Origin of the sequence: Flavobacterium sp. I3-2, from assembly GCF_013389595.1 — a bacterium.
Classification (GTDB): Bacteria; Bacteroidota; Bacteroidia; order Flavobacteriales; family Flavobacteriaceae; genus Flavobacterium.
This window is the reverse complement of sequence record NZ_CP058306.1, coordinates 346029-403699: the sequence shown is the minus strand read 5'-3', so window position 1 is coordinate 403699 and position 57671 is coordinate 346029. Positions and strand designations below refer to the sequence as shown.

General features: G+C 31.0%; 50 protein-coding genes, 2 tRNA genes and 2 pseudogenes (2 of these 54 cut by a window edge). 39 read left to right on the top strand and 15 right to left on the bottom strand.

Going from position 1 to position 57671, the window contains the following annotated elements; translation table 11 throughout:
- The 4 genes in view from scpA to udk are tightly spaced (at most 9 nt apart) and all read right to left on the bottom strand, a layout consistent with a single transcriptional unit that may run on beyond the window.
- Window positions 1-998: the 5' portion of a methylmalonyl-CoA mutase gene (gene scpA / locus HW119_RS01945; RefSeq protein ID WP_410503969.1), read on the bottom strand. It extends 1126 nt beyond the left edge of the window; only the first 998 of its 2124 coding nucleotides appear in the window; it begins with the start codon at window positions 996-998; its stop codon lies off the left edge, out of view.
- A 6-nt stretch (window positions 999-1004) separates the two neighbouring features.
- Window positions 1005-2381 carry a methylmalonyl-CoA mutase subunit beta gene (locus tag HW119_RS01940; protein WP_177761015.1) on the bottom strand — a complete coding sequence of 459 codons (1377 nt, stop codon included), beginning with the start codon at window positions 2379-2381 and terminating at the stop codon, window positions 1005-1007.
- A gap of 5 nt (window positions 2382-2386) precedes the next feature.
- The gene (locus HW119_RS01935) at window positions 2387-2731 is read right to left on the bottom strand and encodes an FtsB family cell division protein (RefSeq protein WP_177761014.1); all 345 of its coding nucleotides are present in this window, start codon (window positions 2729-2731) and stop codon (window positions 2387-2389) included.
- Window positions 2732-2740: 9 nt separating this feature from the next.
- On the bottom strand, window positions 2741-3349 hold the full coding sequence (gene udk, locus HW119_RS01930) for a uridine kinase (protein ID WP_177766495.1): 609 nt from the start codon (window positions 3347-3349) through the stop codon (window positions 2741-2743).
- A gap of 218 nt (window positions 3350-3567) precedes the next feature.
- Here udk and HW119_RS01925 point away from each other — a divergent pair, with 218 nt between their 5' ends.
- The 4 genes from HW119_RS01925 (at window position 3568) to HW119_RS01910 (ending at window position 6825) form a co-directional block, all read left to right on the top strand.
- Entirely contained in the window at window positions 3568-3909 is a 342-nt protein-coding gene (locus HW119_RS01925; RefSeq protein WP_177761013.1) for a hypothetical protein, read from the top strand.
- Between the two features lie 125 nt (window positions 3910-4034).
- A complete protein-coding gene (locus HW119_RS01920) occupies window positions 4035-4850 on the top strand; it encodes an MbnP family protein (protein ID WP_177761012.1) in 816 nt (271 codons plus the stop codon).
- A gap of 15 nt (window positions 4851-4865) precedes the next feature.
- Window positions 4866-5912 (top strand): cytochrome-c peroxidase, encoded by a 1047-nt coding sequence (locus HW119_RS01915; RefSeq protein WP_177761011.1) that lies wholly within the window; start codon window positions 4866-4868, stop codon window positions 5910-5912.
- 1 nt (window position 5913) lies between these two features.
- A complete protein-coding gene (locus HW119_RS01910; protein ID WP_177761010.1) occupies window positions 5914-6825 on the top strand; it encodes a transporter in 912 nt (303 codons plus the stop codon).
- Between the two features lie 30 nt (window positions 6826-6855).
- Here HW119_RS01910 and HW119_RS01905 read toward each other — a convergent pair whose 3' ends face one another.
- Window positions 6856-7707, bottom strand: a complete 852-nt coding sequence (locus HW119_RS01905; RefSeq protein ID WP_177761009.1) for a helix-turn-helix domain-containing protein — start codon at window positions 7705-7707, stop codon at window positions 6856-6858.
- Window positions 7708-8100: 393 nt separating this feature from the next.
- Between HW119_RS01905 and HW119_RS01900 the strand changes: the two genes are divergently transcribed.
- Window positions 8101-9447 (top strand): amidohydrolase, encoded by a 1347-nt coding sequence (locus HW119_RS01900; RefSeq protein ID WP_177761008.1) that lies wholly within the window; start codon window positions 8101-8103, stop codon window positions 9445-9447.
- A 42-nt stretch (window positions 9448-9489) separates the two neighbouring features.
- Here HW119_RS01900 and HW119_RS01895 read toward each other — a convergent pair.
- Window positions 9490-9564, bottom strand: a tRNA-Pro gene (locus HW119_RS01895).
- 36 nt (window positions 9565-9600) lie between these two features.
- Window positions 9601-9675 (bottom strand) — tRNA-Pro (locus HW119_RS01890).
- 237 nt (window positions 9676-9912) lie between these two features.
- Between HW119_RS01890 and trxB the strand changes: the two genes are divergently transcribed.
- Both trxB and HW119_RS01880 read left to right on the top strand, forming a co-directional pair.
- A complete protein-coding gene (gene trxB, locus HW119_RS01885; protein WP_177761007.1) occupies window positions 9913-10857 on the top strand; it encodes a thioredoxin-disulfide reductase in 945 nt (314 codons plus the stop codon).
- Between the two features lie 38 nt (window positions 10858-10895).
- Window positions 10896-11828 carry an ABC transporter ATP-binding protein gene (locus HW119_RS01880; protein ID WP_177761006.1) on the top strand — a complete coding sequence of 311 codons (933 nt, stop codon included), beginning with the start codon at window positions 10896-10898 and terminating at the stop codon, window positions 11826-11828.
- Between the two features lie 10 nt (window positions 11829-11838).
- Here the strand turns inward: HW119_RS01880 and HW119_RS01875 are convergent, their stop codons facing one another.
- The 3 genes from HW119_RS01875 to HW119_RS01865 all read right to left on the bottom strand — a co-directional run bounded on the left by HW119_RS01875 (window position 11839) and on the right by HW119_RS01865 (window position 15618).
- Window positions 11839-12543, bottom strand: coding sequence for a hypothetical protein (locus HW119_RS01875; protein WP_177761005.1), 705 nt, complete (start codon window positions 12541-12543; stop codon window positions 11839-11841).
- A 75-nt stretch (window positions 12544-12618) separates the two neighbouring features.
- Window positions 12619-13086 carry a lipocalin family protein gene (locus HW119_RS01870; RefSeq protein WP_177761004.1) on the bottom strand — a complete coding sequence of 156 codons (468 nt, stop codon included), beginning with the start codon at window positions 13084-13086 and terminating at the stop codon, window positions 12619-12621.
- Between the two features lie 108 nt (window positions 13087-13194).
- A complete protein-coding gene (locus HW119_RS01865; protein ID WP_255497950.1) occupies window positions 13195-15618 on the bottom strand; it encodes a prolyl oligopeptidase family serine peptidase in 2424 nt (807 codons plus the stop codon).
- Between the two features lie 197 nt (window positions 15619-15815).
- On the opposite strand from HW119_RS01865, the gene HW119_RS01860 reads away from it, so the two are divergent.
- Window positions 15816-16823: a 3-oxoacyl-ACP synthase III family protein gene (locus HW119_RS01860; RefSeq protein WP_177761003.1), complete on the top strand. Its 1008-nt coding sequence runs from the start codon at window positions 15816-15818 to the stop codon at window positions 16821-16823.
- Window positions 16824-16890: 67 nt separating this feature from the next.
- Window positions 16891-17553, top strand: coding sequence for a sterol desaturase family protein (locus tag HW119_RS01855; protein ID WP_177761002.1), 663 nt, complete (start codon window positions 16891-16893; stop codon window positions 17551-17553).
- A gap of 96 nt (window positions 17554-17649) precedes the next feature.
- Here the strand turns inward: HW119_RS01855 and HW119_RS01850 are convergent, their stop codons facing one another.
- A complete protein-coding gene (locus HW119_RS01850) occupies window positions 17650-20046 on the bottom strand; it encodes an outer membrane beta-barrel family protein (protein ID WP_177761001.1) in 2397 nt (798 codons plus the stop codon).
- A gap of 218 nt (window positions 20047-20264) precedes the next feature.
- Here HW119_RS01850 and argS (HW119_RS16835) point away from each other — a divergent pair.
- The 22 genes and pseudogenes from argS (HW119_RS16835) to HW119_RS01745 all read left to right on the top strand — a co-directional run.
- Window positions 20265-20909: pseudogene (argS, locus tag HW119_RS16835) on the top strand (arginine--tRNA ligase); the annotation flags it as partial.
- Window positions 20910-21203: 294 nt separating this feature from the next.
- Window positions 21204-22361, top strand: a pseudogene (argS, locus tag HW119_RS01845) (arginine--tRNA ligase); the annotation flags it as partial.
- Window positions 22362-22388: 27 nt separating this feature from the next.
- Window positions 22389-23750 (top strand): GDSL-type esterase/lipase family protein, encoded by a 1362-nt coding sequence (locus HW119_RS01840; protein WP_177760999.1) that lies wholly within the window; start codon window positions 22389-22391, stop codon window positions 23748-23750.
- Between the two features lie 17 nt (window positions 23751-23767).
- Window positions 23768-25177, top strand: a complete 1410-nt coding sequence (locus HW119_RS01835) for a LysM peptidoglycan-binding domain-containing protein (protein WP_177760998.1) — start codon at window positions 23768-23770, stop codon at window positions 25175-25177.
- Between the two features lie 11 nt (window positions 25178-25188).
- Window positions 25189-26868 carry an MBOAT family O-acyltransferase gene (locus HW119_RS01830; protein ID WP_177760997.1) on the top strand — a complete coding sequence of 560 codons (1680 nt, stop codon included), beginning with the start codon at window positions 25189-25191 and terminating at the stop codon, window positions 26866-26868.
- A 123-nt stretch (window positions 26869-26991) separates the two neighbouring features.
- Complete coding sequence (locus HW119_RS01825) at window positions 26992-27414, top strand: MarR family winged helix-turn-helix transcriptional regulator (RefSeq protein ID WP_177760996.1); 423 nt, start codon at window positions 26992-26994, stop codon at window positions 27412-27414.
- A gap of 1 nt (window position 27415) precedes the next feature.
- Window positions 27416-27841, top strand: a complete 426-nt coding sequence (locus HW119_RS01820) for an organic hydroperoxide resistance protein (RefSeq protein WP_177760995.1) — start codon at window positions 27416-27418, stop codon at window positions 27839-27841.
- A 2-nt stretch (window positions 27842-27843) separates the two neighbouring features.
- Window positions 27844-28476: an NAD(P)H-dependent oxidoreductase gene (locus tag HW119_RS01815; protein WP_177760994.1), complete on the top strand. Its 633-nt coding sequence runs from the start codon at window positions 27844-27846 to the stop codon at window positions 28474-28476.
- 146 nt (window positions 28477-28622) lie between these two features.
- A complete protein-coding gene (gene ffh / locus HW119_RS01810; protein ID WP_177760993.1) occupies window positions 28623-29960 on the top strand; it encodes a signal recognition particle protein in 1338 nt (445 codons plus the stop codon).
- A gap of 76 nt (window positions 29961-30036) precedes the next feature.
- Window positions 30037-30918 carry a bifunctional 5,10-methylenetetrahydrofolate dehydrogenase/5,10-methenyltetrahydrofolate cyclohydrolase gene (locus HW119_RS01805; protein WP_177760992.1) on the top strand — a complete coding sequence of 294 codons (882 nt, stop codon included), beginning with the start codon at window positions 30037-30039 and terminating at the stop codon, window positions 30916-30918.
- A gap of 74 nt (window positions 30919-30992) precedes the next feature.
- Window positions 30993-31628, top strand: a complete 636-nt coding sequence (locus tag HW119_RS01800; RefSeq protein WP_177760991.1) for a peptidylprolyl isomerase — start codon at window positions 30993-30995, stop codon at window positions 31626-31628.
- A 76-nt stretch (window positions 31629-31704) separates the two neighbouring features.
- On the top strand, window positions 31705-33372 hold the full coding sequence (locus tag HW119_RS01795; RefSeq protein ID WP_177760990.1) for a T9SS type A sorting domain-containing protein: 1668 nt from the start codon (window positions 31705-31707) through the stop codon (window positions 33370-33372).
- Between the two features lie 77 nt (window positions 33373-33449).
- Window positions 33450-33938, top strand: a complete 489-nt coding sequence (locus tag HW119_RS01790) for a MepB family protein (RefSeq protein ID WP_177760989.1) — start codon at window positions 33450-33452, stop codon at window positions 33936-33938.
- A 36-nt stretch (window positions 33939-33974) separates the two neighbouring features.
- A complete protein-coding gene (locus tag HW119_RS01785) occupies window positions 33975-35735 on the top strand; it encodes a MutS-related protein (protein ID WP_177760988.1) in 1761 nt (586 codons plus the stop codon).
- Window positions 35736-35827: 92 nt separating this feature from the next.
- Window positions 35828-36502, top strand: a complete 675-nt coding sequence (locus tag HW119_RS01780; RefSeq protein ID WP_177760987.1) for a response regulator transcription factor — start codon at window positions 35828-35830, stop codon at window positions 36500-36502.
- Between the two features lie 6 nt (window positions 36503-36508).
- Complete coding sequence (locus tag HW119_RS01775; RefSeq protein ID WP_177760986.1) at window positions 36509-37858, top strand: sensor histidine kinase; 1350 nt, start codon at window positions 36509-36511, stop codon at window positions 37856-37858.
- Between the two features lie 84 nt (window positions 37859-37942).
- Window positions 37943-39196 carry a TolC family protein gene (locus tag HW119_RS01770; protein WP_255498075.1) on the top strand — a complete coding sequence of 418 codons (1254 nt, stop codon included), beginning with the start codon at window positions 37943-37945 and terminating at the stop codon, window positions 39194-39196.
- A gap of 2 nt (window positions 39197-39198) precedes the next feature.
- Window positions 39199-40302 carry an efflux RND transporter periplasmic adaptor subunit gene (locus tag HW119_RS01765; RefSeq protein ID WP_177760984.1) on the top strand — a complete coding sequence of 368 codons (1104 nt, stop codon included), beginning with the start codon at window positions 39199-39201 and terminating at the stop codon, window positions 40300-40302.
- Between the two features lie 3 nt (window positions 40303-40305).
- Window positions 40306-43395 (top strand): efflux RND transporter permease subunit, encoded by a 3090-nt coding sequence (locus HW119_RS01760; protein ID WP_177760983.1) that lies wholly within the window; start codon window positions 40306-40308, stop codon window positions 43393-43395.
- A gap of 113 nt (window positions 43396-43508) precedes the next feature.
- Window positions 43509-44111, top strand: coding sequence for a hypothetical protein (locus tag HW119_RS01755; RefSeq protein ID WP_177760982.1), 603 nt, complete (start codon window positions 43509-43511; stop codon window positions 44109-44111).
- Complete coding sequence (locus tag HW119_RS01750) at window positions 44111-44401, top strand: winged helix-turn-helix domain-containing protein (protein ID WP_177760981.1); 291 nt, start codon at window positions 44111-44113, stop codon at window positions 44399-44401. The genes HW119_RS01755 and HW119_RS01750 overlap by 1 nt, the downstream gene beginning before the upstream one ends.
- Window positions 44402-44460: 59 nt before the next feature.
- Complete coding sequence (locus HW119_RS01745) at window positions 44461-45843, top strand: DUF4153 domain-containing protein (RefSeq protein ID WP_177760980.1); 1383 nt, start codon at window positions 44461-44463, stop codon at window positions 45841-45843.
- A 31-nt stretch (window positions 45844-45874) separates the two neighbouring features.
- Here HW119_RS01745 and rluF read toward each other — a convergent pair whose 3' ends face one another.
- Together rluF and HW119_RS01735 are read right to left on the bottom strand one after the other, a co-directional pair.
- Complete coding sequence (gene rluF, locus HW119_RS01740) at window positions 45875-46774, bottom strand: 23S rRNA pseudouridine(2604) synthase RluF (RefSeq protein ID WP_177760979.1); 900 nt, start codon at window positions 46772-46774, stop codon at window positions 45875-45877.
- A 27-nt stretch (window positions 46775-46801) separates the two neighbouring features.
- Complete coding sequence (locus HW119_RS01735; protein ID WP_177760978.1) at window positions 46802-47650, bottom strand: alpha/beta hydrolase; 849 nt, start codon at window positions 47648-47650, stop codon at window positions 46802-46804.
- Between the two features lie 884 nt (window positions 47651-48534).
- Here HW119_RS01735 and HW119_RS01730 point away from each other — a divergent pair.
- The 8 genes from HW119_RS01730 (at window position 48535) to HW119_RS01695 (ending at window position 55614) form a co-directional block, all read left to right on the top strand.
- Window positions 48535-49362, top strand: coding sequence for a MotA/TolQ/ExbB proton channel family protein (locus tag HW119_RS01730; protein WP_177760977.1), 828 nt, complete (start codon window positions 48535-48537; stop codon window positions 49360-49362).
- A gap of 49 nt (window positions 49363-49411) precedes the next feature.
- Window positions 49412-50026 carry an ExbD/TolR family protein gene (locus tag HW119_RS01725; protein WP_177760976.1) on the top strand — a complete coding sequence of 205 codons (615 nt, stop codon included), beginning with the start codon at window positions 49412-49414 and terminating at the stop codon, window positions 50024-50026.
- 18 nt (window positions 50027-50044) lie between these two features.
- Window positions 50045-50587 (top strand): ExbD/TolR family protein, encoded by a 543-nt coding sequence (locus HW119_RS01720; protein WP_177760975.1) that lies wholly within the window; start codon window positions 50045-50047, stop codon window positions 50585-50587.
- 21 nt (window positions 50588-50608) lie between these two features.
- A complete protein-coding gene (locus HW119_RS01715; RefSeq protein WP_177760974.1) occupies window positions 50609-51487 on the top strand; it encodes an energy transducer TonB in 879 nt (292 codons plus the stop codon).
- Window positions 51488-51894: 407 nt separating this feature from the next.
- Complete coding sequence (locus HW119_RS01710; protein ID WP_177760973.1) at window positions 51895-52794, top strand: PstS family phosphate ABC transporter substrate-binding protein; 900 nt, start codon at window positions 51895-51897, stop codon at window positions 52792-52794.
- A 12-nt stretch (window positions 52795-52806) separates the two neighbouring features.
- The gene (locus HW119_RS01705) at window positions 52807-54468 is read left to right on the top strand and encodes a tetratricopeptide repeat protein (RefSeq protein ID WP_177760972.1); all 1662 of its coding nucleotides are present in this window, start codon (window positions 52807-52809) and stop codon (window positions 54466-54468) included.
- Between the two features lie 85 nt (window positions 54469-54553).
- Window positions 54554-55186, top strand: a complete 633-nt coding sequence (locus tag HW119_RS01700; RefSeq protein ID WP_177760971.1) for a 7-carboxy-7-deazaguanine synthase QueE — start codon at window positions 54554-54556, stop codon at window positions 55184-55186.
- A 29-nt stretch (window positions 55187-55215) separates the two neighbouring features.
- A complete protein-coding gene (locus tag HW119_RS01695) occupies window positions 55216-55614 on the top strand; it encodes a DUF2059 domain-containing protein (RefSeq protein ID WP_177760970.1) in 399 nt (132 codons plus the stop codon).
- Between the two features lie 27 nt (window positions 55615-55641).
- On the opposite strand, the gene HW119_RS01690 is transcribed toward HW119_RS01695, so the two are convergent.
- Window positions 55642-56562: an AEC family transporter gene (locus HW119_RS01690; protein ID WP_177760969.1), complete on the bottom strand. Its 921-nt coding sequence runs from the start codon at window positions 56560-56562 to the stop codon at window positions 55642-55644.
- Window positions 56563-56608: 46 nt separating this feature from the next.
- Window positions 56609-57671, bottom strand: the 3' portion of a protein-coding gene (gene rimO, locus HW119_RS01685; RefSeq protein WP_177760968.1) for a 30S ribosomal protein S12 methylthiotransferase RimO. It continues 254 nt past the right edge of the window; only the last 1063 of its 1317 coding nucleotides appear in the window; its start codon lies beyond the right edge, outside the window — the gene reads right to left on this strand; it ends in the stop codon at window positions 56609-56611.

The window sequence follows — 57671 nt, the reverse complement described above, 5'->3', positions numbered from 1 at the left end:
CGAGCTACGTTATTAAATGGGTCTTGCTCAGTCAAACTCCAACCTGAAGTTTGACAGTGCGTACGTAAGGCTAACGATTTTTCTGATTCTGGATTGAATTGTTTTAATAACTTTGCCCAAATCATACGAGCCGCACGCATTTTTGCAATTTCCATAAAATGATTCATACCAATTGCCCAGAAGAACGAAAGGCGAGGAGCGAAGTCATCGATTTTCATACCTGCAGCTAAACCAGTACGAATGTATTCTAAACCATCTGCCAAAGTATAAGCTAACTCAATATCTGCAGTTGCTCCAGCTTCTTGCATGTGATATCCTGAGATTGAAATCGAGTTGAATTTTGGCATTTTCTTACTCGTATAATCAAAGATATCCGCGATGATTTTCATGGAAGGAGTAGGTGGATAAATATACGTATTACGCACCATGAACTCTTTTAAAATATCGTTTTGGATGGTTCCTGAAAGTAATTTTTCATCAACACCTTGCTCTTTTGCAGCTACAATATAGAAGGCTAAAATTGGAAGAACCGCTCCGTTCATTGTCATAGATACTGACATTTGATCTAAAGGAATTTGATCAAATAAGATTTTCATATCTTCAACAGAATCAATCGCAACACCAGCTTTACCAACATCACCAACTACGCGTTCGTGATCTGAATCGTATCCGCGGTGTGTAGCTAAGTCAAACGCAACTGAAAGTCCTTTTTGTCCAGCAGCTAAGTTTCTACGGTAAAAAGCGTTTGACTCTTCAGCTGTTGAAAACCCTGCGTATTGACGAATGGTCCAAGGTCTGCGAACGTACATCGTTGCATACGGGCCTCTTAAATTAGGAGCAAAACCAGCTCCGAAACCAATTTGTTCAGCGTTTTCAATATCCGCTAATTGGTAGGTTTTCTTAACCGAAATACCTTCAGCTGTTTCAAACATATTTTCGTTTGCAGCTTGGATATTTTTGTTTTTCGGTAATTGTATATTTTGAACGTTTTTTCTCATAATCAATTACGCGTTAGCGTTTTTTTCTTCTTCTAAACGTTGTTGCTCTAAAGTTTCAGCTAAACGTTTTTCGATGATTGGACTTATTAAGGTTTTACGAGGATTTTGTTTTACAAAAGGGAATAATTCTAAATCATGAGCCATTTTGTCTTGCGCGTTTGGATATTTGTTTGTTCCTAAAAGCACTTCTTTACCTTCGTCAAATAAAACTTGTTCTTTAGCCGCAGCTTCCGCAATTTTACGTTGGATAGTTCCTTCGATTAATTGCGTAATCAATCCACCATTTGCTTCAATGTCTTTAAATAAGGTCAAAGCTTTTTCTGCTAATTGTTGCGTTAAGTTTTCGATATAATACGTTCCGTCAGCCGGATTGTTTACTTTATCTAAATAACTTTCGTTCTTTAAAACCAATAATTGATTTCTTGAAATACGAGATCCAAATTCGTTAGATTTATGGAATAAAGCATCGTAATTTAAGTTTTCAACCGCATCAGCTCCACCTAAAATCGCACTCATACATTCGGTTGTTGTACGTAACATATTTACGTTGTAATCGTAAATGGTTTTGTTACGTTTTGTAGGAGTTGCTAAAATGTGTAAGGTAATATTTGGATTGTAAGCGTTTACTAAAGTTTCGAAAAGTAAGCGTAAAGCTCTCAGTTTAGCAATCTCAAAAAAGTAGTTTGTGCCAACGGCAATCTGAATGGTAATGGTTCCTTCAAAGTTTGGAACTCGATTTAAATATTCGTTGGTATGTGCTAAAGTGTAAGCTAATTGTTGTACCATATTTGCACCAGCGTTTTGATAAAGCTGTGCGTTTACGGTTACAAAATTGATGTTTTTACAAGTATTTACAATGTTGTTGTAAGCTTCAAAATCTGTATTTAAGTTGGTAAACCAGTTACCGTCTTTTCCTAATTGATGAATTGGGTCAACTAAAACAAAAATCTCAAAAGCTAATTTACCTGCTTCTGTATTTATCTTTTCAACAAAAGTTTTTGATAAAAAATTTAATTGAATATAAACCGAATTTACATCTGTTTTGATTTCGTTTAATAAAGAAGAAACATCAATATTTTCGTTATCTATGATAAAACGGATGCTTTCTGCACCACGGTTTAAAACATCATTTGCACGGTGAATTGACTTTTCAAGGTCGTGAACAAAAATTTCTTGAACAATTTTAAAGTTGCTTGCAGATGTTTCAACGGCATTTGTAACCGCATCTTCATCGGAATGATAAAAAGGTTTTACTTTAATTCCTTCTAAACTTTCCCAAATTAAGGTTTCGTTATAATCGGCGCCTTTTAATTCGTATTGAATTTGATTTTTCCACTGTTTCGAAGTGATTTTCTCAAATTCATTAAATAAATTATTAGTCATGTAATTTAATTTTTTGAATCAGATTCTGATGCGTTTTCATTTTCGATATCAATGATATAAATATCTTCATTTTCGCGCTTCATATAATATTTTTCGCGAGCGTATTTTTCCACTTCTTCCATTCGATGTAGCTTCTTAATGGTTTGCTCATCTTTTAGAATTTCATCTTTATAATAATCTCGGTTTTCTTCTAGCTTTTGAATTTCTTCATTTATTTTTAAATGGTCAAAAAAAGCATAGGTGTCGAAAAAAAATAACCATGTAACAAAGAAAACCGTAACCAGAACGAAACGATTGGTTATCCATTTTAAAAAAGGATATTTAGCTGTTATTTTGGTTATTATTTTCATTTGTACAAATTAAGAAATTTTTTCGTTGATTACAGTTCGAACAATATCAATTGCTACCGTGTTGTATGTATCATTCGGAATAATGATATCTGCATGTGCTTTTGTTGGTTCAATAAATTGCTCGTGCATTGGTTTTAATGTTGTTTGATAACGAGATAAAACTTCGTTCATATCTCTGCCTCGTTCTGCAATATCACGTTTCAAACGACGAATTAATCGCTCATCCGAATCGGCATGAACATATATTTTAATATCAAATAAATCACGTAACTCAGGATTTGTAAGAATCAAAATTCCTTCAACAATCATTACTTTTCTCGGATGCGTTAATACATAATCATCTGTTCTGTTGTGATGCACAAACGAATAAACCGGTTGGTTGATGTTTTTTCCTTCTTTTAGTTCTTTGATGTGCTGTGTTAAAAGTTCAAAATCTATCGCTCTTGGATGATCAAAGTTTATTAACGCTCTTTCTTCAAAACTTAAGTGGTCGTTTTGTTTATAATATGAATCTTGTGAGATAATACCTACTTCTGTTTCTGGTAATTCACTCATAATTTGATGAACTACAGTTGTTTTTCCACTTCCTGTACCTCCAGCAATTCCTATAACTAACATATTGATTTTATTTTCCACAAAAATAATAATTTTAAGCTTAATATATCATTTAATCAAATCAATTATAATTCATAAAGTTATGTTTTTATCTGATACTTTTAATCATTTGATAATGAATAAATTTTTTGTTTTTTTTATGCTTATTTCTAGGAAACTATTAACCTGTGGATTAATTTTGCAGCATGAAGAAATTAATGCTAATTTTCATAATGCTCTATATGTTTAAGCCCGTCTTTCCGTTGGCTTCTTACATTATTCAATATGATTATATTGTTAATGAGCTTTGTGTGAATCGTGACAAGCCCGATTTAAAATGTAACGGGAAATGTCATTTAATGAAAGAACTGGCTAAAGCTTCTTCAGAAAATCAAAAAGAAGGAAAAGATTATAAATTTCCTGTTTTTGAAAATGTAATTTTTTGTGAAGCGCTTTATGCTTTTGAACTTTCTAGCGGTTCAACAGTGATTGAAAGTGAACAAATTGTAACCTCAGAAGATTTGTACGTTTCAAGCTTTCATTCACTAATCTTTCAACCTCCCATTAATTATTTATTTTATTGAAAATCTCATTTTACATCAATCATTTGATGTGAAAGCAGTAAGTATGCTTAAGATTTTCTATTCTTTGTTAGTTGGATGACTTCCGACAAAACAACTATTGTTGATAAATAATTAATTAAAATCAAATGAAAAATATTTTTAAAATACTGTCAATTTTGATGGTAAGCTTACTTGTGACTTGTAATTCGAACGATGATTCGATTGCTACAAATGAAAAAGGAAATGTTCAATTGTTTTTTGACCACACTTTTAATGGTGATAAATTACTTTTGGAAACCTCGTTTTATACAAATTCGAATAACGAATCGCTTCAGATTTCTAGATTTAGTTACATCATAAGTAACATCCGATTGATCAATGATAAAGGTGAAACATTTACGTATCCTAAAAACGAATCGTATTTTATTATTGATTCTGGTGCCAATCAATTAACGATTGATTTAGAAAATGTGCCTGCCGCAAATTATACTTCTATAACTTTTGGAATTGGCGTTGACCAAGAAAAGTACCTAACTGGCGAAAACGATCAACAAGAATTTTGGGATTTAGCAGCGCAACATGAAATGACTTGGGCTTGGATTACAGGTTATAAGTTTATTAATATGGAAGGTGTTTTCCGATCAAATGAAGTCGAAGGAACTCCAAATTTTTCGGTTCATGTTGGTAGTCACGGAACTGCATTAGATAATTACAAAGAAATTACTTTATCGTTACCTAATTCGGCTCGTGTTCGCGAAAATATGAGACCAAGTATTCATTTTTTAGTTGATGCCAATAAGATTTTAGATGGTACAAATAAAATCAAATTATCAGAAAATCTGAATCCTGCTGGAACAACGGCTTCTATTATGGTGAATGCGAATTTGTCTCCAAAAATTCATCAAAATGCAACTGAAATGTTTACGGTAGATCACGTTCATAATTCGGGTGAATCTCATTAAAATTTCTTTTCGAAAATGAAAAAAATCTTTTTATTAATGAGCTTCGGATTGCTATTTTCATGTAATCCAAACGACTCTGATTATCAGGATATTGATGAGGTTAATGAAGCATATCAATTAACAATTCCTTCAAATTTTCCTGAATTGAAATATTTGTATTCGAATAATCCGTTAACAACAAAAGGAATTGAATTAGGACGAACTTTATTTTACGACGGAAGATTGTCGTCAAATAATCAAGTTTCTTGTGCGTTTTGTCACGAACAAGCTTCTGCATTTACGCATCACGGACATGATTTAAGTCACGGTGTTGACGATAAAATTGGTAAAAGAAATACGCCTGCTATTCAAAATCTAGCATTTGTTTCGGAATATTTTTATGATGGTGCTTCGAATAATTTAGAAATGGTTCCGATTGTTCCGATTCATAACGAATTGGAAATGAACGAAACCTTACCGTCCATCATATCAAAAATTGAAACGGATCCCAAATACATTCGTTTGTTTGAGTTGGCATTTCCAAATCAGAAAATATCGAGTCAAAACATGTTAAAAGCTTTGGCTCAGTTTATGACTGTGATGATTTCTGCAAATTCAAAATACGATAAATACATTCGAAATGAAGTTGGTGGAACATTAACTTCTGAAGAAAAAGCAGGATTGCAAATTTTTAGAAATAAATGTGCAAGTTGCCATATATCTGATTTGTTTACTGACAATTCATTTCGAAATAATGGATTACCTCCAAATCCGCTGTTGAATGATTTAGGTAGGGAAGAAGTTTCTGGCGATATTTCTGATCGATATAAATTCAAAGTGCCTAGTTTACGAAATGTTGCGTTAACGGCACCGTACATGCACGATGGAAGATTTGGATCGTTAGAATCTGTTTTGAATTTTTATTCAAACGGAATGATTGATTCTAAAACTTTGGATCCGATTTTAAAAAATCAAAATCAATTAGGAATTTCTTTGTCGTCAGAAGAAAAGCAACAGTTAATTGCCTTTTTAAAAACCTTGACAGACGATGATTTTATAACCAATTCTCAATTTAAAAATTAATATGAAAAAAATATATTTAATAGTGTTCCTTTTAATTGGAATGCCAATTTTTGCGCATCCTTTTTTTGATGAAGATTGCGATGCCTGTGGATGTTCAACAAGTGGCGGATCGCTTGGATTTAGTTCTTTGTTGAATAAGAATTTTGTAGGTATTCGTTATTTTTATCAGCAATATACAAGTAAAGATGGTTTATATAACGATTCGCCTTGGATTAAAGAGAATTTTAATACCGTTCAATTATGGACCAAGTTTTCAGTTTCTGACAAATTTCAGATTTCTGCAATTGTTCCATTTCAATTTCATAACAATGAAAAAACTTTAGGAGCCCAGTCCATTTCTGGTTTAGGAGATGTTTCTGTAGTCGGATTTTACACCTTGTTAAATAAGGTTTCTGAAAACGCGGTTTGGGCTCAAAATCTTGAAATTGGAACCGGCGTAAAAGCTCCAACCGGAAAATATAATTCGATGATGAACGGAACTGTGAATCCTAGTTTTCAAGTTGGAACGGGAAGTTGGGATGTTTTGTTACACGCAGAATATACTTTGATTCGTGAAAGTTTAGGTTGGAATTCATCGGTTTCTTATAATATAAAAACAGAAAATAAAGACCAATATCAGTTTGGAAATCAGTTTAATTATAATTCGGTTCTTTTTTATAATACCAAAATTGACGAAGTAGTTCTGGTTCCACAACTTGGAGTTTCAGGCGAAGTTTTTCAAACTAATAAACAATTCGACGAAGATTTAAAGGACACTAAAGGAGATGCGCTGTTTGGTAAAATTGGATTTGAAATTGGATTTAAAAAATTTGGTTTTGGTCTTAACGGAATGTTACCCATTTCTCAAAACTTAACTGGAGGTAAAGTAAAATCAGATTATCGATTTAGTTTGCATTTAAATTATAAGTTATAAAAATAAAAGCTTCAAGGAAACTTGAAGCTTTTATTTTTCTCTAAATTGAGTAGGTGTTAATTGTGTTTTATTCTTAAAGAAATTTGAAAAATAAGCATGATCTGCAAATCCCAATTCAAAAGCGATTTCTTTTACGGTTTCGTTTGTTGATTGCAATAGTCTTTTTGCTTCTAAAATGACTCTATTTTGAATCAGTTCAATAGCAGATAAATTTAAATGCTTTTTACTAAGAATGTTAAGATAATTTCCAGTTACATGTAATTTTGATGCGTAAAAAGCTACTGTTTTTTCTTTTTTATAATATTGTTCGATTAAATCTTGAAATTTAACTAATCTCGGATTAGATTGAAATACTTTAGTTTCTTGAATGTTATTTTCAATTTCGGTGCTAATGATGGTTGCAATTACTGAAGCTCTAGCAAAAATCAATTCTTGTAAATAATTTTTAGATTCAATTTCTCTTCGAATTTGATTGAATTCATATTTTAATAATTCAAAATTTTTGTTTGAAATTGAGATAGCTGGATGATTGATGTAGTTGATTGCGGAAAATCTAAAATAAGGAATTAAATGTTCAAAAAATACACGATTTATCATCAATTGATAACCTTTTGAATTCTTCTGAATATTCCATTTATGAACTTGGTCAGGAAATAAAAGATGAATTTGTTTGTCTTCTATTGGATAATTTATGAAATCAATTTCGTGCTCACCAACTGCTTTTTCAAAAAGAATGATAATAAAAAAATCGTGTTTGTGTGGTTTTTCAATATGATTTTCGCCTTCAAGAATATTATATAAGAGTGTGTCATTTCCTGCAGTTTTTTGAGCAATAAATGCTTCAATACCAATATTAGGAAAATCAAGATTTGAAAAAGGCATAATTTTATTTTTTATAAAAATAAGAAAAATGGGTTAATTTCACCAATTTGAATTAACCCATTTTATTGTTTCAAATAAATTTTTGACTTTTATTTGAAGGTAAAATGATTTAATCTTCAATTAAACTATCTAAATGGAAATTGAAAAAAAAACCAACACTTGAAAAACACTGATAAATTTTCATTAATTGTTTTCGTAAATAACTTCTTTGTTCATATAATTCAAAATTCAACTAAAAATTATAAAATTACATTGTGAATTTTATTTCTAACATTGTAAATTTTATAATTAATTGATAAAAAGTGATAATATTTCTAAATATTGAGATGATTTTTATAGCTAAATCGTTGGTTTTTAGTTCTATTTTTGAAAATCATATTAATTTTGTAGATAATGAACATGACAAGGAAAGATTTTTTGAAAAAATCAGGATTAGGAGTTTTGGGAATTGGTTTGGTTGAAGGAATGATGTCAAATCAAAAGACCTTGAATTTTGATAAAAAAAAGCGATTAGAAAATATGAATGAATCAAATTTTAAAATAAAAAATGTATTACTTGAGATAGGTTTTGAGTTTAATGAAAAAGGCCAAGTCGAAGCAACAAAAACGGATTTGTTTACTATTTCAATTTCAGATGGAAAAATTTCTGCAATCGAAAAAAATCAACCAAATGATGCAAATGCTATTGATATGCAAGGTTTGTTAATGTTGCCATCATTTAAAGATATGCATATTCATTTAGATAAAACGTATTTTGGTGGACCTTGGAAAGCTAAAAATACAAATGTTAAAGGAGTTAAAGGTATGATTGAATTTGAGAAAGAGTTACTTCCTAAAATCGCTACAGAAACTACTTTTAGAGCAAATAAAATTATTGATTTATTGCAAACAAATGGCGCTTCATTTACACGAAGTCATATAAATATTGAACCCACTTCTAAATTAGATCGTTTACATGAAATTCAAAAAGTTTTAGAAAATCGTAAAAATGATTTTGAAGCAGAATTGGTCGCTTTTCCTCAACATGGTGTTTATTATACAGATTCTGTTGCTCTTTTAAAAGAAGCTGCGAAATCCGATATAGATTTTATTGGAGGAGTTGATCCTTACACATTAGATGGTTCTATTGAAAAAACAATTGATTTTACTGTTCAGTTGGCTTTGGATCATAACAAAGGAATCGATATGCATTTACATGAAATGAATAAATATGGTTTAGATACGGTTGAATATATCATCAAAAAGGTGAATGAAAATCCAACATTAAAAGGAAAAACTTTTTTGAGTCATTGTTTTATATTGGCTGCTCTCGACAATTTACAACAAGAAAAAATCGCAGATGAATTAGCAAATGCAGGAGTCGGAATTATTTCTACAATTCCTTTTGGAGGAATAACTATGCCAATACCAACTTTATATAAACATGGAGTTACTGTTTACTCAGGGAATGATAGTATTACAGATCACTGGGATTCTTTCGGAACAGGTAGTATGTTACAAAAGGCTAATTTAATGGCGCAACTTTACGGTTATAATTCAGAATTTGGATTGTCTAGATGTTTAAAAATTGCAACAGCAAATAAATTACCATTAAATGATTTGGGCGAACAACAATGGCCTAAAAAATATGATGTTGCCAATTTGGTTTTTGTGGATGCAAGTTGTAGTGCTGAAGCTGTTGCGAGAATATCACCTATCAAAAAGTTAATTCATAAAGGTAAATTTGTTCAGTCAACCTAATAAAACAAAAAGCTTCAAGTAAACTTGAAGCTTTTTGTTTTGTCGGGGTGGCAGGATTCGAACCTGCGACCTCCTGCTCCCAAAGCAGGCGCGATAACCGGGCTACGCTACACCCCGAAGTGGTTATCTGTTTTTGTAATAAGAAGTAATTTGTCGGGGTGGCAGGATTCGAACCTGCGACCTCCTGCTCCCAAAGCAGGCGCGATAACCGGGCTACGCTACACCCCGAAAGCTTCATTATTACGAGTGCAAATTTAAGTCAAAAATTTATATCTGCAAGAAAAATTAAATCTTTTTTTGAAACATTTTTTTAAAACATAGATTTTCAGAATCTTAAAAATTGAATATGTTTAAGGATAATTTTTTTCAATCTTTTAATTGATACAAAATATAGATAAAAAGGTTTGATTTTCTAATTAAATAGCTATTTTTGTTAGAAACAAAGTTTATACAAAACATTAAATAATGTCACAAAATATAGAAAATATTAAATGCTTGATTATTGGATCAGGTCCGGCAGGATATACGGCTGCAATCTATGCTGCTCGCGCAAATATGAATCCGGTTATGTATCAAGGAATGCAACCTGGTGGTCAATTAACAACTACAAATGAAGTGGAAAATTTCCCTGGTTATCCTGATGGCGTTACTGGCCCAGAAATGATGAACCAATTGCAAGCGCAAGCTAAACGTTTCGGAACGGATGTTCGTGATGGTTGGGCTACGAAAGTTGATTTATCTGGGGATGTAAAAAAAGTATGGATTAACGATACCATTGAAATTCACGCACAAACGGTAATTATTTCTACTGGTGCAACTGCAAAATATTTAGGTTTACCTTCAGAACAACATTATTTACAAATGGGTGGTGGTGTATCTGCTTGTGCGGTTTGTGATGGATTCTTTTATAGAAAACAAGATGTAATTATTGTTGGAGCAGGAGATTCTGCATGTGAAGAAGCACATTATTTATCACATTTATGTAATAAAGTTACGATGTTAGTTCGTTCAGAAAAGTTCCGTGCTTCTAAAATTATGGAAGAACGTGTTCGTAATACTGCGAATATCGAAATTTTAATGAATACCGAAATTGACGAAGTTTTAGGTGATGGACAATTGGTTTCTGGTGTTCGAGTGGTTAATAGAGTTTCTGGAGAAAAACAAGAAATCGCTGCAACTGGTGTATTCGTTGCTATTGGTCATAAACCAAATACAGATATTTTTATTGGTCAATTAAATATGGATGAAACAGGTTATTTATTAACTGAAGGAAAAACTTCTAAAACGAATCTTCCGGGGGTTTTTGCTTGTGGAGATGTTCAAGATAAAGATTATCGCCAAGCAATTACCGCTGCAGGTTCTGGTTGTATTGCTGCTTTAGATGCCGAACGTTATTTGGCAAGTAAATAATTCAAAGCGACTTTTTAGTCGCTTTTCTTTTTTGTTTTATGTTAGAAATTAATCAAATATCATTTTCGTATGAAAATGATTCTGTTGTAAATAACGTTAGCTTTTCTGTAGTAAAAGGTCAAATTATTTCGATTATAGGTGCAAGCGGTTCAGGTAAATCGACTTTATTAAAATTGATTTATGGTCTTTTGGATGCTGATTCAGGAAAAATGTTTTGGAATAAAAATCAAATTTTAGGACCTAAGTTTCACTTGGTTCCAGGAATCGATTATATGAAATATTTGGCTCAAGATTTTGATTTAATGCCATTTGTTTCTGTATCTGAAAATGTTGGTCGTTTTCTTTCAAATTTTTATTTAAAAGAAAAATCAGAAAGAATAAACGAACTTTTAGAATTAGTAGAAATGACAGATTTTGCTAATACTAAAGCTAAGTTATTGAGTGGCGGACAAATGCAACGTGTGGCTTTGGCTCGTGTTCTTGCTTTAGAACCTGAAGTGCTTTTGCTTGATGAACCTTTTAGTCATATAGATTCATATCAAAAAAATAGAATTAGTCGACATCTATTTGAATATTGTAAGGAAAAAGGAATAACCGTTTTGTTTACTTCGCATACGCCAGATGAAGCTTTAATGTTTTCGGATGAGATTGTAGTAATGCAAGATGGAAAACTTATTGAAAAAGATATTCCAAACCAGATTTATAATTTTCCAAAAATCGAATATGTTGCTCGATTAACCGGAGATATTAATTTGATTCCTGCTTGTTATTTTGGAAAAAATGATGGTTCAATTTTATATTTGAGACCTCATCAAATTAAAATTATGGAAGAAGGTTTTGAAGCAAAAGTTGAGAAATGTTATTTTAAAGGAAATGGATTTCTTTTAAAAATTAAGTTTCAAGATTTAGAGCTTTTTGTTTTTTCAGATAAAGAATATGATGAGAAAAGTCGTGTTAATGTAGGTATTTGAATGATTTAATTTAACGAAACATTTCGAAAATATTTTTTCCTTGAATTCCAAAAAACGCATCAAATTTTTTAAAGTCGGAAGCTATTTTTTTTCCTGTACTTAAACTACCTACTGATGCTGCAATTGCTCCTCCAAAATATCCACTTATTCCAATAGACATGCAAATTCCTAAAATAACTGTAATGGTTAAAGAAAATTTGATAAAAGTTAATATGTCAAAACCATCATAAATTCCAATCGAGATGATATATGGCGCAATTATAACTAGGTTTACAATCAATAAAATAACACTTGATACAAATACATTGCTTGATGTGTCAAACTTCTCAAATACATCTTCAAATACAACATAAGTGAAAAATATGCCTGCTAAGATGGAGAAGTACACGAATAATCTAATAACGAAAATTTTAAACAGTTCGTTTCGTGGTGGATTTTGAGAGGCTTTTTTTAGATTGAATAATTTTTCTTGCGAATTAAGAAACATCAAAAGCATGAAACTTATAAAACCAAAATCAGCATATAAAACTTTTTTGTCAGTTGAAATTCTAGCTGCATCGTAATATAAATTAAAATCAGCAGCCGGATTATTTGGAAGTATTTTTGTATTGAATTTAAATTGATACAACCAATCGATTAATGGGTCAACCGAAAGTATCAATAAAATGATGGAGGTTAAAACAATGATTCTTAAAATAGCTTTTGTAATTTTCAATTATATAAGTATTTGGTTTTTATAAAGATAAAAAAAAGAGCTCAAATTAATCAAGCTCTTTTTTGGAATATTTTTTTATTTTTCTAATATCGAATAAATTTCAACTTCATCTGGTATAACAACTCCATCGTCATTTAGCAATCTAAGTTTCATTGAATTTGAAGATATTTCGATAATTTTATAAATCATTTTGTAATTATCTTCGGTATCAATTGTTGAGATTGTGTTGTCAGTTTGATTATATGTCCAAGTACCAACAAAGTTTTCTTCAGTACAATTTCCATCTTCTGAATGATAAACTTCATCCTTAGTTCCGTTTGATTTAAAATCAAAAAAATCATAATTGCAATTTTCTATTTTTAAATCTTCTGTTTCTGTTTCACCTTGATAAATAAAAATTTCTGTAACCATATTCCATTTACCAACTAACATCTGAGAAGTTGTAACTTCAGTTTTGGGTTCTGTTGTAGCATTGTCATCACTAGAGCAAGAGGCGATTGCTAAAGTAGAAAGTGCTAAAAAGCTGAATAAAATTTTTTTCATAATCTTGTTTTAAATTTCTTGATTTATCGAGCAAATGTACATTTTTTTAGAAATAAAAGCTAAGATGTAAAAAAAGAACCGACTAATTGGTCGATTCTTAATTTGAATTTATTTTTTATTCTTTAAATGTTCGTCTAAGAATTGTTCTTGTTCCCAAAGTAAATGAAGAATGTTTTCTTTAGCAACATAACTATGACTTTCTTTTGGAAGTAAAACCATACGAACCGGAGCGCCTAATCCTTTTAAAGCTTGGAAATAACGCTCGGTTTGTAATGTAAATGTACCGGGATTATTATCAGCTTCTCCATGAACCAATAACATTGGAGTTTTCATTTTCTCAGCGTTCATAAATGGAGACATCGTATTGTAAACTTCTGGAACTTCCCAGTAATTACGTTGTTCACGCTGGAAACCAAACGGAGTTAACGTTCTGTTGTAAGCACCACTTCTTGCAATTCCACAAGCAAATAAATCTGAATGTGAAAGTAAATTCGCTGTCATAAATGCACCGTATGAATGTCCTCCAACGCCGACTTTAGTTCTGTCTATATAACCTAATTTATCAACTGCATCAATCGCTGCTGCTGCATTATCAACTAATTGCTCAATAAATGTATCGTTTGGTTCTGTTTCTCCTTCACCAATAATCGGGAAAGCAGCATCGTCTAAAACCGCATAACCTTTAGCTGCCCAATAAACGAATGAACCGTAATATGGAAACGTAAATTCGTTTGGATTTGCTGCACTTTGGCCAGCACTGTTTTTATCTTTATATTCTGCAGGATACGCCCAAATTAATAACGGAAGTTTTTCTGTTTTGTTTTTTCGGTCGTAATTTGCTGGTAAATATAAAGTTCCCGAAAGTTCAACACCGTCTTTACGTTTATATTTGATAACTTCTTTATGAACATCTTTAATACTTTCGAACGGATTTTCGTTGAATGTAATTTGTTTTACATCGTTCTTCTTTTTGATGTTTCTGAAATAATAATTCGGATAATCGTTTTTAGATTGAATATTCACTAAAACATTTCCTTTTCCGAAATCAACAATTGAAGAAATTGATTCGATTTTATCAGTATAATTCGATTGATATAAACGTTTTGTTTTTAATGTTTTTAAATCTAAAACATCGATGAACGGAAATTGTCCGTTTGCTGTATGACCCTCACCAACCAAAACCAATTGGTTGTTTTCGATTTGTAAAGTATGTCTTCCAAATTGATTTTTTGTAGTCTGAAAATCTCCTGGGTCAGAATAAATATCTTGTGAGTTTCTATCCCAAATTGTTTTTAATGCGCCTTTTGTTTTTGGATTAAATAAATAGGTTTTTTCATTTCTGGTGTCGTACCATTGGTCGTAAATAATTGCATTTTCGTCGTCTCCCCAAGAAATTCCTGCAAAACGTTGCGGTGTTTTAGTTAACGATTCTGGATTGCTTGTAAACGGAGCAGCCCAAGTGAATAACTCATCTCTAAATTCAACTTTGTTTGCTGGGTCACCTTCATCTAAAGCTTCAACAAAAAATAACGAAGCTGGTTGGTCAGCTCTCCAAGATAAATTTCGTTTCCCAGTTTTAACAGCCATAAAACCTTTCGGCATCACTTCGTTAATTGGCGATTCGTTTACGACTTTAACTTCTTTTCCGTTTGCATCGTAAACAATTGTTTTCATCGGAAAACGGTTTAATGGAACGATGTATGAAAACGGTTTTTCTAAAACGGTTAACATGATGTAATTTCCGTCTGGAGAAAAAGTTTCACCAACAAATAAATCACCCGATTTGAAAAGCTTTTTGTTTCCATTTAAATCGATTTTATATAATTCAGACGTAACAATGTTTTCGAAATTTGTTTCATCTGTTTTATTTTTCAATAAATCTTGATATGTTCTGTTTTGAGAAACGGTTCCAGCTTGACTGACAGAAACAATTGGTCCGTTCGGAATATCTTTTGCAGGGTCAATCAAAGCCGGACGATTTGCAGGTAAAACCTTAATCAATAAATTTTGATTGTCTTTAAACCAAGTAATCGGATTTCCTAAATTCGCATTCAAAACAGCATCGGTTAATTTTGTAGCAGTTGCCGTTTTAATATCTAAAATCCATAATTCATTACCTGAATTGGTTGTGTTTGTAAAGGCAATTCTAGTTTCGTCTGGTGACCAATTTAAATTGCTGATATTTGCATTTGCAGGTAAACCTTTAACTTGTGTTTCGTTTTTATCAGTAACCTTTTTTAATTTAATGTTATTGATAAAAGTAGCCGTGCTGCTAATATTTGTATTCGGATTAATTCTTAAACCTCCTAAACGTAATTCGTCCTGATTTAAATCGTTTAAATTTTTATAGGTATTACGATAGGTTAACAACATCAATTCTTTTTTCGAATCCATCGATACCGACGGAGCTCTTTCAAAATCGGCTAGTTGTAAAATTTCTTTTGATGGTTTTTGGTATGTAACATTTTCTTGTCCAAGCATAGTTGATGTTCCAATCATTAGGGCGATTAATGTTTTAAAATATTTATTCATTTAGTTCTTAGTTAACAGTAATTTTGCTAAATTAGTTGATTATCAATAAAAAGGCAAGTAATCAACATCTATTTACGAAATTTTTAAAAAAGGGTACTGAAAAATGTTAAACCTTTGGATATAAGTGTTGTGCTAATAAGTTTTTATAGTAAATTTGCAAACTAAAAATTTTGAAAATTAATTAAAAAATATATTCCATGTTTCATTCAAAAATTACTGGATTAGGATATTATGTTCCTGAGAATATTGTAACTAATGATGATTTGTCAAAGTTAATGGATACCAACGATGAATGGATTCAAGAACGTACAGGAATTCAAGAAAGAAGACATGTAGCTTTAGAAGAAGATACAACTTCTGGAATGGGTATCAAAGCAGCTAAGGTTGCGATTGAACGTGCTAAAATTGACCCTCAAGATATCGATTTTGTTGTTTTTGCAACTTTAAGTCCAGACTATTATTTCCCAGGACCAGGTGTAATGATTCAGAAAGAATTAGGTTTACGTACCGTTGGAGCTTTAGATATTCGCAACCAATGTTCTGGTTTTATTTACGCGTTGTCTATTGCTGACCAATACATCAAAACTGGAATGTATAAAAATATCTTAATCATTGGTTCAGAAGTTCATTCTAAAGGTTTGGATATGACAACTCGAGGACGTGGTGTTTCTGTAATTTTTGGAGATGGAGCAGGAGCTGCAATCTTATCAAGAGAAGAAGATACAACGAAAGGAGTTTTATCAACACATTTGCATTCAGAAGGTGAACACGCTGAGGAGTTAGCTTTAATTGCGCCAGGTATGGGAAAACGTTGGGTTACTGATATCTTAAAAGACGATAATCCAGACGACGAATCGTATTATCCTTATATGAATGGACAGTTTGTTTTCAAAAATGCTGTGGTTCGTTTTAGTGAAGTAATTAACGAAGGTTTACAAGCAAATAATTTGCAAGTTTCTGATATTAATATGTTGGTTCCGCATCAAGCGAATTTGAGAATCTCACAATTTATTCAAAATAAATTTAAATTGACAGACGACCAAGTTTATAACAACATTCAGAAATACGGAAACACAACAGCGGCTTCTATTCCAATTGCTTTAACTGAAGCTTGGGAACAAGGTAAAATCAAAGAAGGTGATTTAGTTGTTTTAGCTGCATTTGGTAGCGGATTTACTTGGGCAAGTGCTATTATTCGTTGGTAATTTTTAACAAAAGTTTTTGATTTTGTAAGTGTTTTTTCTTAATTTTAGAAAAATAAACTTACGAAATATGAAATTCGATAAAATTAATAATAAAGGTCAAGCTCAGATTTTTGAAAATAAGTTTTTAGAAAGTTTAACAAAAGGACATCCTGCAGTAATTTGGGGGATGTACATTCCAATATTATCCTACAGTTTGTATTATGCATATACAACTGTAGGATTTTCTTTTTTGCAAATATTCGGTATTTTTATCGGAGCGTTATTTTTTTGGACTTTCTTTGAATACTTAGCGCATCGTTATATTTTTCATTATGTAACCGAAAGTTCAAAGCTCGAACGTATTGTTTATATTTTTCACGGCAATCACCATCATTTTCCTAGAGACAAACAACGTTTGTTTATGCCGCCAATTCCAAGTTTAATTTTGGCAACTTTACTATTCGGAATTCAATATTTAATCTTAGGTAATTATGTGTTTGCTTTTTTTCCTGGATTTATGATTGGTTATCTTTTATATGCATCTATGCATTATTTGATTCATGCGATGGCACCACCTTTTAAATTTATGAAACCACTTTGGGATAATCATCATTTGCATCATTATAAAGATGAGGAACTTGGCTTTGGTGTAAGTAACACGTTTTGGGACCGTGTTTTCGGTACGATGTTCGATGTGAAAAAAGTAAAAATAAATAAAGAGAAAGTAAAAGATTTAATGTTTGATAAGTAAGATAGAATTTTAAAATTCGATAAAAAAATGAGTTCGCTTTTGGCGAACTCATTTGATTTTGGATGATTTTTAATATCAGATAACTAATTCAAAATATTAAAAGAAACCTCCTGATTTTTGTACTTCATTATTGTCTCTGTATTTACGTTGTGAAGCTTTTCCTTTTCCAGTTCCGAACATGTAATTGAATCCAACAAACAACGATTGACTTTCCCAAGTAAACTCTCCTTTTTGACGGTAAGGCGAATCTCCAATAAATCCAGCTTTCATCGTGTTGAAAATATCATTAAATCGAATGCTTAAACTTCCTGTATTTTCCCAGAACGCATAACGTAATCCAGCATCGATTTTATACATTTCTTTCATTTCTGCGTTAATTCCTTTAGAATCTCCACGGTAAAATCCGAATAAAGAAGCTCTTAAATTCTGTGTAATTTTAAAATTGTTATTCATTCTTGCGTTAAATACGCCGTTATCAACTTCTCTGTTTTCGAAAATGGCTTGTCCTGTACTTTGGTCTAAAACAGAAACAATTCCTTTTTGAGTTCCAAAATAATATTCAACACTTGGCTGAATATCCCACCATTTTGTGATTTTGTAATTCGCAGAAATTTCTCCACCGTAAGCTGTTGATTGGTCAAAGTTACCATAACTCATAATCATTTTATTTTCTGCAATCGCTTCAGGAGTTGAAGTATCTAAGAAAAATGTTCTTTGAATCGGGTCGTCAATGATTCGGTAATAAGCTCCAGCTGTAACACTTCCTTTAACACCTAAAACTTTTGTATAATTAAATTCGATAGAATTGGTGAATTGAGGTTTTAATTCTGGATTTCCAACCTGAATAACTCTTGGTGTACTGTAATCACGAATCGGACGTGTTTGCCAAACATTTGGACGGTCAACTCTACGACTTGCGCTTAATTGGAAAAAATCGGTTTGTGTTGGTGTATAACTCAAAAACGCAGATGGATAAACAGTTAGATAATCATCATCAAATTTGTCTTTTACATTTGCAATTGTATAATTCGCATTTACGTCATATTTTTCTAAACGCGCTCCCAATTGATAACCCCATTTTTCATATTTTGTTCCGAAGGTTGCATAAGCCGAAGCGATACTTACATCATATGTAAAATCGGTGTTGTTTGCGATGATGTTTGTAGTTGTGTAGGTATTGTCAATATTTGTTTCGCGATATTCAGCACCAACTTCTAGTTTTGATTTGTCACCAATCGGATGCACATAATCTAAATTTGCTTGAACTGCATTAACTTTTACATCGCTGTTGTCGTTATAACTAAATGAGTTTTGATTGGTAATATCAAAATTCCCTGCTTGATTTTGTTTTGTAGTATTGTAATTCACTTCAACATCTAAAACTTGACCTTGTTTTGCGAATAATTTTTTCCAAGCTGCGTTATAAATTTGTGTTTTATCATCTCCTTTATATTGGTCGGTTTGATAAAACGTACTTGCAGTCGGATATAAAATAGTATTATCTACCGTTCCAATTCCGTCAGAATAGGTTTGATTGGTGTAAAAAGAGAAGGTGTTTTTATCGTTAGCATAAACATCAAATCCAACTTTAAAAGTATGAGTTTTATTTTTGTTTACGATGTCAAATAATTGTTGGCTGTTGTCATCTAATTGTGTGATTTCTCCCCAATTATATGTTTTACTGTCATTGTAATTGTAATTTCCAAATACGTTTACTTTTCCTTTTCTTAGGTTTAAATCGATTCCTTGATTAAATTTTGGGACCTTTGCAAAAGTGATGTTTCCGTTGTAACTTCCGTTAAAACCATCTTGCATGTTTTTCTTTAAAACGATATTAATCATTCCCGACATTCCTTCTGGATTGTATTTTGCAGACGGATTTGTAATCAATTCAATTTTATCAATAGAGTTTGATGGAATTTGTTTTAATAAGGTTTTTGGGTCCATTTGTGTAGGCTTTCCGTCGACTAAAACGCGAACGTTTTCGTTTCCTCTCATCGAAATATTTCCATCTTGGTCCACATTTAAAGACGGAATATTATTCATAATTTCCGAAGCAGTTGCACCAGCAGTTGATAAATCTTTTCCGACATGAATCACTTTTCTGTCAACTAATTGTTCGGTAACCGAACGTTCTGCGTCGATAACAATTCCTTCGAGCATTTCTTCGTCAGCAACTAATAAAATTTCGCCTAAATCAATTTTTTTAGAATCATTACTTAAAGTAACTGTATTCGAATACGTAATAAAACCAATGTATTCGATGTTGACTTCGACTTGATTTAACGGAATGTTCTTGATTGTAAAACTTCCTTTTTCGTCAGAAATATCTCCTGTGATAATTTCATCTCCCATTTTAATAGCAATACTTGCATACGGAATGGCTTCTTTACTTTTTTGATCTTTCAAAGTTCCAGAAATGGTTCCAGTATTTTGCGAGAACATAAAACTTGAATACATTAACGATCCAATTATAAGTAGTTTTGTTTTCATAATTTTTTTATTTTTTTGTTTGTATTGCAAGCTACTTTGTATAACAAGATAACAAAACGTAGTTTATGCAATTTTTAGAATTAGTAGCAGTATTTTATTTTTTGTTACATTAAAAAGTAATTATTTTTTAAAAACTTTATTTTGTATATTTAACTTGCTTTAAAATCGTTTCTATTTATGTTGTAAAATAGTATCTTTGCATTCTTAAAATTAAAATTATGTCTTTACAAAATATTTTAACTCCATATATACAACAAGCGGTTCAAAGTTTGTTTGATGTTTCACTTGAAAAAGTTGAATTTCAGGCAACTCGTAAAGATTTTGAAGGAGATGTTACTGTAGTAATTTTTCCGTTATTGAAGTTAATCAAAGGAAATCCGGTTGAAATCGGAAATAAAATCGGGAATTATTTAGTTGAAAATGTTGCTGATGTTTCTAAATTTAGTGTAGTTGCAGGTTTTTTAAATATTGTAATTACAGATACTTTTTATGTAAATCAATTCTCTGAGATAAAAGCAAACGAAATATTTGGTTATGTACAACCAGATGCAAACGGAAATGCGGTTATGGTCGAATATGCTTCGCCAAACACAAATAAACCCTTGCATTTGGGACACGTTCGTAATGTGCTTTTAGGTTATTCGGTAGCGCAAATTATCAAAGCTGCAGGAAAAAAAGTTTATAAAACGCAGGTAATCAACGACCGTGGAATTCATATTTGCAAATCGATGTTGGCTTGGGAAAAATTCGGAAACGGAGAAACTCCTGAATCTACAGGTTTAAAAGGCGATAAGTTAGTTGGTAATTATTATGTGAAATTCGAAAATGAATTACGTTCTCAAGCAAAGCCAATTTTTGAGAGTTTTTTAAGTGGTGATTTTTCGTTAGATAAAACAAATAAAAAAGAGAAATTAAAAGAACTTATTTCAGAGATAAAACAAAACGAAGGTTTTTATAATTCGGAATTAGAAAAAATTGATTTTAATATTTTAGATAAGGAAAATGTTGATTTATCTGATAAATTAAAAGTTGCTATTGCCGATAAAAAATTAATTTCTTCTGCGTTTTCAGATTTTAGAAAAGCACAATCAGATGATTATCTTAAAAGCAAATCATTTAAAATTATAGATGAACTTTTAAAACCAGTTTTAGTTCTTGCTTCTAAAATCGAAAAAAATCAAGCTGATGTAAATGAAATTGCTCGTAATAGTACTTCGGCAATGCAAGAAGCTCAAGAAATGTTACGTAAATGGGAAGCTGGCGATGAAAAAGTAGTTTCACTTTGGAAGATGATGAATGGTTGGGTTTACAAAGGTTTCGATGTTTCTTACAAAAATATTGGTGTTGATTTTGACTGTAATTATTACGAAAGCAATACCTATTTATTAGGAAAAGATGTTGTTGAAGAAGGTCTAGCAAAAGGTGTTTTCTATAAAAAAGAAGATGGTTCGGTTTGGATTGATTTAACTTCAGATGGATTAGATGAGAAATTAGTACTTCGTTCTGACGGAACTTCGGTTTATATTACGCAAGATATCGGAACAGCGATTCAACGTGTAAAAGATTTTCCTGATGTTGACGGAATGGTTTATACGGTTGGAAATGAACAAGATTACCACTTTAAAGTATTGTTCTTAATTTTAAAGAAATTAGGATTTGATTGGGCAGAGAACTTATTCCATTTATCTTACGGAATGGTTGATTTACCATCAGGAAAAATGAAATCTCGTGAAGGAACTGTTGTAGATGCCGATGATTTAATGGCGGATATGACAAAAACAGCTCGCGAAATTTCTGAAGAATTAGGTAAATTAGAAGGTTATTCAGAAACCGAAAAAGAAGAATTGTATCGTATTATTGGTTTAGGTGCTTTAAAATATTACATTTTAAAAGTTGACCCTAAAAAACGTATTTTATTTGACCCGAAAGAATCTGTTGATTTTGCTGGGAACACAGGTCCGTTTATTCAATATACGTATGCACGTATTCAATCGATTTTACGTAAAGCAGATTTTGATTACAACGTAAATGTTGAGGTTACAGAATTACATGAAAAAGAAAAAGAATTATTGAAAATCGTTGCGCAATTCCCTGAAGTAATTCAGCAAGCAGCTAAAGCGTTCTCACCTGCGTTGATTGCAAATTACACCTACGATTTGGTTAAAGAATATAATTCATTTTACCAATCGGTTTCCATTCTTGGAGAAGAGGATGAAACCAAGAAAATTTTCAGAGTTCAATTATCAAATAAAGTAGCACAAACTGTAAAGAATGCTTTCCAATTACTTGGAATAGAGGTTCCGAATAGAATGTAATTTTCGGATTTTTATTTATATAAAGAAGTGAATCAAAATAAAAATTATTTTATTCAAACATACGCAATTATGGTTTTATCTGTAGTTGCTTTTGTTTTTATTAAACCTTTTTTGCCAACCAAGCTTTTTCCTGTGGTCGATGCCAATATGAAAAACATTGTTGTTGATAGTTTAATGCTCGAAGCGCTTGCAGAAGATGCTCAAATAACTGAAGATAGTGGAATTAATGATTCGTTAGAAACATTCGATTTCCATGAATCTGATTATGTCGGATACCAACATTTAATTCCATTTTTCGAAAAATTACAAGAGTTAGAAACAAATGGAAAAGGAAAAATTCGAATTGCTTTTTTTGGTGATTCGATGAATGATGGCGATATGATTGTAAAAGATTTTAGAGCGAATTTTCAAGACCGTTTTGGTGGTGAAGGTGTTGGATTTGTAAACATAACTTCAGAATCAGCAGCTTCACGCGGAACAATCAAACATCAGTTTTCGCCAAAATGGAAATCGTATTCATTTGTAAATACTAAAAACTTAGCTTCAGCTTTCGGAATTAGCGGAAACGTTTTCTTTCCGAAAGATACAGCTGCAACCAATTGGTTGAGTTTAGAAGCTTCCAAAGTAAATCATTTATCAGATTTAAATAACCCGATTCTTTTTTACGGTAAATCCGATGTGTCAAATGGTCAAATTGCGATTATTAGAAATAAAGATACGGTTTATCAAAATTTACGCCCGAATCAATTAGTTAATAAAATTGCTTTAGGAAATACGAGTAAAAAGCTAAAAATCGAATTTAAAAATGCCGGAAATATCCCGTTTTACGGAGTTGATTTTTCTGGTAATTCTGGAGTTTATGTAGATAATTTTTCGAATCGTGGAAATTCGGGATTGCCAATTACAAACATAAAATCAGAAGTTTTATCAAGTTTTAATCAAGATTTAAATTACGATTTAATTGTACTTCAATACGGAACAAATGTTCTAGGTTACGGAACCAAAAATTACAGTTGGTACGAGAAAAAGATGAAAGCAGTTATTGAACATATTCAAAAAGCGATGCCCAATGTTCCTATTTTAATTGTTTCGATTGCCGATAAATCGACCAAATATGATACGCAAATGAAAACCGATTCGGCTGTAATTCCGTTGGTAAAATCGCAATTAAATTATGCAAAACAAGCAAACGTAAGTTTTGTGAATTTATTTCAATTGATGGGCGGCGAAGGTTCGATGGTTAAATGGGTTGAAGAAGAACCGTCAAAAGCCAATAAAGATTATACGCATTTAAACTTTAGAGGTTCAAAATTTGTATCGGATTTAATCTATCAGAAAATCATGTTTGGTTATGATGATTTTACCAAACAAACAACTACAAAACAATAATTAAAATCACTTTTAAAATGAAGAAAACGTTCTATATCGGCTTGATTTTTTTATTGTTTGGCAAAACTATTTTTGCTCAATCGTCAGAAAATAATGTTGTTTCTGAACCAGTTTCAGATTCTATTTCATCAACGATTACAATTTTAAATCCCGAAGTTTTAACTCCGTTTTTTAAACAATTACAAGATTTAGAAACCACAAAGCAAGGAAAAATCCGAATGGTTCAGGTTGGAGATTCGCACATTCAAGCCGATTTTTCCACCAATATCATTAAAGATGTTTTTCAACAAAAATTCGGGAATGGCGGTTTGGGATTTGTTTTTCCGCATCGATTGGTTAAAACAAACGGAACGTCGAAAGTGAATTTTAAATCGAACGCTGCTTTTAGTTCAAGTCGAAATGTGCGTCCGGTAGATGAAAATCCCATCGGAATTTCGGGTTACACCATTTCAACAAATAATAAAAATGCAGTTATCGAAGTCGATATTAAAGAAGAACAAGATTTTGCAAATACAATTAAAATCATCACACCGAATAATATCCCATTTTTTAATATTGGTTTGAGTAACGGAACTAAAATTGCTTTAGAAAAGCAAACGATAAAAGCTAAAAATCATAAAGTTAAAAAAGGAGAAACGCTTTCAAGTATTTCAAGAAAATATGGAGTTTCTGTTGATTTTATCAAAAAACACAACGGTTTAAAATCGAATAATTTAGCAATCGGAAAAAATTTAAAAGTTGGTGAAGAAAAGCAAATTGAAAGCGAAGTTAGTAAGTCAAATTTTGATTTGGTTGCATTAGCACAAAGTAATCAATCGGTCGTTTATCATTCTTCAAAAGTAATTGACGAATTTTATTTGATTGCCGATGAATCTAAATCAGATTATAAGTTAAGTGGCTTACTTTTAGAAAATAATCAACCTGGAATTACTTTTAGCGGAATAGGAGTGAACGGCGCAAAGCTTTCAGATTACAATCAATTTGATTTGTTTTTTGAGCAGATGCAAGTTTTAGAACCTAACTTAATCATCGTAAGTTTAGGAACAAACGAATCTTTTGACCGATTAGCTGCTTCAGATTACATCGCAAATTTGGGAGTTTTTGTATCTAAAATGAAAAAAACAAATCCAAATGCGGCTATTTTAGTTACCACTTCACCGCCATCGACTTTACATAAAAGATATGAAAATACCTACATTTCCGAATATGCAAAAGGAATCATCGACTTTGCAAATACCAATAAAAACATCGCCGTATTTGATTTATACCAAGCTTTTGGTGCAGAAAACGGGGTGAAACAAAACAAACAAAAAAACTTCTTAGCCAAAGATGAGGTTCATTATACCAAAACAGGATATGAAGCACAAGGGCAAATGTTAGCAGATGCACTTTTAAACGCGTACCAAAATTATATATCTAACAAGTAGTTTTTTACTTTATGAAAAATTGGTTTGACCAACACATCATTCCACAATTGGAATTTTTCAATGCCGAAACTGTCGGTTCTTGGTTTACATTTAAGCCAGAAGAACCGATGTTGTTTAACACGGCGCGTTTCTTTGCTATGTTTTTGGTGTTCTACGCCATTTACATTTCATTGCGTAAAACATTTTATCCGCGGTTACTTTATGTGATTTGTTTTTCGTGTTTTTTCTATTATTTATCTAGCGGACCTTTTCTGATTTTAATTTTAGCTTCGTCGTTGTTTGATTATATCGTAACCAAACGTATGTATTACTCGAAGTCTGAAATGACCAAAAAGTTCATTGTTTCACTTAGCGTGATGGTGAACTTAGGTTTGCTGGCTTATTTTAAGTACATGAATTTCTTTATCGATTCGATTAATTCGGTTAGCGAATCGTATATCGAATTTCAGAAAATTGGTTTGCCTGTCGGGATTTCGTTTTTTACGTTTCAATCGATTAGTTATGTGATTGAGATTTATCGTAAAGAAATCAAACCGACAAAAAATTACATCGATTATTTATTTTTTATTTCGTTTTTTCCGCAGTTAGTTGCAGGTCCGATTGTTCGTGCTAAAGATTTTCTTTCTCAAATTTATTCAGATTTAAAAATCACAAAAGAAGATATGAATTACGGAATGCTTTTAATTATCGGTGGATTAATTAAGAAGGTTGTTATTTCAGATTATATTTCGTCAAATTTTGTTGACCGCGTGTACGATTTGCCAAATGCGTATACTTCGTTTGAAAATTTAATGGCAACTTACGGATACGCGATTCAAATTTATTGCGATTTTTCGGGATATTCAGATATGGCAATTGGTATTGCTTTGTTGTTAGGATTTAAACTTCCAACCAATTTCAGAACGCCGTATCAATCCAAATCAATTACCGAATTTTGGCGTCGTTGGCACATTTCGTTATCTACTTGGTTAAAAGATTTCTTATACATTTCGGTAGGAGGAAACCGTAAAGGAACCTTTGCAGGATTTTTGTTTCCTGCTTTGTTTTTCATTGCTTTGTTTGTTTGGGGAGTTTATATGTATCCAACCTCTTACGTTCCACTAATTATTGCTTCGGCTTCGTTTTTAGTGTTTGTTTTTTCGTTTTTATTTTCAAAAGACAAGAAGAAAACGATGTACACCGATGTTAATTTAATGACCACAATGTTACTTGGCGGATTATGGCACGGCGCAAGTTTACGTTTTATTGTTTGGGGAGCCTTACACGGAGGCGCTTTAGCAGTGCATAAATTGTTTATGGAATACTTTCCAGATAATGGTAAAAAATCCTTTTTCAAAAGTATTTGGGATGTATTTGCTGTTATTCTAACGTTTCATTTTGTAACGTTTTGTTGGATATTTTTTAGAGCAAAAGATTTTCCTACCGCTTTAGATGTGATTAATAATATTGGAAATCTAACTTTTGATTTCAATCAATGGTATATTATTTATCAAGGTTATACCAATGTATTTTTGGTGATGTTATTCGGATTGGTTTGGCATTTTATTCCTGAAGCTTGGATGAAGAAAGTGCAAAACATATTTATTGTGATGCCTCTTGTTGGGAAAGCAATTATTCTAGCTTTGGTTTATTGGTTGGTTTTTGCCACCGCACAAGAAGGTCCGCAACCGTTTATTTATTTTCAGTTTTAGAGTTCTAATTTAACCACTCAAATACGAGTGGTTTTTTTATATGTGAAAATTAACAAACTTTTGTAAAATTAAATTGCACTCAATTTAATTTTGTAATCTACATTTGTAGTATAAATAAATACCATGGAAGATTATTTAAAAATATCAAACCAATTGTGTTTTCCGATTTATGCATTGTCTAAAGAAATCACAAATCAATACCGACCTTTATTAGAAAAGTTAGATTTAACCTATCCACAATATTTAGTAATGTTGGTTTTATGGGAACATCAAAAATTTAGTGTCAAAGCGATTGGTGAAAAATTACATTTAGACAGCGGAACTTTAACGCCTTTACTAAAACGTTTAGAAATAAAAGAAATAGTTAAACGCGAAAGATGTAAACACGACGAACGTATTGTCGAAGTTAGTTTAACTGAAAAAGGAAATGCTTTAAAAACAGATGCAGCTTGTATTCCAGTTCAATTAATGGAAAAAGTGCAATTGTCTACAATTGAAATCGAACAGTTAAAAATTATTATAAATAAAATTTTAAATACCATATAAAATGAAAACATTATATACAACTGCAGCAACTGCAACAGGAGGAAGAAACGGGAAAGTAGTTTCAGAAAACGGAGTTTTAAATATTGAAGTAAAAATGCCTAAAGGGTTAGGTGGTTTAAACGACGACTTTTTAAATCCAGAAATGCTTTTCGCTGGCGGTTACGCCGCTTGTTTTGATAGCGCTTTGAACATGATTATCAAAATGGAGAAAATTAAAACTGGGATGACTTCTGTAACAGCCAATGTTGCAATCGGTCAAAATGAAGCTGGTGGATTTGGTTTGGCCGCAGAATTACATGCAAATATTCCTGGTGTTACAATTGAAGAAGCGCAAACTTTAACAGAAAAAGCGCACGCAGTTTGTCCATATTCAAATGCAACTCGCGGAAATATCGAAATTAAATTAACAGTTTCAAATAACGACTAATTATGAGTTTAATTGAAAATTTAAATTGGAGATATGCGGTTAAAGCTTACGACCCAACAAAAAAAGTAAGTCAAGAAAATATCAACAAAATTGTAGAAGCAGCTCGTTTAGCTCCGACTTCATCCGGATTACAACCTTTTAAAGTTATTGTGGTTCAAAATCAAGATGTAAAAGAAAAATTGGTTCAAGGTGCGTTGAATCCTGAATGTATGCGAGATTGTTCTCATGTTTTGATTTTTGCAGCTTGGGACCGTTATACAGAAAAACGTATCGATGATATTTATGATTTAACGACAGATGAACGTGGTTTGCCACGTGGACGATTTGATAGTTACACAGATAAATTAAAAGAAATTTATTTGAATCAAACAGCCGAAGAAAATCATGCACATATTGCACGTCAAACTTATATTGCTTTAGGAATGGCTTTGGCACAAGCTGCCGAACTTAAAATTGGTTCAACACCAGTTGAAGGTTTTAATAATGCAGTGGTTGACGAAGTTTTAAATTTAAGTTCATTAGGCTTAAAAAGCGTTTCGTTAATGTATGTCGGATATTCAGACGAACAAATCGATTGGTTAAGATCGATGAAAAAAGTCCGTAATCCAAAATCAGATTTTGTAATCGAAATCTAAAATAAAATCAAAAGAGCTATTTCTAATTTAACGGAATAGCTTTTTTATTGAATTTAAATCACAAATGCAAATTTAATCTTACATAAGCATTTGACACTTCGGCTATAATTTTATATATTTGCAGCTTAGTTTAAAAAGATAACTGTATGTTCGATAATTTAAGTGATAAACTAGATAAAGCTCTACATATATTAAAAGGTCACGGTAAAATTACTGAGGTAAATGTTGCCGATACTTTAAAAGAAGTGCGTCGTGCCTTATTAGATGCCGATGTTAACTTTAAAATTGCGAAAGATTTTACCACTCGTGTAAAAGAAAAAGCAATTGGTCAAGACGTATTAACTACGTTACAGCCAGGGCAATTAATGGTTAAAATCGTTAAAGATGAATTAACAGAATTAATGGGTGGAGATGCTGCTGGTGTAAACTTGTCTGGTAATCCGTCGGTTATTTTGATGTCTGGTTTACAAGGTTCGGGTAAAACAACGTTCTCTGGTAAATTAGCAAACTTCCTTAAAACAAAGAAAAACAAGAAACCTTTATTGGTTGCCTGTGATATTTATCGTCCGGCTGCGATTAATCAGTTACACGTAGTTGGAGACCAAATTGGTGTAGAAGTTTATTCTGAACCAGATAATAAAAATGCAGTTTCAATTGCTGCCAATGCAATTGCTTACGCAAAGCAAAACGGATTCAACGTTGTTATTGTCGATACGGCTGGTCGTTTAGCTATCGATGAAGAAATGATGAACGAGATTGCAAACGTTCATGCAGCAATCAAACCACAAGAAACGTTGTTTGTTGTTGATGCCATGACAGGTCAAGATGCGGTTAATACTGCTAAAGCTTTCAACGACCGTTTGGATTTTGATGGAGTTATTCTTACAAAATTAGATGGTGATACTCGTGGTGGAGCTGCTATTTCTATTAAATCAATCGTAAACAAACCGATTAAATTTATTGGAACAGGCGAGAAGATGGATGCGATTGATGTATTCTATCCAGATCGTATGGCAGATCGTATTTTAGGAATGGGTGACGTTATCTCGTTAGTAGAACGTGCTCAAGAACAATACGACGAAGAAGAAGCTCGAAAGCTTCAAAAGAAAATTGCTAAAAACGAATTTGGTTTTGACGATTTCTTATCGCAAATTCAACAAGTGAAAAAAATGGGATCGATGAAAGATCTTGTTGGGATGATTCCTGGTGTTGGAAAAGCATTAAAAGATGTTGAAATTGAAGACGACGCTTTTAAACATATCGAAGCTATCATACATTCGATGACTCCGGCTGAAAGAGCAAAACCTACATTATTAGATGCCAAACGTAAATTACGTGTAGCAAAAGGTTCTGGAACGGATATCAATCAAGTAAATCAATTGCTTAAACAGTTCGACCAAATGAGCAAAATGATGAAGATGATGCAAGGTGCAAAAGGTAAAAACCTAATGCGAATGATGGGCGGAATGAACGGAATGCGCTAAAAAATATTAAGGGATTAAATTTCATTGAAGTTTAATCCTTTACATTTATATAAAAACAACAACAACACAATTAAGAATGCAACTACTAGACGGAAAAAAAGTTTCGGAAGAAATCAAAAATGAGATTGCTATTGATGTAGCAAAAATGAAAGAACGTGGTGAAAAAGTACCGCACTTAGCTGCTATTTTGGTAGGAAGTAATGGTGCAAGTTTAACTTACGTTGGAAGTAAAGTGAAAGCTTGTGAAAAAGTAGGTTTCGATTCAACTTTGGTTTCTATGCCAGTTGAAACAACTGAAGAGGAATTATTGGCTAAAATTGATGAATTGAATAACAATGACGATATCGACGGATTTATTGTTCAATTGCCATTGCCAAAACACATTGATGAGCAAAAAGTTTTAAATGCTGTAAATCCAGATAAAGATGTTGATGGTTTCCATCCAGAAAACTTCGGAAGAATGGCTTTGGAATTAGAATCTTTTATTCCTGCAACGCCTTTCGGAATTTTACAATTATTAGAGCGTAACAAAATCGAAACAAAAGGTAAAAAAGTTGTTGTAATTGGTCGTTCTAATATCGTTGGAAAACCAATGAGTTTATTGATGAGTCGTAAAGCTTATCCAGGAAATGCAACCGTAACGTTAACGCATTCGGCAACTCAAAACATCGAAGAGATTACACGAGAAGCAGATATCGTTATCACAGCTTTAGGTGTTCCAGAATTCTTAAAAGCAAATATGATTAAAGACGGAGCTGTAATTGTTGACGTTGGAATTACACGCGTTACTGACGAAAACCATCCAAAAGGTTATGTAATTAAAGGTGATGTTGCTTTTGACGAAGTAGCAGAAAAAGCATCTTGGATTACACCAGTTCCAGGTGGAGTAGGACCAATGACCATTGCTATGTTAATGAAAAACACTTTAATAGCGAGAGAGCGTAGCGCAAATAAATAATTTTCGATTTTATAATTAAAACCATCTCAGTCCGAGGTGGTTTTTTTTGTAAATTGAAATCAGAATTAATTTTTATGAAAAATAAACTTTTAGTAGGAATTTGTTTCCTACTTTCATTGTTCTCGGTGGCTCAAACCAATCAATTGCTCTTCAAAACATCTTACGGAAATTTCAAAGTGGTTTTGTATGATTTTACACCCAAACATCGCGATTTAATTTTAGATGCAATTAAAGATGAGGTTTATCAAGAAGCTTTTTTTAATCGTATAATCGAAAACTTTGTTGTTCAAGGTGGTGAACATGATAATGATATTGCCGAGCGTGAAACTAATTTACCTTTAGAAAGTAGATTAAGATTATTGCCAGAGTTTGATGAACGAGCATTTCATAAATTGGGTGCTTTAGGTGCCGGAAGAGATGAAAATGTGGATAAAGCGTCATTTTTAAATCAAATTTATTTTGTAGTTGGTAAACCTGTAAATATTACTGATTTAGAAAAAATAGAACATCAAAAAAATATAAAATTTACCGAACAACAAATTCAAACATATTTAACTCAAGGCGGTTTACCACGTTTAGATTATGATTATACCGTTTTTGGTGAAGTTATAGAAGGTTTGGAAGTTTTATTAAAAATTAGTAAAGTAGCTGTTAATAACGAAGATTATCCTATAGACGATGTGAGTTTTAGAATTAATGTTTTAAAATAGTTTGTGTTTTTGTTAAAAATAATAAATTTATTTTTTTACTTTAGGATTCTAATTAATACAAAAAAAACACTTACAAATGAAAAAAAAACTACTTGTTGTTTTGTTACTAGTTTTAGGTTTTAAAACGATTGCACAAGAACGCAAAGGGCAATTTCGTTTAACCGATGATTCTAAACATCAACTCCTTATTTCATTTGATAATTCTGAACAAATTGATGATGTTATTACTTATCAATTTAATAAAAATCCAGAATTTCAAAACTTCGTTTCTGAAAATAATTTAGAATTTAAAGAAGCTTTTACTTGGGATGAAATCCATTTCAATCAACTTCGACAAGATGCAATTAAATATTCAAATTCAGATGCTTCGGTCACTGTTTTAAAAGGATTTTATTTACTTGAAACAGAATTGCCAAATGATATACTTTATCAATATGCACAAAAATTAGAAGCTTTTAAATTTGTTCGTTATGTCGAATTAAATAACCAAACTCCAATTGTTCCTCCGTCAGTAGATATTCCTCCTGTAACTCCAAATTACGTACAACAGCAAGTTTATATTCAAACAAATCCAGGAGTAAATATGCAATATGCCTGGAATCAAGGTGTTTTGGGTCAGAATGTACGTGTTCGTGATGTTGAATATGGAATGTCTATAACTCACGAAGAATTATCTGCGCCAAAATTTTCAAATGCAAATCCCATAAACGCATTAGTTGATTCGTCTTGGTTAGACCATGGTACAGCTACTGCAGGTGTAGTTGCTGCACATAATGGAACTTATGGAATTACTGGAATGCAACATGGGATTTCTGAATTTAAAGTTTTTCCAGAATATACAACTTCAGGATACAGTAGAGTTAGTGCAGTTAATGCATCTTTACAAGCTTCGTTAGCAGGTGATGTTGTAATATTTGAAATGCAAACTTATGGATTTAATTATACAAATGAAGACCATAAATATGTTGTTGCTGAATATGAAAATTCAATTTGGGATTTAACTAAAGCTATGACAGATGCCGGAATTCATGTAGTTGCTGCTGCTGGAAACGGTAACCAAAATTTAGATTTAATTGGTTATCAAAGTTATATGAATCGTGGAAATTCAGGTGCTGTTATTGTTGGTGCGGGTTCACCTAATACTTTACACGAACGTTTGTATTTTAGTACTTACGGACAACGTGTAGATTTACAAGGTTGGGGATTTGATGTTGTTACTTCAGGTTATGGCGATTATGCTCTTTTAGGTAATGATTCAAATCAATCTTATACGCAATTTAATGGTACGAGTTCTGCAACTCCAATTGTAGCAAGTTGTGTAATTGCTTTGGTTTCACGTGCAAAAGCAACAAATCGAATATTAACACCCAATGAAGCTCGAACTATTTTAAAAGAAACTGGAATTGCGCAAGGAGGAAATACTACAGAAAATATCGGACCAATTCCAAATATGCAAGCTGCTTTACAGTATTTGGATAATTATTTATTATCAACTAATAAAGTAGATGCAATTCCGATGAAGGTATATCCTAATCCAGCGAACAATGAAATATTTATTAGTTTTTCGGATGAGTTTTCTACAAATAACATAGCTATTTACGATACGCTTGGCAGACAAGTTTTTTCAACAACTAATTATCAAAGTGATAATCCAATAGATATTTCTTTTTTAAATAGTGGTATGTATATTTTAAAAATGAAATCAAATCAAGCAGAACAATCTCATAAAATCATAAAGAAATAATATTAAAAAAATTTAAACCATTTCATTTTGAGATGGTTTTTTTATTTGCAATATCTTTGAAATCAAATAAAAATCAGATGTCAAATTTAATATCAAAATTAGAGAATCATTTAAACGAAAAGTCAAGTAACGTTGTTTCTGATGCGGATAGTTTAGATTATTTAGGATGTAGTTTTAAAATCAGTTCGATGTTGTTTTTATATCGAAAAGCCAAAATCACTCCCAAAAAAATAGGTTGTTTTGTAGCAGTTTGGAAAAGAGATGCCGACAGAAAAACCGTTCCTTTTGAATTATCAGATGATTTTAATTTTTATTTGATAGAAGTTGAAGATAATAATAACAAAGGATTTTTTATTTTTCCGAAATCTATTTTGGCAACAAACGGTGTTTTGTCAACAGAAAAAGAAGGAAAGCGCGGATTTAGATTATATCCAACTTGGACAAATCCAGAAAATAAACAAGCCATAAAATCGCAACTTTGGCAAATACCGTTTTTCATAAATCTAAACGAAACAACAGAAAAGCTAAACCAACAAATCCAAAAGATATTTGAATTATATGCTTAATTCTATGTATTTTTAAAGGATAAAAAATCTAGGAGAATGTATCAGCAAATTATAGCGCAGCAAAAAGAAATTCTAAATAAATTAAATAAACAAAAAGCCATGTTAAGCTGGTTGCGTTTGGTTTTATTACTGGTCGCAATTTATTGTTTTTATTTGATGCTTTTTAATCGCGATGGTATTTACGGATATTATGCTTTAGGATTGTTTATTGTTTTTTTGATTGTGGTAAATTTTCATTCAAAAAAGCAAGACCAAGTTATTTATCATCAAACCTTAAAAAAAATTAACGACGACGAAGTTTCTTTTTTAAATGGTCAATTTCATTTTGATGAAGGAAAAGAATTTTTAAATCCGCAACATGCTTTTTCGTACGATTTAGATTTGTTTGGACGCAATTCTATTTTTCAATTTTTGAATCGTACCGGAACATCTTTAGGCAAAAATACATTAGCAAATAGTTTACAGGAAATTCCTACTCAAGAAAAAATTTCGTTAAAACAAAAAGCAATTCAAGAATTAGCTGATAATATTGAATTTCGTCAGCATTTTCAGACTTTAGCAGCCATTGCAAATACTTCAGATAAAGAAACAACGGCAATAAAAAGTTGGACGAAATCTGGAAACGAAAAACCAAATAAAATATTTACAATTTTAGCAATTGCATTACCCAGCTTGTTTGTTTTGTCGTTAATCGCTTCGTTTTTAGAAGTTCATTCTGCTGCAGGAAAGTTAAGTTTGTTTTTCTTTTCGTTGAATTTATTTGCTGTTGGTGCTTTTACAAAATATATTTTTCAAGAGATTGGAAAAGCCGATAAAATTGCAACGAGTTTGCAACAATACGCAAAAATGATTCGTTTTTTTAATGAAACTAATTTCGAATCCGAATATTTAAAACAAATTCAGAATAAATTAAAAAGCGATAAATCAAACGCAAATCAAGCATTAAATGAGCTTTCTAATATTTTCGAAAAATTAAATACCGTTGCAAATCTTTTTATTTTCATTGCCTTTAACGGAACTTTTCAATATCATTTTTGGGTTTATAAAAAACTACAAAATTGGAAGCAGCAACATTTGGTTTTTCTGTGGGATTGGATTGAAATTATCGGACAAATAGAAGCATTAAATAGTTTGGCCAATTTTGCTTATAACAATAAAGAATATTCATATCCGGAAGTTACTTCAGATAAAATTCATTTTGAAAATTTAGGACATCCTTTGTTATCTAAAGAAAAACGTGTTCGAAATTCGATAGATTTTACCAACAAACAATTTGTGATTTTAACCGGAAGTAACATGAGTGGTAAAAGTACTTTTTTACGAACCGTTGGAATTAATTTAGTTTTGAGTTATGTTGGTGCACCAATCGATTGTAAGACAGCACAAGTTTTTCCGTTACCACTTTGGGTTTCTATGCGATTGACAGATTCACTTTCAGATAGCGAATCGTTCTTTTTTGCTGAGGTAAAACGATTGAAGCAAATTGTAACCGAAGCCGAAAAACAGCAAATTTTTGTTTTACTTGACGAGATTTTAAAAGGAACAAATTCAGACGATAAAAAGTCGGGAACTGTTGGTGTTATTGAAAAACTACATCATTTAAATGTTTTAGGAATGATAGCAACGCACGATTTAGAAGTTTGCGAAACCACTAATAAATATCCGCAATCGATGCACAATAAATGTTTTGAAGTTGAAATCATTAACAACGAATTACATTTTGATTACAAGCTTAAAGATGGTGTTTGTCAAAACAAAAATGCCACTTTTATTATGAAGAAAATGGAAATTATTTAAGTCGATTTCAAAATTAGAATTCAATTAGAATTGACTTTAATTCTGAAAATCAATTTCTGAATTTGTTATATTTGTTTTTAAATCAATAAAATATGCAAATACTTGTTGTTGAAGACGATAAACGAATCAGTGATTTTCTTATTAAAGGATTAGAAGAAAACGGATATTTGGTTACTTTATGTAAATCGGCAGAAGACGTTTTACAAGATTTTTTATCTATTCAATGGGATTTGATAATTTGCGATATTATGCTTCCTGGAATTGATGGTATTCAGTTGGTTCAAACCTTACGATTTAAAAAAATATTTGTTCCAATTTTGATGTTGAGCGCATTAAATAGCATTCAAGATAAAGTATCGGCTTTAGATTATGGAGCAGATGATTATATTACAAAACCTTTTCATTTTGATGAATTATTATCTAGAATCAAAGCTTTAACTCGAAGATTAAATTATAAACAAGAAGATGAAATTTCTAAAATTCTGATTTTTAATGCGCTGAAAATCGATTTAAATCAATACAAAGTATTTCTGAATGATGTTGAAGTTGAACTTTCTCCAAGAGAATATAAATTGTTGATTTATTTAATTGAAAATCAGAATAAAACAGTTTCTCGAATTCAAATATTAAATGCCGTTTGGGGCATCAATTTTAATAATCATACCAATGTTGTTGATGTTTACATTTCTTATTTGCGTAATAAATTAGAAATGAAAGATTATAAATTTATTTATACAGTAAAAGGGGTCGGATATATGTTTAAGTAAAAGGTTATGAATCTAAAACATCGTTTATCTTTTTATTCTGTTACAGTTTTTTCGATTGTAATTTTGGTTGCTTCTGCCGCTATTTATTTTTCATTTTATAAAAAGATGGAACATAATGAATTACTTTCACTAAAAAATAAAACTTTATTAGCTGCCATTTATTATTTAGAAGCAGATGAAACGGGCGTTGTAGAACGTGAAACCGTTATTGACCAATTAAGAAAATCGATTTCGCGTTCAAATATTGCCGTTTTTAATGACAAAAATATTTTGGTTCGCGGAGAAATGAATGCGTCAACAGATATTTCTACAAATTTTTTAAATAAAGTTCGCTCGCAACACGAAAGCAATTACATTACAAAAGATTTTTTTTACAATGGATTATTTTATAAGGATAACGAAGGTGATTTTGTGGTCATTACTCGTGAATCTAAATCAGAATTTAATCAACAACTTTTAACTTTATTACAAATTTTGACCATTGTTTTTCTTGTCGGAATTGTGATGGTTTATATTTTTTCGAACTTATTAGGAAAATTTGCTTTTCAACCTTTGACAAATATTATCGACCAAATTAAAGAACGCGATAATGTCAATTTTTCTAAACCTTTGCAAACCAAAGATTCTTATACAGAAATTCAAGATTTAGTTAAAAGTTACAATCATTTTATGGAGCGAATAGACAAAACTTTTATAATTCAAAAGAATTTTATCGATTACGTTTCGCACGAACTTCGCACTCCAATTACCGCGTTGTTATTAACTTTGGAAGTAACGCACAACAAAGACCGTACAAAAGAAGAATACCAACAAGTTTTAAATCAATTGAATCAATATGTTGTTGATTTAGAAGAAACGTTGGATAATATGATGTTGCTTTCAGGCGCGAAAACCAAATTCGAATTTACTAAAATTCATATTGATGAAATTATTTGGCAAGTTATTGAACAAATGATTCTGTATCATAATGCTCAAATCGAAGTAAATATTTTGGTTAAGAATTCTGATTTTTTAATCATAAACGGTAATCCACAGCTTCTTCAATTAGCATTGAATAATATCATTGAAAATGCAATAAAATATTCAGACAATCAACCGATTAAAATTCTTTTTGAAGATAAGAATAATCATTTAGAAATTTCTGTTTTTGATACCGGAATCGGCATTCCACTTGAAGATGTTCCAAATATAACAGCTAACTTTTTCCGTGGTCAAAATACACAGTATTATACTGGAAAAGGAATCGGTTTATCAATGGCAAACATTATTTTTACGTTGCATAATATCCAATTACAATTGAAAAATAATCAACCAAAAGGTACAATTGCCAAACTTTCTTTTCCTAAAAATGATTAATAATTCTAATCGAATTCTAATCTAACTTAAAATTTACCTTAATTTTCAACTTTTACTTTTGAATCAAATGATTTGAAAGTGAAAATGAATATCTTATCAACCCTAGTAATTTCTTGTTTTTGTGTTTTACCATCGCAAGCACAGAATTTTAATTTGCAAGAAATTGAAACTTATTTTTTACAAAATAATTTAAGCTTAATCGCTAAAAAATATCAGATTTCTGAAACTGAAGCTTTGCTTATTCAAGAAAAACTGCTTCCAAATCCATCGTTAGCAATTAGTGAAGTGAATTTATGGAAAAACGGTTCGGCTGAACAACTTCCTTATTTGTTTGGTAAATATGGACAAACGCAACAAATTTCTCTTGAATTGGAACAGTTAATTGAAACAGCAGGCAAACGAAAAAAACGAGTTGCGGTTAAAGAAAACGAAATTAAACAAGTGAATTTTGAGTTCGAAGAATTACTTCGTGAACTTAAAAAAGAGCTTCGATTAACGTATTGGAATTTGTTTCGAATCAGTGAAACGCGTCAACAAACAGAAGCTTTAGTGCAACTTTATCAGCAATTAAATGAACAATACGCACGACAAGCAAATCTGAAAAATATTTCTCAAGCTGATGCTTATCGCGTTCAAACTGCTTTCTTGAATTTACAATCTGAAAACGCCGAATTACTTCAAGAACAGGCTGAACATTTATTGAGGTTGCAGCAATTAACTCAAATTCCGAATTTAAAATTAGAGCAAATTGTTTTTCCGATTATTCCTACAGATTTGTCTCAAAAAATCCCATTAAATTTTTCTGAAACAACGCAACAAAACAACATTTCTTTAATGCTTCAAAACAACCAAATTGATTTGGCTAAAAAGCAATTAGATTTAGAAGAAGCGCAACGTATTCCTGATTTAAATCTGCAAGTAAATTATGACCGTGGAGGTAATATTATGCGTGATTTTGTTGGTGTTGGTGTTCGTTTTGATTTGCCCGTTTTTAATAGAAACAAAGGAAATATTTCTGCTGCCAAAAGCAATATCGAAATGCAAAAAGTAGAAAGAAATGCCATTGAACGTCAAATTGAAAACGATTCTAATTTTGCCATTACTCAGTTGTTTCAATTTGAAAAGTTAATGAAGCAACGTAACGATTTTAGTCAAGAAAATGCGTCTGATTTACTTCAAAATTATTACAAACATTTACAAAATAAACACATCACTTTAATGGAATTTATAGATTTTACTCAAGCACATTTAGAGTCTCAAAAGGCTTATAATCATTGGGTAAATCAATATTTCACAAATTACGAACAGTTACAATATTTAGCAGGAAAAGATTTTTAGATATGAAAAAAATAAGTCGATATATTTTAGTTACAGGTTTTTTTATGACCTTGTTTTCGTGTGCGAAAAACACAAATGAACAAATGACTGTAAGCGATTCAGATTCTCAGAAATTTTGTTTAAATGAACAATTAAAAAAAACTACTCAAATCACTGAAGTTTCTGAACAACCTGTTCAAGAACAAATGACATTTTCTGGTAAAATTGAATATAACGAAAATGATTTGGTTGCTTTTAAAAGCCTTTTAGAAGGTTTTGTTGAAAATGTTTCTTTTGAATTAGGCGATTATGTGAAGCAAGGTCAGGTTTTAGCAACTGTAAAATCATTTCAAATTCAAGAACTAATTCAACAACAAAAAGCATTACAAAGTCAAATTGTTTTTTTAGAGCAAAAGAAAAAATCGCAACAAGAAATGTTACAGGACGGATTACTTGCAGCTCCCGAATTGTTAGAAACGGAACATGAACTTTCTCAAGCTCGATTGGATAAAAATCGAATTCAAGAAAATTTGAATTTATACAAAGCAATTGGTAATGGTATCTTTCAGATTGTTGCTCCCAAAAACGGTTACATTATTCAAAAAAATATCAGTAAAGGTCAAACCTTGACTTCAGATAGCGAACCTTTATTTGCAATTTCAAATCTAAAGCAAGTTTGGGTAATGGTTAATATTTATGCAAGTAATTTAAGATACATAAAAGTTGGCGATGCGGTTAAAGTTAGAACTGTTGCTTATCCTGATGATTTATATCAAGGTAAAATAGATAAAATATATAATGTTTTTGATGATAACGAACACGTTTTAAAAGCAAGAGTTGTTTTAGAAAATCAGGAATTAAATTTAATGCCAGGACTTGGAGCAGATATTATTATTGATAAAAATTTGAGTAATGAAGTTGCTTTCGCTATTCCAAATAAAGCAAAAGTTTTTAATAATAATAAAGAATATGTTGTGGTTTATAAAAACGATTGCGAATTAGAAATTCGTAAAATCAATTCTTTTGCTCAAAATGAAGAGTTTACTTATATCAAAGAAAAATTCGATGCTAACGAAAAAATCGTAACAACAAATGCATTATTAATTTTTGAACAATTAAAACCATAATCAATGAAGAAGTTTGTACAAGCAATAGTTACGTTTTCATTGAAAAATACTTCATTGGTGATGTTTTTGACCTTAGGTTTATTATTTGGTGGAATTTACGCTTTAAAACACACACCTATTGAAGCATTTCCGGATGTAACAAATACCAGAGCCCGAATCATTACGCAATGGCCAGGACGTAGCGCCGAAGAAATGGAGAAGATGATTACGTTACCTATCTCTAAAGAAATGAATGCCATTCCTAAAAAATCTAACATTCGTTCAGTGTCACTTTTTGGATTATCTGTTGTTACTGTTCAGTTCGAAGACGGTGTAGATGATTTTTATGCGCAACAATATGTTTCAAATAAATTAAACGGAATTAGTTTGCCTGAAAACGCTGAAGTTTCAGTTGAACCACCTTCGGGGGCAACAGGAGAGATTTTTAGATATGTAATTAAAAGTGATTTATCGATTAAAGAAGTTACTGCTATTCAAGATTGGATAATTGAACGTGAATTACTTGGTGTTCCTGGAGTTGCCGATGTGATTAGTTTTGGTGGAGAAGAAAAGATATTTGAAATTCAAATTAATCCAACCGAACTTAAAAATTTTGACTTATCACCTTTAGATGTTTATGAAGCTGTTTCTAAATCTAACATCAATGTTGGTGGAGATGTTATTCAACAAGGTGACCAAGCATACGTAGTTCGCGGAGTTGGTTTGTTAGATAAAATCGAGGATATCGAAAATATAACAATTAAGTTAAATGGTTCAACTCCAATTTTAATAAAAAATGTAGCGAATGTTGCTATTTCTAGTAAACCGCGTTTAGGTCAGGTCGGTTACAATGAACATGATGATTTGGTTGAAGGAATTGTGATTATGCTTCGCGGAGAAAATCCTTCTGAAGTTATCGATAGGTTAAAAGAAAAAATAACAGAGCTTAATGAACGAACACTTCCTGAAAATGTTCAGATAGAAACGGTTGTGGACCGAACTAAATTAGTGAACAATACAGTAAATACGGTTTCTAAAAATATAGTTGAAGGCGTTTTGTTAGTTTCTTTAATTGTATTTGTTTTCTTATACAATTGGAAATCGACAGTAATTGTTGCTTCGGTAATTCCGCTTTCGTTTTTATTTGCGATTATTATGCTCAAAATTCAAGGTTTACCAGCTAATTTAATTTCGATGGGAGCTTTAGATTTTGGTCTTTTACTTGAAGGAACTTTGGTAATTGTCGAAACCGTTTTTGTTTCTTTAGCCACGCTTCAGCATAAAGTTGGTCCAGAACGATTTGCCAAAATGAGCAAATTAGGAACGATTAAAAAAAGTGCCGGAAGTGTTGCTTCTTATATATTCTTTGCATTAATTATTTTAATTGTTGCACTGTTACCAATTTTTTCTTTTCAGAAAGTCGAAGGTAAAATGTTTACGCCTTTAGCATTTACTTTAGGATATGCACTTTTGGGTTCGCTTATTTTAAGTTTGACCTATGTACCTGCTATGTGTAAATTGTTGTTCACAAAGAATATTGAAGAGAAAGAAAATTTTATTTCACGTTTTTTTCATAAAACGATTTACGGAATGTTTCAAAAAGCTTTTAAGTATAAAAAAGTTACAGTTGCATTTTTTATAGGTTTGTTAGCATTGTGTACCTTTAAATTTTCTAATTATGGTTCTGAGTTTTTACCACAATTAAACGAAGGGGCGATTTATATTCGAGCTACTTTACCAAATAGTATTAGTTTGCAAGAATCAACAAAATTGACCAAAGAAATGAAAAAAATCATGGTTGATAATTGTAAAGAAATTGATTTTATTTTGACTCAAACTGGTCGTCCAAATGACGGTACCGATCCAACAGGTTTTTTTAATATCGAATTTAATGTACAATTAAAGGATGAGAAAGATTGGAATCGCGCGGTATCAAAAGAAGAAATTATTCAAGAGCTTCGAACGCAATTAAATCATTATCCAGGAATCAATTTTGGATTTAGTCAACCCATTCAAGATAATGTAGAAGAATATGTTGCCGGAGTTAAAAGTTCGTTAGTTATCAAAATTTTTGGAGATGATTTATATGATTTAGAATCTTATGCAAATGACGTTGCTCAATCAATAAAAAAAGTTGAAGGAATTACAGATATTAATGTTTATAAAAATATTGGTTTACCCGAATTACGCATTCAATTGCACGATTCTAAAATGGCTAAATACGGAATTCAAACTGCCGATGTCCAAGCTGTAATCGCAATGACAATTGGTGGGCAAGCCGCAACAAAGTTTTATGAGAATGACCGACAATTTGATGTTGTGTTACGTTTTCAAGAATCCTACCGAAATACACCAGATAAGATTAAAAACATTTTGATTCCAACAAGTAATGGTCAAAATATTCCTTTACAAGAAATAGCAACCATCGGATATCAAACAGGACCAGCTTTTATTTATCGCGAAGGAAATAGTCGTTACATCGGAGTTGGTTTTAGTATCGAAGGTCGTGATTTAGGAAGTACAATTGCTGAAGCTAAAGAAGTTGTTGCAAAAGAAGTTAAACTTCCAAAAGAAAATTATTTAGAATGGGCTGGTGAATTTGAAAGTAAAGAGCGTGCAACAAATCAATTAATGACTGTAATTCCAATTTCTTTGGTTCTGATTTTATTATTGTTGTATAGTAATTTTGGTAATATGAAAGATACTGCAATTGCTTCGATAACTATTCCTTTTGCTTTTATTGGCGGATTTTTATCACTTTGGATGACAGGAACCGTTTTTGGTATTTCTGCAGGAATCGGGTTAATCATACTTTTTGGAGTAAATACCATTAATGCAATTATTTTGATTGCTGTGATGAAAGAATATCTAAAAAAATCTTCTCTAAAACAAGCTATTGAAAAAGGTGTAAGTTCTCGAATTCGTTCCATAGTTATGATTGCTTTGATGGGTTCAATGGGATTATTACCTGCAGCACTTTCGACGAGTATGGGTTCTGAAATTCAAAAACCATTAGCTATTATGATTGTTGGCGGATTATTAATTTGTTTGATTCTTTCATTTACTGTTTTACCAGTTATTTTTTATTTTTCGTATCGCAAGCATAAATCATAATTTTTTATTAATTCAATGTTTTCAAAAGGACAAAAATCAATTTGTCCTTTTTTTTATTTTTTATTTTGATATTAAATAAAAACAAATAACTTTGTAATTCAAAGTAGATTCTTATGAACGAAAAATTTTCTGATGATTTAGCTCACATTCGCTCCATGATGGAACGTTCATCGCGTTTTGTATCTTTAAGTGGTTTATCCGGAATTGGAGCAGGAGTGACGGGTGTTATTGGTGCTTTTTTTGCAAATCAAATTATTGAAAAATCCGGAGGTATAACTAATGGGTATTACAATCATCAAACCGTTTGCGAATTAATAATTGTTGCTTTAATAACTTTAATTGTAGCTTTATTTTTTGGTTCTTTTTTTACGATAAGAAAAAGTAAAAAATTAGGTTTAGCTGTTTGGACTTCAACTACCAAAAAAACCATGATTCAACTTTCAATTCCTTTGTTAGTTGGAGGCGTTTTTTGTTTGGCTTTAATTAAGTATGAATTTTTTGGTTTAATTGCCGGAACTACTTTAATATTTTATGGGCTTGCCCTTTTAAATGCTGAAAAATATGTGTTTTCAGATATTAAATATTTAGGTATGCTAGAAATACTTTTAGGATGTATTTCTTTATTTTGGATTGGAAAAGGTTTGTTGTTTTGGACCATCGGATTTGGTTTTCTTCACATCATTTACGGAATCATTTTGTACAGAAAATACAAATAATGAGTATTATCAGTGGTTTAAATAAAGAGTTTGAAAGTCGTGTTCGACTTGGAATGATGTCGGTTCTAATGGTAAACGAATGGGTTGATTTTACAGAAATGAAAAATCTGCTTCAAGTTACAGACGGAAATTTGGCAAGTCATTCGGCTGCGCTCGAAAAAAATCAATATATCGAAATTAAAAAAGAGTTTGTTGGGAAAAAACCGCGAACTTCTTACAAAATAACAGAAATTGGAAAACGTGCATTTCAAGAGCATTTAAATTTTCTTGAAAAAATGATGAGGCAATAAATTGTCTTATTTTTTTACTTTTAAACTTTGAAACACAAAGTACTTTTAAATAAATAATTATGAAAAAACATCTATTAATTTTCTTAAGCACATTGGTTTTTGTGGTGCTTTTTTACAATCAAGATTTAGGTTTAAATCTATCGATTTTTGCTATCTTTTTAATGGTTTTCAATTTTGTTCAAAAACCCGAAATGCTAAAAGATAAGCGAGCGTTATTTTTAGCTACAACCGTTTTACTGTGTTCGTTATCAAATGCATGGCTAGCTAGTTTTGTGACTTTTTTGGCAGTAATGGTTTCTTCATTCGTATTTCGATTATATTGCGAAAATCAAAAGTTGAGATTAATCATGCAATCCATAATTTTTGCTTCGAACTGGTTTGCTTATGTGGTTCAGTTTTTTCAATTCAATACTTGGTTTGAAACTAAAAAATCAGATAAAGAAAAACTGTTTATGAAAATCTTCTCGTACGTTGTTTTACCATTTTTAATTTTGGGTGTTTTCTTTGCTTTGTACGTTTCTACAAGCGACACTTTATTAGCTTGGTATCAACGTTTTGAATTGGATATTAATTTCTTTATCATTTTCGTGACGATTTTTGGATTTTATATTTCGTTTGTTTTTTGGAATGCCAAAATTTATGAAGTTTTTGTAACCTTAAACCGTTCGTTAAAAACAAATTTTACTGAAGATGCAAAAAAGAATCAAAAACCAACTTTCGATTTTCTTCCTTTAGAGTTCGAAATGCGAAGCGGCATCATCACCTTATTTTGTTTAAACTTGATGTTGCTGTTTTTTATCGTAGTTTTTAATGTTGAACATATTCAAAATCCTGCGATAAATCTAGGAGATTTTAGCAATAGAATTCACGAACAAATCTATTCGATTATCGGTTCGATTGTTTTAGCGATGTTGGTGATTTTATTTTTCTTTAAAGATGCTTTAAACTTTATTCAGAATAATAAATACTTGGTACTTGGTGCAAAATGTTGGGTGATTTTAAATGCAGTTTTGGTAGCTTCTGCGGTTTATCAAAATACAATTTACGTAACCAATCTTGGATTGACTTACAAAAGATTGGGTGTTTATATGTTTTTGATTCTTTGTTTTTATGGATTGCATTTTACTTTTAAGAAAATCCAAAATCAAAAAACGAATTTTTATTTGGTTGATAAAATGACTTGGGGATTTTTCTACACTTTGGTTTTTTGTTCTCTTTTTAATTGGGGAAGTTTCATCACCTATTATAATTTAACTTTAAGTGAAACCGATTTTGAATATTTAGAATATGATTTGGATGGAAACGAAAAAGAATTGCTTGAATATTACAAAACGAAAAATTTAGAAATTCCCGAATATTTAATTAATAGAGTGAATAGACAAAAAGAAAAATCATTTTTATCTTCTCAATTGTATTATCAAACCGTAGATTTAAATCCATAAAAAAATCCGAGCAATGTCTCGGATTTTCGTTTTATTTTCTTGGAGTTCTACGTTCGTTTCGTAAAGGTCTTTCGTTTTCCGTAGATTTTCTTTCGTTTCTGATTGGACGTTCGTTTCTCAACTCAGTTCTATTTCTGTTCGAAGATTTATCACGAGTTGGCGGTGGTGTAACACGACTAGCTCTCAATGGAGCTTTAGGTAAACTAGCTTCTTCTGTTTTACTAGAATCGCCAATTAATCGATTTAGTTCATTCATTTCGGCTGAGGTAATTTCTCTGTATTTTCCAACAGCAACATCTAAAGAAATATTTATAATTTTAACGCGTTTTAAAGCAACAACTTCATAACCTAAATATTCAGTCATTCTACGAATTTGTCTGTTTAAACCTTGAGTTAAAAAAATTCTGAAAACAGTTCGACTGATTTTTTCTACACGACATTTTTTAGTAATCGTATCCAAAATCGGAACACCATTTCCCATTCGCGTGATAAATCGGTCGGTAATTGGTTTATCAACCGTTACTATATATTCTTTCTCGTGATTGTTTCTTGCGCGTAAAATTTTGTTTACAATATCGCCATCGTTAGTCATTATAATAAGTCCTTCCGAATCTTTATCTAATCTTCCGACAGGAAAAATACGTTTCGGATAATTGATGTAATCCACAATGTTATTTCTCACTTCTTGATTTGTAGTGCATTCAATTCCTACAGGTTTATTAAAAGCTAAATAAATTGGCTCGTCAAGATTTGCATTGATTGATTTGCCGTCAACACAAACTTCATCTGTTGGTGCGACTTTGGTTCCCATCTCTGGTACAATACCATTTATGGTAACTCTGCCTTCATCAATCAATTTATCTGCCTCACGACGCGAGCAAAAGCCGGCTTCTGATAAAAATTTGTTTAATCTTGTTAATTGTTCTTCCATATTGCAAAATTACACTTTTTATACAGATTATTCACTTTCTAAAAAAGAAACTGCCTGTTTATAAACTTGATTATGAACCAACGCATGACCTAAGTTTTCGGTACTTATAAATTTTACATGCGGATTTTTATTTACAATTTGAACAGCATCGTTATATGGAACGATGGCATCATCTTTATCATGAATAATTAATAAAGGTTTATTTATCTTTTCTACAAAAATTTCAGAATTGAAATATGTAGTGTCAATATTAAATTTCTTTACAAAAATATTTAAATATGAACGATAGGTTCTGTTATTTAATGAAAGTAAACTTTTGTAATTTCTGGTGATGCGATGAAAAATATTCGGACTACCTAAACCAATAATCTTTTTCACAAACGGAAATTGATATTTTGATTGTGCATAAAACATGGTCATTCCGCCAAGTGAATGTCCAATTAAAAAGGTTGGTTTGTATTTTTGGCAAACTTCGTTAATAAATTCTGCATATAAAACGGCATTGAATTCTTTACCTGAACTCATACCTTGACCAGGCGCATCTAAACTAACAATGTTATATTTTTTCTTTTTTAAATATTGAATCATTCCTTGCCAACGGCTTGAGTTACTTTCCCAACCATGAATTAATAAAACGGTTTCTTTGTTTCCTTGCCAATGATAAGTTTGTATTTGATGCTCTTTATATATAAGAGTAGTATGTTGTGAATTTTGAAGAAAATCTGAAAAAGCATTTAATTTGCCTTCTCTAGGATTTGAAAATATTTTATAAGCAATTTTTCCAGCTTTTTCTGGATTGAATAAAGAAATTCCGTTAACTATCATTCCAAAAGATTTGGTCATTAGCCAATATTTGATGTTCGAAAATTTACTCATGCTATTCATATTAAGTAGTAAAAATAGTTTTTTTTGACGATGAAACAGCAATTTTTATACCTAAAGATTTTATTTCAAAATAATTTTTTAAATAAAAAAAAAACAATATTCACATAATAAGATTTAGTTGTAGTACGTTATATATTAGCTAATGTGTAAAGCAAGAGGTTAAAAAGTGTTAAATGTTTATTTAAAGAATTGAATTGTTAGTTACCTTCTTTTTTTTAAATCATTTTTTTACATTTTTTTAGAATCGACATTAATATTTAACCTGAGTTTTTTGTGTAATTCTTTGGTTTTCTATATGTTAATAAATTTTTATCTTAACTGTTTTTTGAGGTTAGTTGCTGATAAATTAATAAATTTAAAATAAATTTTTTATTGATTCGTCTGTATAGTAATGTCTTCTTTAAATAATTAAAGCTTTGTTAACACGTTAGTTGGTAATATATTTTTTAGTAATTTTGAATAATTCTAAAGAAGTTTTGTTGTAAATCCCTTTTGACTCTCTAGAAAAATTTATTTTTAAAGAGATTAAATATTTAACTACTTGATTTATAAATTGTTTATTTTGATGAATTAATTTTAAAATTCGATGTTTAAATAATTGTAAATAAATTAAATATTTTAAAGAAAGGTGTTTTTGTTTCAGTATTGATAATTAACCTTTTATATTGTTGAGAATTTTTTTGTAAATTAAGCGAATGTAAAAAAAAGTTTGAGAATAAGTTAATTGTGTTAAATGAGTAATTGAAATGGTTATTTTTATTTTTTTATTTCATCTAAAAAACTAAATTTGCGTTCTCCTGATTAAAACATATCAACAAACAAGCAGGAATAAAAATTGAATAATAATAATTGAGTAAACATTAAATTTTAAAAAGATGACAAACTTAGCAAATGAATCAGTTGAAAAACAAGCGTCTAGTTCAGGATTATCTAACATTTTTGCAGCTATCGCTGTAATTATATGTTTAGGTTTCGGATACATCATGTGGGCATTTGTATTAGGAGCTGGAAGTAACTTCGTAGAAGGTAACAATCAATTAGATCCATTACCAGGAAACTTAATGGGAATGATGTACAAAGGAGGTTACGTTATTGCTGTATTAATTGGTTTATTAACAACAACAGTAGTATTTGGAATCGAAAGATTTATCGTTATTACTAAAGCTGGTGGAAGCGGTGACAACAAAGCATTTGTTGGAAAAATTCAAACTTTAGTTGCTTCGAATCAAATCAATGAAGCTATCGAATTATGTGATACACAAAAAGGTTCAGTTGCAAACGTTGTAAAATCTGCCTTAGTTAAATTTAAAGAAGTTAAAGCTGAAGGTTTTGATGCTGACAAAGCAACAGAGACAATTCAAAAAGAAATTGAAGAAGCTACAGTATTAGAAATGCCAATGTTAGAGAAAAATATGATTGTATTAGCAACATTAGTTTCTACAGGTACGTTAATTGGTTTATTAGGAACAGTAACAGGGATGATTAAAGCATTCTCGGCTTTATCAACTTCTGGTTCTCCTGATTCATCTGCATTAGCAACTGGTATTTCTGAAGCGTTAATGAATACTGCTACAGGTATTGGTACTTCTACTTTAGCAATTATTTTCTATAATGCATTTACTACTAAAATTGATAAATTAACTCATTTCATTGACGAAGCTGGATTTGCTATTACGCAATCTTACAGAAGAAACAACCGTTAATTAGTAGTTTAATCAATCCAATATTTAATATTGGTTAAAAGTAAAGAATATGGCAAAAATGAAAAAATCAAGTACAAGAATTGATATGACCGCGATGTGTGACGTGTCGTTCTTGTTGCTAACATTCTTTGTTTTAACTTCAACAGCTAAAACTCCAGAGGTTCATCCTGTTGATCTTCCTAATTCTACTAAAGAAACAAAAATTCCTACTACTGACATTGTTACATTAACAGTTGATGAAGAAAAAGTATATTTTGGTTTATCTGGTAAAGATGATAAAATCGATGTGCTTGAAAGAATGGGAAAAGAATATAACATTGAGTTTACTAAAGAAGAAATTGAAAAATTTACAACAATGGAAAACTTTGGTGTTGATATTAGAGAGTTAAAACAATTGTTAGCTAAACCAGTTGGCGAATTAATGAAACCAGAGAATCATTTAAAAGGAATTCCTTATAAAGATTCTTTAAACAATCAACTTTCTGCATGGGTGAAGCATTCAAGAGAATCTACCTGGAAAAGAAAAGAAGATTTCGTTAAGGTTGCTATTAAAGGAAATGCTGAAGAAAAATTCGGTACTGTAAATGAGGTAGTTCAAATCCTACAAAAGCAAAGACAAAATCGTTTTTACTTAGTTACAGGTTTAAGAGATTCAGACTTCTAATAAATTAAAATTTAAGAAATGGCAGAATTAAATACAGATAATGGTGGCGGAAAAGGCGGTAAAAAAGTAAGAAGTAAAAAACAAAATGCTGGAGTAGATTTAACTGCGATGGTAGATTTAGCTTTCTTATTGATTACTTTCTTCATGCTTACGACGTCATTATCAAAACCTCAGTCAATGGAATTGACGATGCCTGATAAGTCTAGACAGGAAGAAAATGAAAAAATTCCAGCAAAAGAATCGAAAACGATGACTATTTTAATAGGAAAAGATAATTCTTTAAAATATTATATGGGAATGTTTGATGATCCTTATCAAGGAATTGGTCCAACGGATTCAACTTATGGTAAAGATGGTATTAGACAAGTTATTTTACAAAAAATGTCTAATCTAAAGGCTCAAGGATTCGTTGATAAAGAAGGATTGTTGGTTTTGATTAAATCAACAGATGATGCAACTTATACAAACATGATAGATATTTTAGATGAAATGGCTATTACAGGAGTTAAATTGTATGCAATCAATGATATGACTGACGCGGAAAAAGAAATCATGCAGTAATGCATTTTAAAAAATAAGAATATGGCAAATATGAATGTTTTCGGTAAAGATTGGACGAATATTGTATTTGAGGGACGAAACAAAGCCTACGGAGCTTACAAGCTTCGTGAAGAAAGCACAAAAAATACTTTTATTGCCTTGTTATTTGGTATGGGAGTTATTGCTTTAGGTTTTGCTAGTAAAACCATCTACGATGCCGTTTTTTTAGGCTCTTCTTCGAGAGGTGCTGATACCGATCAAATTGAAGTGGTTGAAGTAGAACTTCCTGAATTGCCTGATCCAGAACCAGAAGTTGAGGAAATTAAGGAAGAATTACCACCTCCTCCACCTGAAGAAAAACCAGCAGACGCTTCTAAATCTGTTCAAGATGAAAAAGCATTAACCGAAACTGTTATCAAAAAGGATAATGAGGTTAAAGAACAAAAGATGGCTGCTCAGGATGAGTTTGACGATAAAACTACTTCTGGTGCTGATAATAAAAAAGGTTCAGCAGATGGAGATTTTAAATCGGATGGTAGTAAAACTGGTGATGCAGATAAAGGTTCTCAAGGTTCTGGTAAAGGGAATACTTTTTCAGATGATGATAACAAAATTCACAACCTTTTTCAAAATAAAGCTGAGCCTGTAGATGGAATGCAGAAGTTTTATCAACAATTCATGAGAAAATTCAATTCACCTGAAGTTGGTTCAAACGTAAATCAGTTTAAAGTTGTTTTAAAATTCGTTGTTGAAAAAGATGGTTCTTTTACTGATATCCAAATTGTTAACGATCAATATGGTGCAGGTAAAGAAGCAATCAGAGTTTTGAAATCAATGCCTAAATGGAAACCTGGAATGCAAAACGGAAAACCAGTACGTTCAAGTTTTAACCTTCCAATTACTGTTAGAGTTTCAAACTAATGATGAAAAAGTTTATAAATACTTTTAAAGAAAAATCGCTAAATCAGCGATTTTTCTTTATTTTAGGAATTGTTTTTCTTTTCTTATATTTTGTTTTGGGGTGTTTATTTATCCTAGTTGAGAATTTACCTTTTGATATTCCTTATACAAATCGTGTTTTGTTCGGAGTATTACTTATAGTGTATAGTATAATTCGTTTTTTTAGAATAATTAAAAAGGAGTAGCGCTCCTTTTTTTTTGTTTTAGACAGTTTTGTTTTTTATTCTGAGTTTATATTGAAAATTATGGTGCTGTTAGTTATTAAAAGGCATATAATTCATATTATGTTCTAATTTTTAATTTATTTTTATTAGATTTATCAACTATTAATTGTAAATTTCGCTTTTAGTTTATTTAGATTTATCTTTATGAAAAAATATTTGTTAGGTATTGGTTTTTTTGCCTTTACTGGTTTATTGATTTGTTGTAAAAAAGAGTCAGAAAATCAAGTTGTTGAGGAGACATATGCAACAGGTACAACTTCGGTTTTCGTTGAAGAATCTATTGTGCCTATTTTTGACGACATCAATAAAGTGTTTATGAATACCTACGATAAGGCAACAATTAATATTATTCCGAAGACTGAAAATGAAATTGTAAATTATATGTTACAAGATTCTGTAAAGATTGCTGTTTTGCCTCGTAAGTTAAATGAAAAGGAATTGAAACATTTCGAAGGAAAAAAGAATGTAAATCAAACTCCTTTTGCTAAAGATGCTATCATTTTTGTTAATGCAAAGTCAAGCAGTGATTCATTAATTGATGTTAAAACAATCGTAGATTTAATTAAAAATCCAAAGTCACAAGCTGATCATGTAATTGTTTTTGATAATATTAATTCAAGTTTAAGTCAGTATTTTAAAAATAAAGCTGGTGTTTCTGAATTTGGAGATAATGTTTATTTTGCAAAAGATACCAAGGAAGTAGTTGAGTACACTTCTAAAAATAATAAAGCAATTGGAATTGTGGGAATCAATTGGTTGTTGCAACCTAATCAAGAAATTGCTAATTTGAAACAAAATTTAAAATCGATGTCGGTTTTAAATGAATCAGATAACAAATATTATCGTCCTTCACAATCCACAATTGCTGATGGTTCTTATCCTTTGATTAGAGAATTATACGTTATCGAAGCTCAAGGTGTTTCAGGTTTAGGTAAAGGAGTTTCATCTTTCGCAGCGAGTGATCGAGGACAACGAATTGTTCTTAAGTCTGGACTTTTTCCTTACAAACAGCCAACAAGAGAAATTATTATAAACGAAAATTAAATTTCTATAAGTATGAATAAAACTATTACTTTAAGTTTATTATTTGCAGTAATAGCTTCGTCAAATGCGCAAACTTCTGTTGATGTCGAAAAGGCAATTAAGTTTGGGAAATATGATGTAGCTAAGATTGAATTATACAAATTATTAAAAACAGAACCTAACCAAGGAGCTAATTATTATAATTTAGGAAAAATTCATTTATTACAAAATAATGCTGATTCAGCAACTTTTTATTTTAAGAATGGATTGCGTGCCGCTAAAAATGCTGCCATAAACAATATTGGTTTAGGTCAATTAGCTTTAAATTCTGGAAAAGAAAAAGAAGCTAGATCAAAATTTAATGGTGCACAAGCAAATATTAAGAGAGATGATATTTCTACTTACTTATTAATTTCTCAAGCTTGTTTAGATGCAAATACTCCTGATATTACTAGAGCAACAGAATTCGCAAACAAAGCAATCAAAGCAAAACCTAATAATGTTGAAGCTATTGTAATGTTAGGTGATATTTACCTTGCAGATAAATCATCAAAATTGGCATTGTCAAAATACAGAGAAGCTTTAGCTGTAAATCCAAAGTCTCCTTTGGCTTTAATGAAAATAGCTACAATTTCAACCTATAATAAAGATTATGCAACTGCCGTTCAAAAATTAAATGATGTAGTCAAAGATTATCCTGATTTTGAACCTGCTTACAAAGAATTAGCTTTTACGAATTATTTATGGAATAAAGAAGAGAAAGATTCAAATAAAATAGCTAATGCTTCTGCAGCTTATTCTAAATACCATAAACTGATTGGTGAATCTGTTGATTCGGATAATAACTATGCTGATTTTTTAATTAAAATCAAAGACTTCGATTCTCTAGACGAATTTTCAAAAGCACGTTGGAAATCAAGAGGAGAAAACTTCCCGATTTATAAATATGCTGCAATTTCTGCATATGAAAAAGGTAATAATGAAGATGCAATTACATTCATCAATAAATATTTTGATGTTGTAGAGAATAAAGAGTCATTCAAAGGAATTGACTATTTATACTTAGGTTTAGCAGAAATTGCTCAATCGAAAACTAAAGATGGAACTTTTGAGAAAAGTGGATATGAAAATGGATTAGCTAATGTCAAAAAAGGTATTAGTATTGATAATTCTTTAGCAGAAGAAATGAATGCTTATGCTTTAGATTTATTTAAAAAAGGAAATTACGAACAAGCTTATTATTTGTTTGATTTAGGAACTCTAAATACAGAAAGTCCAAATTATGTTTATGATACTTATTATAAAGGTAATTGTTTGTTTCTGACAAATGAAAAACCAATGTTTGATAATCAATTGCAAAGAGCAACTGAAGCTTTTAATGAAGCAATTCGAGTTTCGCCAACAACACACGAAGCTTTATTTATGAATGCAAGAGCATATCGTTTTATTGATACCGATGCTTCAAAAGTAGCTATGGAAAAAAATTATGTAGCTTTTACAGAAGCTGTTGCAAACAAAAAAATGTTTAATGATCCAGAATTAAAAGATGCTTTAGTGGAATCTTATATGTTTATTGGTGTTCAAAACATGAAAACTGATAAAGCTAAAGCAACTAAAGCTTTTAATAAAGTATTAGAATTAGATTCAAATCATGAATATTCTTTAAACGCTTTAAAAAAGTTAAATAAAAAATAATATTATAAAGGTCAACTTAGGTTGGCCTTTTTATTTTTTAGTAATCAATTTTTTGATTGTATCTTTGTGGTCTAATTTATTTAGAATGCAAACTTTAGAAACAAAATTGAATTTAGAAAACGGAACATATTTACCTTTAATGGAAGAGTTTTATACCATTCAAGGTGAAGGTAATTATACAGGAACAGCAGCTTATTTTATTAGGCTAGGAGGTTGCGACGTAGGATGCCATTGGTGTGATGTAAAAGAAAGTTGGGATGAAAATTTACATCCATTAACTTCTGTAGAAACGATCGTTACTAATGCTAAATTAAATGGAAAGTTAGCTGTTATTACTGGTGGCGAACCTTTGATGTGGAATTTAAATAAATTAACTGAATCTTTACAATCGGAAGGAATTCAAACCAATATGGAAACTTCGGGAGCTTATGAATTATCGGGTTCTTGGGATTGGATTTGTCTTTCACCTAAAAAAACGAAATTACCTACGCAAAGTGTGTATGATGCTGCTCACGAATTAAAAGTTATTATTTATAATCATAACGATTTTAAATTTGCTGAAGAACAAGCTTCGAAAGTAAATGATAAAGCGGTTTTGTTTTTACAGCCTGAATGGAGTAAAAGTGAAGAGATGTTGCCGTTTATTATAGATTATGTGAAAAATAATCCTAAATGGAGAATTTCATTACAAACTCATAAATATTTGGATATTCCTTAAAATATTGTAATTTTACAGAAAAAATATTTATGAAAAAGCTTTTGGTATTGTTCTTTTTTATCTTTACGCCAACTTTAATTTCGGCCCAAGCTAATAAACAAGATGTAAAAAAATTATTAGAAGTAAGTGGTTTTTCTGATAAATATAGTGTAATTATCAATCAGCTAGCAGATAATTTATCTGAAGATGATCAAGATAGTTTCAAAAAAGATGTTCAAAATTATTTAGATAAAATCATTAAAAAGCAAATTGATGCTTACGCTTCTTCTTTTTCTCAAGACGAAGTTTTAAAACTAATCGAATTTTATAAATCACCACTCGGGATTAAGTTAAAAGAAAAGTCTGAATTAATTGACGAACAAACTTTACTTGAATTAAGTAAAACACAATACGAATTACAAGGTATTTTAATGAAATATATGATGTAAAAGCTCAGTTTAACTGAGCTTTTGTTTTTATATAAAAATATGTTCAATGATCACATACCAAATACCAATCGTAATAAACGAAATCGGAATTCCGTAACCAACCATCATGTTACTTAATTCGGGTTTTAATCCGTTTGCATTGGATAAAATTGCTGCTGTAATCATTGGAGCCATAGCGGATTCAATAATACAAACTTTGGCTACTAAATCAGTTTGGTTTAGGATTCCATAAAATATCCCGAAAATAATAGCTGGAAATAGTATCAATTGGAAAAATAATCCCAAAGCTAAAAATTTAAAATGTTTACTATAGGTTTTAAATCGTAATTGAAATCCTACTGATATTAATGCAATAGGTGATATTGTTATGGCTAATTGTTTAAATACAGTTGAAAGTGCTTCAGGAAAATCTATTTTAAAAATGGCTAAACTAATTCCTACTAAAAATGCAATTAAAGGGGGAAATGATAACATCTTTTTTAAAATTGAACCGTCATTTGATTTTTTCTGATTCGAATATAATGTTGCTGTAATGATTCCTAAAGTCGAGAAAACAACAAATGTTCCTGGTAAATCAACAATGATTAATGTTTCTAATCCTTCATCGCCAAATAAAGCTTGAATGATTGGAATTCCAACAAAAGAAGTGTTTCCTAATCCAGCGGTTAAAATTAAGCATCCAATTAATTTTTTTGACCATCCAAATATTTTGCCTAAAATATTAAATAAAATAAAAGCTAATCCAAAAGATAACCAAGCAATTGAAGCAGGTAAAAGTAAATCTAAGCTTAATTGAACTTTTGGTAAATAATGTAATGCCATTGCTGGTAATGCAATGAATAAAATGTATTGGTTTAGTACAGCCGAAGTATTTTTAGGAAAAGCTTTAATTCTTTGGATTAATATTCCGATGATTAAACACAAAAAAAGTAAGATGATATTTGCCATAATTGAGTCATAAAAAAACCGAAAGTACTACTTTCGGTTAGGTATATTATTTTGTAACGGGTGTACCGTATAAATCAAATTCTGTAGCTTCGTCAATCATAATATTTACAAATTCACCTACTTTAACGTAGTGTTTGGTTGCATCAATTAAAACTTCGTTATCTACATCTGGGCTATCAAATTCAGTTCTTCCAATGAAATGATTTCCTTCTTTACGGTCGATGATGCATTTGAATATTTTACCGATTTTTTCTTGATTTAAATCCCAAGAAATTTGCGATTGTAATTCCATGATTTCTTCAGCGCGTTGTTGTTTTACTTCGTCTGGAACATCATCTTCAAGTAAATAAGCGTGCGTATTTTCTTCGTGAGAATATGGGAAACATCCTAAACGTTCAAATTTCATTTCTTGGACCCAATCTTTTAAGATTTTAAAGTCTTCTTCAGTTTCTCCTGGATATCCAACGATAAGAGTTGTTCTGATTGTCATTCCAGGGACAGTTTCTCTGAATTCTTTTAATAGTTTAGTTGTTTTTTCTTGAGTTGTTCCACGACGCATCGATTTCAAAATATTGTCTGAAATGTGTTGCAATGGAATGTCTAAATAATTACAAATTTTAGGTTCGTTTCGCATTAATTCTAAAACGTCCATCGGAAAACCGGTAGGGAAGGCGTAATGCAAACGAATCCATTCAATTCCTTCAATTTTAACTAAGTTTTCTAGTAACTCAGCAAGATTGCGTTTTTTGTATAAATCTAAACCGTAATACGTTAAATCTTGAGCGATTAAAATTAATTCTTTTACCCCGTCTTTAGCTAATCCTTCTGCTTCTTTGACTAATTTTTCGATTGGTTGCGAAACGTGCTTTCCGCGCATAATCGGAATTGCACAGAAAGAGCATGGCCTGTCACAACCTTCGGCTATTTTTAGATAAGCGTAATTTTTCGGAGTTGTTGTTAAACGTTCTCCTAATAATTCGTGCTTGTAATCTGCTCCTAAAGCTTTTAGTAAAAGAGGTAAATCTGTAGTTCCGAAATATTGATCTACGTTTGGAATTTCTGCTTCCAAATCGGGTCTGTATCTTTCAGATAAACAACCTGTAACAAAA

Bases quoted from the DNA above. Each gene is read 5' to 3' on its own strand.
- HW119_RS01940 (WP_177761015.1), bottom strand. From the start codon at position 2,381: ATGACTAATAATTTATTTAATGAATTTGAGAAAATCACTTCGAAACAG.
- HW119_RS01935 (WP_177761014.1), bottom strand. From the start codon at position 2,731: ATGAAAATAATAACCAAAATAACAGCTAAATATCCTTTTTTAAAATGG.
- udk (WP_177766495.1), bottom strand. From the start codon at position 3,349: ATGTTAGTTATAGGAATTGCTGGAGGTACAGGAAGTGGAAAAACAACT.
- HW119_RS01925 (WP_177761013.1), top strand. From the start codon at position 3,568: ATGTTTAAGCCCGTCTTTCCGTTGGCTTCTTACATTATTCAATATGAT.
- HW119_RS01920 (WP_177761012.1), top strand. From the start codon at position 4,035: ATGAAAAATATTTTTAAAATACTGTCAATTTTGATGGTAAGCTTACTT.
- HW119_RS01915 (WP_177761011.1), top strand. From the start codon at position 4,866: ATGAAAAAAATCTTTTTATTAATGAGCTTCGGATTGCTATTTTCATGT.
- HW119_RS01910 (WP_177761010.1), top strand. From the start codon at position 5,914: ATGAAAAAAATATATTTAATAGTGTTCCTTTTAATTGGAATGCCAATT.
- HW119_RS01905 (WP_177761009.1), bottom strand. From the start codon at position 7,707: ATGCCTTTTTCAAATCTTGATTTTCCTAATATTGGTATTGAAGCATTT.
- HW119_RS01900 (WP_177761008.1), top strand. From the start codon at position 8,101: ATGAACATGACAAGGAAAGATTTTTTGAAAAAATCAGGATTAGGAGTT.
- trxB (WP_177761007.1), top strand. From the start codon at position 9,913: ATGTCACAAAATATAGAAAATATTAAATGCTTGATTATTGGATCAGGT.
- HW119_RS01880 (WP_177761006.1), top strand. From the start codon at position 10,896: ATGTTAGAAATTAATCAAATATCATTTTCGTATGAAAATGATTCTGTT.
- HW119_RS01870 (WP_177761004.1), bottom strand. From the start codon at position 13,086: ATGAAAAAAATTTTATTCAGCTTTTTAGCACTTTCTACTTTAGCAATC.
- HW119_RS01865 (WP_255497950.1), bottom strand. From the start codon at position 15,618: ATGAATAAATATTTTAAAACATTAATCGCCCTAATGATTGGAACATCA.
- HW119_RS01860 (WP_177761003.1), top strand. From the start codon at position 15,816: ATGTTTCATTCAAAAATTACTGGATTAGGATATTATGTTCCTGAGAAT.
- HW119_RS01855 (WP_177761002.1), top strand. From the start codon at position 16,891: ATGAAATTCGATAAAATTAATAATAAAGGTCAAGCTCAGATTTTTGAA.
- HW119_RS01850 (WP_177761001.1), bottom strand. From the start codon at position 20,046: ATGAAAACAAAACTACTTATAATTGGATCGTTAATGTATTCAAGTTTT.
- HW119_RS01835 (WP_177760998.1), top strand. From the start codon at position 23,768: ATGAAGAAAACGTTCTATATCGGCTTGATTTTTTTATTGTTTGGCAAA.
- HW119_RS01830 (WP_177760997.1), top strand. From the start codon at position 25,189: ATGAAAAATTGGTTTGACCAACACATCATTCCACAATTGGAATTTTTC.
- HW119_RS01825 (WP_177760996.1), top strand. From the start codon at position 26,992: ATGGAAGATTATTTAAAAATATCAAACCAATTGTGTTTTCCGATTTAT.
- HW119_RS01820 (WP_177760995.1), top strand. From the start codon at position 27,416: ATGAAAACATTATATACAACTGCAGCAACTGCAACAGGAGGAAGAAAC.
- HW119_RS01815 (WP_177760994.1), top strand. From the start codon at position 27,844: ATGAGTTTAATTGAAAATTTAAATTGGAGATATGCGGTTAAAGCTTAC.
- ffh (WP_177760993.1), top strand. From the start codon at position 28,623: ATGTTCGATAATTTAAGTGATAAACTAGATAAAGCTCTACATATATTA.
- HW119_RS01805 (WP_177760992.1), top strand. From the start codon at position 30,037: ATGCAACTACTAGACGGAAAAAAAGTTTCGGAAGAAATCAAAAATGAG.
- HW119_RS01800 (WP_177760991.1), top strand. From the start codon at position 30,993: ATGAAAAATAAACTTTTAGTAGGAATTTGTTTCCTACTTTCATTGTTC.
- HW119_RS01795 (WP_177760990.1), top strand. From the start codon at position 31,705: ATGAAAAAAAAACTACTTGTTGTTTTGTTACTAGTTTTAGGTTTTAAA.
- HW119_RS01790 (WP_177760989.1), top strand. From the start codon at position 33,450: ATGTCAAATTTAATATCAAAATTAGAGAATCATTTAAACGAAAAGTCA.
- HW119_RS01785 (WP_177760988.1), top strand. From the start codon at position 33,975: ATGTATCAGCAAATTATAGCGCAGCAAAAAGAAATTCTAAATAAATTA.
- HW119_RS01780 (WP_177760987.1), top strand. From the start codon at position 35,828: ATGCAAATACTTGTTGTTGAAGACGATAAACGAATCAGTGATTTTCTT.
- HW119_RS01775 (WP_177760986.1), top strand. From the start codon at position 36,509: ATGAATCTAAAACATCGTTTATCTTTTTATTCTGTTACAGTTTTTTCG.
- HW119_RS01770 (WP_255498075.1), top strand. From the start codon at position 37,943: ATGAATATCTTATCAACCCTAGTAATTTCTTGTTTTTGTGTTTTACCA.
- HW119_RS01765 (WP_177760984.1), top strand. From the start codon at position 39,199: ATGAAAAAAATAAGTCGATATATTTTAGTTACAGGTTTTTTTATGACC.
- HW119_RS01760 (WP_177760983.1), top strand. From the start codon at position 40,306: ATGAAGAAGTTTGTACAAGCAATAGTTACGTTTTCATTGAAAAATACT.
- HW119_RS01755 (WP_177760982.1), top strand. From the start codon at position 43,509: ATGAACGAAAAATTTTCTGATGATTTAGCTCACATTCGCTCCATGATG.
- HW119_RS01750 (WP_177760981.1), top strand. From the start codon at position 44,111: ATGAGTATTATCAGTGGTTTAAATAAAGAGTTTGAAAGTCGTGTTCGA.
- HW119_RS01745 (WP_177760980.1), top strand. From the start codon at position 44,461: ATGAAAAAACATCTATTAATTTTCTTAAGCACATTGGTTTTTGTGGTG.
- rluF (WP_177760979.1), bottom strand. From the start codon at position 46,774: ATGGAAGAACAATTAACAAGATTAAACAAATTTTTATCAGAAGCCGGC.
- HW119_RS01735 (WP_177760978.1), bottom strand. From the start codon at position 47,650: ATGAGTAAATTTTCGAACATCAAATATTGGCTAATGACCAAATCTTTT.
- HW119_RS01730 (WP_177760977.1), top strand. From the start codon at position 48,535: ATGACAAACTTAGCAAATGAATCAGTTGAAAAACAAGCGTCTAGTTCA.
- HW119_RS01725 (WP_177760976.1), top strand. From the start codon at position 49,412: ATGGCAAAAATGAAAAAATCAAGTACAAGAATTGATATGACCGCGATG.
- HW119_RS01720 (WP_177760975.1), top strand. From the start codon at position 50,045: ATGGCAGAATTAAATACAGATAATGGTGGCGGAAAAGGCGGTAAAAAA.
- HW119_RS01715 (WP_177760974.1), top strand. From the start codon at position 50,609: ATGGCAAATATGAATGTTTTCGGTAAAGATTGGACGAATATTGTATTT.
- HW119_RS01710 (WP_177760973.1), top strand. From the start codon at position 51,895: ATGAAAAAATATTTGTTAGGTATTGGTTTTTTTGCCTTTACTGGTTTA.
- HW119_RS01705 (WP_177760972.1), top strand. From the start codon at position 52,807: ATGAATAAAACTATTACTTTAAGTTTATTATTTGCAGTAATAGCTTCG.
- HW119_RS01700 (WP_177760971.1), top strand. From the start codon at position 54,554: ATGCAAACTTTAGAAACAAAATTGAATTTAGAAAACGGAACATATTTA.
- HW119_RS01695 (WP_177760970.1), top strand. From the start codon at position 55,216: ATGAAAAAGCTTTTGGTATTGTTCTTTTTTATCTTTACGCCAACTTTA.
- HW119_RS01690 (WP_177760969.1), bottom strand. From the start codon at position 56,562: ATGGCAAATATCATCTTACTTTTTTTGTGTTTAATCATCGGAATATTA.